The 56,899-nt window shown below is 56.9% G+C and carries 31 protein-coding genes (1 of these 31 only partly in view); 8 read left to right on the top strand and 23 right to left on the bottom strand.

Translation table 11 applies throughout. The features are described 5' to 3' along the window. Positions 1–93 precede the first annotated feature (93 nt). From Poly51_RS10960 to Poly51_RS10930, 7 genes are all read right to left on the bottom strand, one after another. Positions 94–408, bottom strand: coding sequence for a hypothetical protein (locus Poly51_RS10960; RefSeq protein ID WP_146457144.1), 315 nt, complete (start codon positions 406–408; stop codon positions 94–96). Continuing rightward, positions 405–788: a BlaI/MecI/CopY family transcriptional regulator gene (locus tag Poly51_RS10955; RefSeq protein WP_146457142.1), complete on the bottom strand. Its 384-nt coding sequence runs from the start codon at positions 786–788 to the stop codon at positions 405–407. The genes Poly51_RS10960 and Poly51_RS10955 overlap by 4 nt, the downstream gene beginning before the upstream one ends. A 133-nt stretch (positions 789–921) precedes the next feature. Continuing rightward, entirely contained in the window at positions 922–3,753 is a 2,832-nt protein-coding gene (locus tag Poly51_RS10950; RefSeq protein WP_146457140.1) for a WD40 repeat domain-containing protein, read from the bottom strand. A 265-nt stretch (positions 3,754–4,018) separates the two neighbouring features. Then, positions 4,019–4,642: a hypothetical protein gene (locus tag Poly51_RS10945; protein WP_146457138.1), complete on the bottom strand. Its 624-nt coding sequence runs from the start codon at positions 4,640–4,642 to the stop codon at positions 4,019–4,021. Positions 4,643–5,215: 573 nt separating this feature from the next. Then, positions 5,216–6,376 (bottom strand): acyltransferase family protein, encoded by a 1,161-nt coding sequence (locus Poly51_RS10940; protein ID WP_146457136.1) that lies wholly within the window; start codon positions 6,374–6,376, stop codon positions 5,216–5,218. A gap of 839 nt (positions 6,377–7,215) precedes the next feature. Then, positions 7,216–8,535, bottom strand: a complete 1,320-nt coding sequence (xylA, locus tag Poly51_RS10935) for a xylose isomerase (protein WP_146457134.1) — start codon at positions 8,533–8,535, stop codon at positions 7,216–7,218. Between the two features lie 121 nt (positions 8,536–8,656). Beyond that, entirely contained in the window at positions 8,657–9,505 is an 849-nt protein-coding gene (locus Poly51_RS10930) for an SDR family NAD(P)-dependent oxidoreductase (protein ID WP_146457133.1), read from the bottom strand. Positions 9,506–9,658: 153 nt separating this feature from the next. On the opposite strand from Poly51_RS10930, the gene pyk reads away from it, so the two are divergent. After that, on the top strand, positions 9,659–11,107 hold the full coding sequence (gene pyk, locus Poly51_RS10925) for a pyruvate kinase (RefSeq protein WP_146457131.1): 1,449 nt from the start codon (positions 9,659–9,661) through the stop codon (positions 11,105–11,107). An 81-nt stretch (positions 11,108–11,188) separates the two neighbouring features. On the opposite strand, the gene Poly51_RS10920 is transcribed toward pyk, so the two are convergent. The 4 genes from Poly51_RS10920 to Poly51_RS10905 all read right to left on the bottom strand — a co-directional run bounded on the left by Poly51_RS10920 (position 11,189) and on the right by Poly51_RS10905 (position 35,309). Continuing rightward, positions 11,189–11,587, bottom strand: a complete 399-nt coding sequence (locus Poly51_RS10920) for a hypothetical protein (RefSeq protein WP_146457129.1) — start codon at positions 11,585–11,587, stop codon at positions 11,189–11,191. A 90-nt stretch (positions 11,588–11,677) separates the two neighbouring features. Further along, positions 11,678–15,889, bottom strand: a complete 4,212-nt coding sequence (locus Poly51_RS10915; RefSeq protein ID WP_146457126.1) for a Calx-beta domain-containing protein — start codon at positions 15,887–15,889, stop codon at positions 11,678–11,680. Between the two features lie 214 nt (positions 15,890–16,103). Further along, positions 16,104–18,788: a dockerin type I domain-containing protein gene (locus tag Poly51_RS10910; protein WP_146457123.1), complete on the bottom strand. Its 2,685-nt coding sequence runs from the start codon at positions 18,786–18,788 to the stop codon at positions 16,104–16,106. A gap of 267 nt (positions 18,789–19,055) precedes the next feature. After that, positions 19,056–35,309: a GEVED domain-containing protein gene (locus Poly51_RS10905; RefSeq protein ID WP_146457121.1), complete on the bottom strand. Its 16,254-nt coding sequence runs from the start codon at positions 35,307–35,309 to the stop codon at positions 19,056–19,058. Between the two features lie 607 nt (positions 35,310–35,916). Between Poly51_RS10905 and Poly51_RS10900 the strand changes: the two genes are divergently transcribed. After that, entirely contained in the window at positions 35,917–36,609 is a 693-nt protein-coding gene (locus Poly51_RS10900) for a tetratricopeptide repeat protein (protein ID WP_146457119.1), read from the top strand. 142 nt (positions 36,610–36,751) lie between these two features. Beyond that, positions 36,752–38,356 carry a glycine--tRNA ligase gene (locus Poly51_RS10895; RefSeq protein WP_146457384.1) on the top strand — a complete coding sequence of 535 codons (1,605 nt, stop codon included), beginning with the start codon at positions 36,752–36,754 and terminating at the stop codon, positions 38,354–38,356. 33 nt (positions 38,357–38,389) lie between these two features. Here the strand turns inward: Poly51_RS10895 and Poly51_RS10890 are convergent, their stop codons facing one another. The 4 genes from Poly51_RS10890 to hpnC all read right to left on the bottom strand — a co-directional run bounded on the left by Poly51_RS10890 (position 38,390) and on the right by hpnC (position 44,485). Further along, positions 38,390–40,858, bottom strand: a complete 2,469-nt coding sequence (locus Poly51_RS10890) for an FAD-dependent oxidoreductase (protein ID WP_246114406.1) — start codon at positions 40,856–40,858, stop codon at positions 38,390–38,392. A 74-nt stretch (positions 40,859–40,932) separates the two neighbouring features. Continuing rightward, on the bottom strand, positions 40,933–42,438 hold the full coding sequence (hpnE, locus tag Poly51_RS10885; protein ID WP_246114405.1) for a hydroxysqualene dehydroxylase HpnE: 1,506 nt from the start codon (positions 42,436–42,438) through the stop codon (positions 40,933–40,935). Then, positions 42,435–43,439, bottom strand: coding sequence for a phytoene/squalene synthase family protein (locus Poly51_RS10880; RefSeq protein ID WP_146457115.1), 1,005 nt, complete (start codon positions 43,437–43,439; stop codon positions 42,435–42,437). The genes hpnE and Poly51_RS10880 overlap by 4 nt, the downstream gene beginning before the upstream one ends. A 68-nt stretch (positions 43,440–43,507) precedes the next feature. Further along, entirely contained in the window at positions 43,508–44,485 is a 978-nt protein-coding gene (gene hpnC, locus Poly51_RS10875) for a squalene synthase HpnC (protein ID WP_246114404.1), read from the bottom strand. A 19-nt stretch (positions 44,486–44,504) separates the two neighbouring features. On the opposite strand from hpnC, the gene ispH reads away from it, so the two are divergent. Further along, positions 44,505–45,452, top strand: a complete 948-nt coding sequence (ispH, locus tag Poly51_RS10870) for a 4-hydroxy-3-methylbut-2-enyl diphosphate reductase (RefSeq protein ID WP_146457113.1) — start codon at positions 44,505–44,507, stop codon at positions 45,450–45,452. 126 nt (positions 45,453–45,578) lie between these two features. Further along, the gene (locus Poly51_RS10865; RefSeq protein ID WP_146457111.1) at positions 45,579–46,187 is read left to right on the top strand and encodes a hypothetical protein; all 609 of its coding nucleotides are present in this window, start codon (positions 45,579–45,581) and stop codon (positions 46,185–46,187) included. A gap of 12 nt (positions 46,188–46,199) precedes the next feature. Here Poly51_RS10865 and Poly51_RS10860 read toward each other — a convergent pair whose 3' ends face one another. Both Poly51_RS10860 and larB read right to left on the bottom strand, forming a co-directional pair. Next, positions 46,200–47,051 carry an NAD(P)H-hydrate dehydratase gene (locus tag Poly51_RS10860; RefSeq protein WP_246114403.1) on the bottom strand — a complete coding sequence of 284 codons (852 nt, stop codon included), beginning with the start codon at positions 47,049–47,051 and terminating at the stop codon, positions 46,200–46,202. After that, a complete protein-coding gene (gene larB, locus Poly51_RS10855; protein WP_146457109.1) occupies positions 47,048–47,860 on the bottom strand; it encodes a nickel pincer cofactor biosynthesis protein LarB in 813 nt (270 codons plus the stop codon). The genes Poly51_RS10860 and larB overlap by 4 nt, the downstream gene beginning before the upstream one ends. A gap of 79 nt (positions 47,861–47,939) precedes the next feature. On the opposite strand from larB, the gene Poly51_RS10850 reads away from it, so the two are divergent. From Poly51_RS10850 to Poly51_RS10840, 3 genes are all read left to right on the top strand, one after another. Further along, the gene (locus Poly51_RS10850) at positions 47,940–49,154 is read left to right on the top strand and encodes an argininosuccinate synthase (protein ID WP_146457107.1); all 1,215 of its coding nucleotides are present in this window, start codon (positions 47,940–47,942) and stop codon (positions 49,152–49,154) included. 491 nt (positions 49,155–49,645) lie between these two features. Continuing rightward, the gene (locus Poly51_RS10845) at positions 49,646–51,598 is read left to right on the top strand and encodes a DUF1800 domain-containing protein (protein WP_146457105.1); all 1,953 of its coding nucleotides are present in this window, start codon (positions 49,646–49,648) and stop codon (positions 51,596–51,598) included. A 58-nt stretch (positions 51,599–51,656) separates the two neighbouring features. Continuing rightward, the gene (locus Poly51_RS10840) at positions 51,657–53,105 is read left to right on the top strand and encodes a DUF1501 domain-containing protein (RefSeq protein WP_146457103.1); all 1,449 of its coding nucleotides are present in this window, start codon (positions 51,657–51,659) and stop codon (positions 53,103–53,105) included. A gap of 342 nt (positions 53,106–53,447) precedes the next feature. On the opposite strand, the gene Poly51_RS31575 is transcribed toward Poly51_RS10840, so the two are convergent. The 6 genes from Poly51_RS31575 to Poly51_RS10815 form a co-directional block, all read right to left on the bottom strand. After that, positions 53,448–53,570 (bottom strand): hypothetical protein, encoded by a 123-nt coding sequence (locus Poly51_RS31575; protein WP_261344113.1) that lies wholly within the window; start codon positions 53,568–53,570, stop codon positions 53,448–53,450. 11 nt (positions 53,571–53,581) lie between these two features. After that, complete coding sequence (locus tag Poly51_RS10835; RefSeq protein ID WP_186775468.1) at positions 53,582–53,941, bottom strand: hypothetical protein; 360 nt, start codon at positions 53,939–53,941, stop codon at positions 53,582–53,584. A gap of 105 nt (positions 53,942–54,046) precedes the next feature. Continuing rightward, on the bottom strand, positions 54,047–54,400 hold the full coding sequence (locus tag Poly51_RS10830; RefSeq protein ID WP_146457101.1) for a type II toxin-antitoxin system RelE/ParE family toxin: 354 nt from the start codon (positions 54,398–54,400) through the stop codon (positions 54,047–54,049). Continuing rightward, on the bottom strand, positions 54,397–54,651 hold the full coding sequence (locus Poly51_RS10825; RefSeq protein ID WP_146457099.1) for a hypothetical protein: 255 nt from the start codon (positions 54,649–54,651) through the stop codon (positions 54,397–54,399). The genes Poly51_RS10830 and Poly51_RS10825 overlap by 4 nt, the downstream gene beginning before the upstream one ends. A gap of 768 nt (positions 54,652–55,419) precedes the next feature. Further along, a complete protein-coding gene (locus Poly51_RS10820) occupies positions 55,420–56,409 on the bottom strand; it encodes a transposase (RefSeq protein ID WP_146457097.1) in 990 nt (329 codons plus the stop codon). Positions 56,410–56,635: 226 nt separating this feature from the next. Next, a protein-coding gene (locus tag Poly51_RS10815; RefSeq protein ID WP_146457095.1) for an RNA polymerase sigma factor crosses the window boundary here: on the bottom strand, positions 56,636–56,899 show its end. The gene runs 1,731 nt beyond the window's last position; the window shows 264 of its 1,995 coding nt (coding positions 1,732–1,995); the start codon falls outside the window, past its right edge; its stop codon occupies positions 56,636–56,638.

Here is a 56,899-nt window from a genome sequence, read left to right as displayed (position 1 = left end):
TTTTTGTTTTGCAACATCAGTGTGACGCGGGACGCCCTTGTTCTGAAACACCAATCCGAGGTTACGCAATGCCGCGAAACCGACGCACCTCAATCAACCGTCAAACTGCGCCCTGAAGAGACCACACCCCGCTGCTTCCGATAAGCTGTTCGCATCGCGAATCACTGGCGATGCAATCTCCCAGGACAACGAGGCGATCCGAACGGCATCGAGCGTGGCGACCGCGAGCACGCCGATGATGGCCGACCGCCAAAGGATAACGCGCCAACGAGGGTTCGCTTGGCGAAGAGCAAAATGAAGCGTCCAAGCGATCATCAACACGATCGTCATTTTCAACAGCGCCGTGACGATCCAAGGTGCATCGACAAAGGACTCAACCCAACGAGAGAACAAAGTGGTGGCACTCATGATTTCTTCTTCCGTTTTTGGGAGGTAGACGTATCTTTGGCAAGCCGTTTCAATTCGGCGATGTCGTCATCGGAGAGTTTTTCGGACTTCACGAGATTGAACAGCAGCGTGCGGGTCGACCCTTCGCAAAACTGGTCCGCGAGATCGGCGATCATGGTGCGGAACGCACGTTGTCGCCGCGTCTTGGCGCTATAAACAAACGCCTTGCCAACTTGCCGCCGAGTGACGTGGTCTTTCTCGACGAGAATCGCCAGCACCGAGCGGAGTGCTGCGTTCTTAATCTCACACGGAAACACGGCCTGGATTTCGGCGGGTTTCATCGCACCGTGCTCCCACAAGAGCTGCATGACTTCGAATTCGCCCGCTGTGAACTGCGGCATAGAATCGGCTCGAAGCGATGAAGCTTCAATCAACGATGTGCAGAGCTTTCCACACATTGGAGCCGTTGTCGAGATCCAATGTGCAGAAGAATCTTCATATTGTTACGAACGCTCTTCATCGAGTTCCCGTGGATCAACGGGATTCGTTGCGAAACGAAATGGTTTCCTTCGGTACGCTTTTCTCCCAGTCTGCGTTTGGGATCGCTGGAGGAAGTTCTGTGGTCAGTACCGCCACCAGACTCGGAAGCTGCTTCGTTTTCTCCACATTCAACACGATCCCGACGTTGCGATGGTAAAACGCTCGTCCATCGGCTAGCTGGATGTATCTCATCATCAGTCCAAAGTTCTTCGGCTTTACGATGAGCTTCGTGCTGGATGGGCCAACGTGATAGCCCCACCTGGCGATTTCCTTTTCGGCAACTGCGTGATAGGGCTTCAACTCACCATCCATTTGCAACTCAATCGGCTGCCCACGTTGGATAACCAACAGGGGATCAACTGGCGTTCCGGTCTTGGGAATCGATTGATGCAACAGCGGCTTCGAGGCGACTCGGTATTTGGACGTCTGGGCATCGGCAGCGTCGAACCAAAATGGTTGATGAAGCCGTTCCGCCAATGGGCCCGATGGCTCATCACGAATCGTTTTTAAGTCAGGCTGTGTGCCATCGTTGATCTCGAGAATGTTTTTGTTGGCGGGATCCATTACATAGATAAAGAGCTGGGTGTAAGACCGGAAAGATCCGATGAGTCTACCGTCGTCCAAAAGTGAGAAGGTGACTTTGAGGACACCGTTGGCTGGATTCGGAAACGCGGCCTCGGACGTCAGTTGACCGGAAACCCAATCATAGACTCGGACCCGTACCGCTCGCGTTCTCAGGGCATTCTGGGCGACGGCGCTACTCGATGAGGAAGAATCTACGACAGCAAACTTTGATCCTTCGTCGCTAAAAATAACTCGCATTCCGCTACCGATGTTTGTTCGAATTGCGCCATCGGCTGTTAGTGGTCCTGTCCATCGAAGTTCCTGGGTATCGAAAACCTGTAAAGACATGTCTTGGCGAGAGCCCTGATCGTCATCGGGTTCAAGTTCGATATTTTTCAACGCAAAGATGGCATAGCGTCGGTCGGGAGTCATGGTCAACAAGCGAGCCCCCGTAAGCGTCAGGATGGCCTGCGGAACGCACTCGGGCAACTTCCACAGCACGGTAGTATTCGATTTTGACTCGGTCAAAACTAAGTTTCGGCGGATAAACGTAGCACTGTCCGCTGGGTGATGGACCCAGCCGCATGCGTGCAACTTGATTCCGGGCGCCCAAACGTCGATCTTTCGGCCGTGCTTGATGGTGACGAACATCGATCCATCGTGGCTGATGTCTTCGATGTCACAATCGAATGGCAGTTGGACTTGATGCAGCCGCATTGGCTTTTCGAGCGACCAAATTTCTGCGGTATTCGACTGATGTGATGGAAGCGGTCCCTGATAGCTTGCCGAAGGATTTTCATACTTGCGAGACATCGCGACGAACTGGCGAGTGTTTGAAATGACTTTCTGTGGCGGAATGGCATCCACGAGGAAATCTGCGGTGACGCGAGGATGCGGCTGTAACGGTTTGACATCACGCGTGGTTAATGGCGGCGGTGGCGAATGGAACGTTATTTTTGCGGGTGTGACTCGATTGGGAACCCGTTCGGACACGGACTTGCGGATTGCGGCCAATGCTTGGGCCGATTGCGGATTGCGAGGGTTCACGCAGATCAGTTCTTTCGAGCGCGTGAGCGACACAATCATGTGGTCGGGGGTCAAAATTCGACACTCGGATTCGATCGGCGGCGACTTCCAGTAGGGTGCCCCCGTTTCGCCATCGATGAAAAATCCTGGTCCTAGAAACCAACCTGATCCGTCGGGGTGCGGTTGCAAACTTGATTCGGATGTATGCGACATCCGGCCATAACTGTGATCGCTGTGTTGTCGATCCAGTCGCCGTGAGGCATTCGCTATGTCAAATGAAACAAGAAATGGTCTTGATTGCCGTTCGTAGGTAACGGTCAGTTCCGATCCATCGCTGCTGAAGCAAACACCATAGATGCGATAGCCATCTTCGCTTCCGTACGACTTTGGTTGGACGAGCGAGAACTGTCTGATCGGCGAACCGTCCGCGACTCGGTACACATGCACTTCAGCGCCCAATGCCACCGCGTAGTAAGTGCCTTGCCCGCTAACTGCCATGATTCGTTGATTTCCCGTCCGCGAACTCTGGGTCCGCCGGATAGTCCGGGAATGCATCTGCTCGCCCGACGGAAGGTTGTACACGTACACTTCGATCTGATCAGACTCTTCGGCCATGGCAATGAAATGTTCGTCGGTTGCAAATCCGCTCCATTCCAATCTTGGCAATTTATCCGCTTGTCCAAATGATCGAATCAGTTTCCCATCGTCGGTATCCAACAGATCAATGCGGTTCCCTTCTTTGTTGTTTTGGACCGCCAGCATGCTTCCGTCGGGACTCAGCGACACCGCATTGCCGGTTGACGGCAACGAATGGACAGGCGAAGCGTCACCATTGATCAGGTTGATCAGTTGCCACTGCTTCGATGAATTCGTGTTGACGACAAACGTTGACAAGGTTGCCGGAAACACCAAGTCACTGCCCGCCTCCATGGGGACTTTGAGTGTCGAAAGTGGTCGGCCAATTTGACGCGAACCTTCGGCTAGGTAAGGTTGAAGGTCTTTGCCGACGACAGCGGGTTGCGGGGCCTCAGCAGTCTTCGTTTCAGTCACGACCAAACGCTCGGACGCGAGCTTTGAAGACTCCTGGGTCAAAGACTGCGTTTGATCGGGGCTGCACCACCCCAGAGAACAAGTGTTGTCGGGAGCCAAGTGCTTTTGAAAAACGATCCAACTCACGGTCAGCATTAGTCCACAAATCAATTCAAAGCAACGCGGCAGTACTTGTCTGATGTGCATGACGCTGTTCCTGTTTCAGCACGAAGCGTGGGGAAGTGCGGAAGGTAATATTGATTCCCGATTGAGGAACGAAAGGAAGGCGTCCATCGCATTGGATTGCCGCCATTCGGTCACCGTAAGGAATGCTGATTCCGTGTCCGCCGCTAAATTGTAAACGGATTGCATCAGCCTCGTGGGATCAGAGACGGGTCCAGGATGATCAGTGTTCGGGCTAGAGTGGCGGACCATCGATAACCAACGATGTGTCGTCCGCAACAGTGAATGTCTACCAACCGGGAATCACTCTCTGAGCTACGGTGGCAAATGCCATGGCGGCAAGGACCAGCGAGATGCCGACCAGTGGTTGCGGGACTCGAAATCTGGCTTCGAGCCAGCGAACGGCGTCGATCATGAACGTCAACAGCGCGCCGCCAATCGCTGCGCAGATCACGTAGGGAACGACAGCTTCGGGGCGGCCGCAAAAGTAGATCACGTAGGGCAGGATCAGAATGGCTGCGGTCAATGCCGCGATTAGCATTCGCCGGTAAAGCGGCGAGCGACCGGCGGCGACAACGGCTGCGAAGCCCGCGACGATGGGCCAGGCATAGACGCCGGCTTGTCGATCAAGCAACGTCACTTCCGAAGCCACGACTTGCATCATCGCCGCAACGACTACACCCCAGAACACACGATCAATCCGCGGAGGCCGTAGCCGCCCCAGAGCCAATGCGAATGCGGCACTCGCAATCGTCGTCACCACTCCGGCCAGCATCATGTCATGCCCACGGGCACTCAAGAACGCGGCCAGAATGGTCGCCACCAGCGTCACGACAAAGATGGACGATAGCCGAAACTGCAGCGTGTCTTTGGCCGGAACCGCGTGGTCAACCGATTCTCCGTCGTCGCTCATCCCGATTCTCTCCGATGATCACCAATGCGATAGTCCTTGTCACGCAATCATGTTACCGCGAAAACTGCTAGCCGAACCATCATGGGCGATCGTCTCTTTCAAAAGCTGCTAAGGCTTGGTCCATCAACTGTGTTCGATCCTGGCTCAGAGCGATACGCAATTCATCCGAAACATATCTTGCGCCCCTATCAGTCTGTTGGCCGCAGGCATCAGCTTTCGATACGCAATGAATCGTTTCCGGCGTAGCACGAAGATCGCGTCCGGACGGCTGTTCGCTCCGTGCACCCCTCCGGCTTGTCGTGCTCGTCGCCGCTCTTGCGTCCAGGCTTCTTCGAATTGGCTCATGTTTCTTTCGAAGCGGAGTCGCTTGAAACTTTCCCTGTCGCTAGACGCTGCTAATGCAGCAGCTTGTATTTGGCATCTGCTTGATGACATTCAGCAGTGCTTAGCCGTCGGGGCACTTGGGATCGATTACCGGCATCTCCATGATCCCGGAAACTCTGGCCCAGCAGATTTGAATTTACCAAGACCGTTTCCCGAACGGCAAGCAACTGCGTCTTGAGTTCGCTTTGTTTACCCTAAAAAACGCTTCGCTGCGTCAGCGAACTTTTTCCCTTTTAGTCGGCCTGGTTCTTCGATCCAACGGTACGTAATAACGGAAACAAGTGTGAGGGAAATCAAATAAACAAGGAGGCATGCATCACCAGCCCAGACGTTGATCTGATGCAAGCTTTGCAAATGGCCAACGTCAATTTTCCCCTTAGAGAATTGTGACACCGCAAAACTTACCAGCATCAGTACCATCACATGGTTGAGATAAATGGAATAGCTTCTTTTGCCCATGTAAAGCAACCACTTTGCTTCCAGGGCGCGACTTATCCAGGACCCTGAATCTTTCACCAAGGCATAAATGGACATTGCAAAGCAAAAAGGCATTGACAAAAGGTAGGCTGACTTTGGGTCGCAAGATGCCATCATCACCACGCTGAAAATAAAACAGCAGCACAAGACAATAGTCGATGTAAGAGCGGACCACCCATCATTGTGTTTGTCGAAAACACTGAAGGTGAGGACTCCCAAGCCAAAGCTAAAGATACACCTCGCAAGTGAAGCCGTGACGGGCAGAAGCAGGCCGTACTCTTGATGGTAGACCCTCATGGCAACAAATCCGACGCACGCTAAACTCGCCAGTATCAGCATTCGGATCATCGCGGTCCGAGCAAGAATGCATGCAAATAGAAACACAAGGTATGCATAAAATTCCGTGCTTATCGACCAGCTGGGGATATTCAAAATCGGCTGTTCGGCCAGCCCGATTGCATGCGACATCGTCAAATTTAGCGTTAGAAGATATAGCCAGTCACCACCAAAAGGGTCTTCCTTGCCCAGGAATTTCCAAGCGATGAACTGAATGACGCCAACCCCGAGGAGGGTTGCGAAATGCAAAGGATAGAGGCGGAAAATTCGCTTGATTACGAACGAAACTGATGAACCTAACGATCGGTCCATGCGACCATAGGCGTTGAAAATGACGAATCCTGAGAGAACGAAAAAGAAATCCACGAGAACCCATGCGTTTTGAAAGGGGCGTAGATACGTTACATGAGACACCCACGTCGCGTGAAAAAAGGCGACGGTAGCAGCACAAATAAATCGGACGGATTCGAGGCTTCCAAAGAACCGTCGACTGGAGTCGGATGAACTGGAAACTGTGTTTGTGTGCTGATTTTTCATGTTGATGTTCTCATTGTCCCGTCATCCGTCAAGTCACAGTAGCTGGCGAGTAGATCGTTTTGCGATGGTATCGTTCCGTGGTCAGTTTCAACAACGTCGCCCCTGTTATGTCGCGTGTTGGTTAAGGCACGCTGGCCGACAGAGGTTGTACGTTGCGTCTATTGGCAAAGCTGCAGCGCCAATTTGCTCGAATCGAGAGACAGTACTTGCACCTGGCACTGGATCGTCCCAATTTCCCGTACCGGACGTTTTGAAAGGTAGGTTGAGGGGCCAGGGCAATCGCACGTCGAAACTTGCAAATTCGCGTTCAATGTTGCGGAATTTTTACTAACGCTACGGACTGCCAGTTGCCTTTCTCGCTCGACGAGTAAAAACGGATGCCTCGCGGATCGTTCGCAGTTTGAATCACGCCGCCGCCAAATACTTGGGCGTGACTTGAAATTTCGCCATCTTTCGCAATGTCCGCTTTTGCGGCAAGTGGTCGATTCAACGGATCGCAGTCTTTGCCAGAGTTCGAACCGTTTTTTGAAGAAATCGACGCGTGATTGCCCTGGAGTCTGCCTGGCTTCGACAATGGTTAAAAGTCATATCGCTGACTCCTACGATTTGCTGCACTTTGCCACTGGCAAACTTCGCATCGATATTTCGAAAAGTTTTGAAAACTTTCTTGGATATGAATCGTTTTCGCTACTTCATTGAAAGATTCGCCAATCTTGACTGGTGAACTTTCATAACCCATGGATCAATTTGGAGAGCATTCGATTGCGACTCGGAGGTCCGATCAAAATATTGCTACCGCAACGTGCGTTTCGTTCAGAATGCTCTCAATATCCGCCCAGCTAAACGCGGTCGATGTACTTGTTGACCAAGTTTTCGAGCATCTCTTGGCGGCCGCTGACGTTGGGGGCGGCTTCGCCTTTTTCCAGCATGTACGTTTCCAGTTCGGAAAGTCCGACGGATCCGGCTTCGATCTTTGCGCCGATGCCTTCGTCGAACGACGCGTATCGTTTGGCGACGAAACCTTCCAATGCTTTGTCGGCGCGAATGGCGGCGGCAATCTTCAAGCCTTTCGCATAGGCGTCCATGCTGCCGATGTGGGCATAGAACAGATCGATCGGCTCGAACGATTCGCGGCGAACCTTGGCGTCGAAGTTCACACCGCCGCTGCCCAAGCCGCCGTGCTTGAGGATGTAGTACATCGTTTGCGTGGTCAGGTAGTAGTCGGTTCCGAATTGGTCGGTGTCCCAACCCAGCAACATGTCGCCCGTGTTGGCGTCGATGCTGCCCAAGGCGTTTTGCATGCCCGCGTAATCGATCTCGTGCATCATCGTGTGACCGGCCAATGTCGCGTGATTGGTTTCGAGATTCAACTTGAAGTGATCCTCCAATCCATACGTGCGAAGGAAGTTCATGCACGCGGCCGCGTCGCTGTCGTATTGGTGCTTGGTCGGTTCTTTGGGTTTGGGCTCGATCAAGAATTGACCTTTGAAACCGATCTTCTTGGCATAGTCGACCGCCATGTGGAAGAAGCGACCGAGGTGGTCGAGTTCACGTTTCATGTCGGTGTTGTAGAGATTTTGGTAGCCTTCGCGTCCGCCCCAGAACACATAGTTCTGGCCGCCGAGTCGGTGGGTGACTTCCATGGCTTTCTTGACTTGAGCGCCCGCGTACGCGAATACGTCGGCGTTGCAAGTCGTTGCAGCGCCGTGCATGAAGCGGGGGTTCGAGAACATGTTGGCGGTGCCCCACAGCAACTTCACACCGCTGCGTTTTTGTTCTTCTTCCAACACATCGGCGACGGCATCGAGGTTCTTGTTCGATTCGGCCAACGACGCGCCTTCGGGTGCAACGTCACGATCGTGAAAGGCGTAGAACGGCGCTTGCAATTTTTCGAACAACTCGAAGGCCACGCGGGCTCGTGTTTGCGCGTTCTTGACCGACTCGCTGCCGTCGTCCCAAGGACGATCCGCCGTGCCGGGACCGAACGGATCGGCGCCGGTGCCGCGAAACGTGTGCCAGTAAACGATCGAGAACCGCAGGTGGTCCTTCATCGTTTTGCCTTCGATCACTTCGTCGGGGTTGTACCAACGAAAGGCGAGGGGATTATCGCTTTTGGGGCCTTCGTATTGGATTTTAGGAATGTCGGCAAAGGCGCTCATCGGCGGTGTTCCGTGTTGGGGCGGGATGGAGTGCGGGAATCAAAAGCTGGAGACAAAGTATCGGCTCGTCACGCACCGTCGGCAACCGGGTGTAGGGTGATTCCACGCCCTTCCGTCGTCTTCAATCTGGGCTCTTCGACGACGTGAATTTCAGCAGTAACCAGTCGCCAAGTCGCGGAAAGGCGTGGCCGATCGCAATCAGGGGACGTAGATAGCCGGGCATCACCACGTCGGGCGTGCGTCGCTGGATGCAGCGGACGACGGCGGCAGCGACGCGTTCGGGCGACAGACCCTTCAGTCGGGCGCCGCCGCCCGGTTTGGCCGCTTGGTCGGGCAAGTTTTCGTTGAGTTGCTGTGTGTAGCGATTGCCCGCATCGGCGCGGCGGATCGGTCCGGGACTGACCAGCGCAACGTGGATGCCTCGAGGTTTCAGTTCCAACCGCATCTGGCTAGTCATACCGGCCAGAGCGTGTTTGACGATTGCGTAACCGCCGATGTAACGAGCACCCACTTTGGACGCCAGCGAACCAATGTTGACAATCACGCCGCCCGTTGTTTCCAACATTGGAATTGCGTATTGGCTGCACAATAGCGAAGAAACCACATTCTGTTGCCAAAGCGTGTGAAGGCGGTCCTGGGCCAGGTTCTCCAGCAGGCCCCGGTCGCTGGTGCCGACCGTGTTGACCAACACATCCAAACGTCCGAATTTGGTCTTCACAAACCGAAACAGCTCGCCAACTTCGCTGGATTCCGTAACGTCGGCGGTTTTTCCTAGTGGGACATTGTCGACGGAATCGCCGCCAAGGCTGGACGCGATCGCTTGGCATGCTTTTTCAATGCGATCGGCATCGCGTCCGACGATCACGACACGGTATCCTTTAGCAGCCAAGACTTGGGCGATGCACAAGCCCAGTCCCGCGGATCCTCCCGTCACGACTGCAACAGGCGTTTGAACTGTTTTCAAATGCATTCGGGTTGCGTTGTGTTGGAGGTGGACAGAGAGAGCAGCCTGACAGAGAGAGCAGGGCAGGGGAGGGTACACAAGTGTAGCCAACCGTCCGAAACAACTCCAACGGTGTATCGCTGCGGCACTTCGGGCAATCATTCCTTACGCGAGAATACCATGTCGAGACCGTCAATCCATGAAGCGTGTACCAAGATCGTTGCGACGGTCGGTCCGGCATGTAGCGGCGTCGATCGATTGTCGGCAATGATCGAGGCGGGCGTCGATGTTTTCCGCATCAACACCGCGCACGGTAGTCGCCAGGAACATGCCCAAGTCCTTGCCGACATTCGCGAAGCATCGCAGCGAGTGGGCTTTCATGCCGCCGTGCTGCTGGATCTGGCGGGTCCGAAAATTCGATTGGGCACGCTGGTGACGGACCCGATGAGGTGTTCGATCGGCCAACGGGTCAGCCTGATTCGAGGCGACGTCAGCACGGTCGCCAACGAGCTTACTAGTTCTTACGAACGTTTGGTCGACGAATTGGAGCCCGGCGATCAAGTGATGTTGGCGGACGCCGCCGTGGGATTAAGAGTCGAATCGGTCACGAGCGACCGCGCGGAGTGCGTGGTTGTCGCCGAAGGCACCATCCGCAGTCGCCAAGGCATCAACTTGCCCGGCGTCAAGTTGTCGGTATCGGCGCTGCTTCCCGACGACATCGACAATGCGATTTGGGCTGCACAAAACGGAATCGACTTGGTGAGTTTGTCGTTTGTTCGCAGCGCCGAAGATGTGCTCGGTCTGAAACGATTGCTCGCCGAGCATCAATCGCAAGCTATCGTCATTGCCAAGATCGAAAAGCCCGAGGCGATGGAAAACTTGGAAGAAATCGTTGACGCGACCGACGGTGTGATGGTCGCGCGGGGCGACTTGGGCGTCGAAATCGATGTCGCGGAAACGCCCGTTGCTCAGAAACGAATCATCCGCGTCTGTAAGCAAAGGGCGACACCGGTCATCGTGGCGACACAGATGTTGGAATCGATGCACCACAGTGCGCGGCCGACGCGCGCCGAAGTCAGCGATGTTGCCAACGCCATTCTGGATGGCGCCGACGCTTGCATGCTTAGCGGCGAAACCGCGATCGGTGAGTACCCGATCGAATCGGTTCGGATGATGAACCGCATCATGCGGGCGACCGAGCGGGACATGTTGCGGTCACGAAACCGAGCGGCAGGCAGGCAGCGACAGATCGACACCCACCGCGTGCATCCGATCACCACCGCCGTCACGGTCGCAGCGACGGAGATCGCCGAATCGATCCAAGCGAAGTTGATTGTCATCGCGACACGTAGCGGCAACACGGCTTGGGTCGAAAGTCAAAGTCGCAGTCTGATTCCCACATTGGGCGCGTCGGACTCGATCGAAACGCTGCGACGAATGAATTTGTTGTGGGGGATCAAGCCGGTTTACGTGAATCGGCTTGATGAGACTTCGACCTTGATCGATGTGGTCTGCCAATGGGGACGCGACCACGGCGGGCTAAAACGCGGCGACCACATCGTTTTGGTCACCGGCACAGGCGTGATCAAGAAAGCTCACAATTTGGTTGTGGTGCACACGGTTCCGTGAGCAGGGTTTTCCCTTAGCCGGACTCGCCAGAGTTCCGGTTTTCGTCAGACGGTCGAACAATGAACGGACTGGGAGTCCATTCTACGAGGGCTCCGCCGAGATCAGCAGTGAAACGCCGCCTGAGAGTCTCGGTTCGCTTTCGTTGGCTGATTCCAATGTGATGATCAGACGATTGTTGGGTCGCAGTACCGGTAATACGTCGATGTCGATTCCGGGACGCTCGACGTTGGTCGCGATGATCTGATCGTTCACGGTGACGGTCGTCAGTCGGCCTTCCCAAGACTCGATTCGCAGCAAGACTTTTGTATCCGCATCGATCCCCGACGGCGAGTTGAAGCTTCGCTCGTAAAGGGTTGCTTGTCCCAGCGGTGCCGACGAAGGCGAAAGTGATTCGTACGGGTGTTCCGGGACGTCGACTCGCAATTCGATTCCATCGGGGCCGAGTTTACGCCAGGGCCTTCGCAATCGAATGACGTGCATGGCAACGCTCTTTGGAGGACAAAACAAAAACCCCGGACGATTTCTCGCCCGGGGTTCGTTTTTAACTGTTTTCGCTTTGAAGAGCGAGGCTTACATTTCCGACATCAGACGATCGATGGCCGCTTGGTAATTCGAAAACTCTTGGCTGATCGATCCGCTCTGTGCTGGAGTGAATGTGAAGTCGTCCTTGGCACCAAAGAACTGAACGCCACGACCATCGGCGCTGATGACGAAGTCGGCTGCAGACAGTCGAGCGATCCTCGTCGTCGACTCATCTGAGCCGTTTCCATCAACGATGATCAACAGGGCAGAGTCGCCGGAGTCCGACAGAACGAATTCGACAGCTGAAATGTCGTCGTATCCTTCGCCCAGTACCAAATACTCTTGAACACCCGTCGATCCGTTGAGTGCCACCGAACCGCCCTCGCGGCCTTGGTTGCTATCCGCGGCGTCTGTTTGATTCGTTCGCAAGTAGCTCGATGCCAGGATGTCCAAGTTCTCGAGTGGTGATCCCTTCGTGCCGTAAAGCGCCATGTTGGCGACGGAGATCGTCGACGATCCCGATGAGCCAACGCTCACGGTCGCCGAAGTCGCGCCGATCGGATTGAGTGTCTCGGGAAGATCGTAAACCACGGTGTACGAGCCTGGGGCGACCTGATCAAACGTGTACGAGCCATGAGCACCCGTGTGAACGGTCGCTACGGTCGCACCCGTCGAGTCGGTCAAGCGAACTGCGATACCGCTGAACCCGGTTTCGCCTGCTCCCATCATGCCGTCACGTTGAGGCGTTGCGCCCTTATCGATGACATCGTTAAGGTTCATGACATTGTCGATGAACACGGCACCGGTGATTCTTGAGAGTTGAGCAGTCTGAACGGTGACGGTCACTGTGCCCGTTGCCGTTGCGCCTTCGGTATCGCGAATGGTGTAAGAGATCGTCGTGTTGGTCACACCGGCGGTCGGGGTGAAGGCCAACGTTCCGTTCGCGTTGATGGTGACGGTGCCGCCTGGTGAGCTCGCGGCGGTGACCGTCAAAGCCTGCGGTTCGCCCGCAGGTCCGGCGCTGTCGTTGGCCAGGACGGTGATGTTCGTCGTTCGGCCAGTGAACACGGTGGCCGTGTCGGGGTTGGCCGTCGGCGGAACATTCACAGCCGGGTCGTCGTTGTCAACGATGGTCGCGGTCGAGGAAACGACCGATCCAAGTGTTGCACCGCCGGTCGGGCTGCTCAGGGTGACAGTGAATGTTTCGTTCGACTCGTCGTTGGTGTCTTCGATGATCACAACGGTGATCGTCTTCGATGTTTCACCCGCAGCGAAGTTCAAGGTGCCGCTGTTGGCGGTGTAGTCGGATCCTGCTGTCGCGGTGCCATTGGCCGTTGCGAAGGCAACCGAAACTGCGCCGTCGCTGCCGCCGGTGCGGTTGACGGTGAAGGTTGCCGAAGCGGCTGCTTCACCGACCGAAACCGTCGCGGGCGAGATTGAAAGCGTGCCGGGAATTGGTGCGACGTCGTTGTCCGTGATCGTGACGGTCGATGACGTTGCGGTGCCCAGAGTCGCGCCGCCGGTGGGGCTGCTAATCGTGACCGTGAAAGTCTCGTTTGATTCAACAGCCGTGTCGTTGATGATCGGCACGGTGATCGTCTTGGAAGTTTCGCCAGCAGCAAAGCTCAGAGTACCGCTCGTCGCGGTGTAGTCCGAACCGGCGGTGGCTGTTCCGTTGGCCGTTGCGAAGGCGACCGTGACGGCACCGTCGCTGCCGTTGGCACGGCTGACCGTGAAGGTCGCGTTACCCGCACCTTCACCAACCGTAGCCGTTACCGGAGCGATCGACAGCACGCCGGGCGTGGCTGCGGTGTCATTGTCCGTGATGGTAGCGGTGGAAACCGTTGCGGTTCCCAACGTTGCCCCGCCGGTCGGGCCACTGATTGTGACGGTGAATGTTTCGTTCGATTCGACCGCGGTGTCGTCGATGATCGGCACGGTGATCGTCTTCGACGTTTCTCCCGCAGCAAAGCTCAGCGTTCCGCTGGTCGCGGTGTAGTCCGAACTGGCAGTCGCCGTTCCGTTAGCGGTCGCGAAGGCAACCGACACGGCGCCATCGCTGCCACTTGCACGTGTGACCGTGAAGGTTGCATTGCCCGCACCTTCGGCGACGGTGACCGTAGCTGGGGAGATCGACAGCACACCCGGAGCAACCGAGTCGTTGTCTGTGATCGTCGCGGTTGAGACGGTGCTGGTACCCAGCGTTGCACCGCCGGTCGGTGCGCTCAACGTGACGGTGAATGTTTCGGCCGATTCGACGTCGGTGTCATCGGTGATGTTGACGGTGATCGTCTTGGACACTTCGCCATCGGCAAAGTTCAGCGTGCCGCTGGATGCGGTGTAATCCGACCCAGCCGTTGCGGTTCCGTTGGCGGTTGCGAACATGACCGTGACGGCTCCATCGCTGCCACTGGCGCGATTGACCGTGAAGGTCGCAGTGCCGGCGCCTTCGCTAACCGAAACGGTAGCCGGCGAGATCGATAGAACACCGGGCGTTTGGGCGGTGTCGTTGTCGGTGATCGTGATGGTCGACACAACGGCTGTTCCGAGCGTTGCTCCGCCACCGGGGTTACTCAAGGTCAGCGTGAATGTTTCGTTCGATTCGGCTGCGGTATCGTTGTTGATCGGGACGTTGATCACCTTGGACGTTTCGCCGGCCAGGAAGTTCAATGTTCCGGTCGTGGCGGTGTAATCCATGCCTGCCAAAGCCGTACCATCGGCGGTCGCAAAATCGATGGAAACGGCACCGTCGCTGCCACTTGCTCGGGTGACAGTCAGCGTCGCCATGCCGCCCGCTTCGCCTACCGAAACGGTTGCTGGCGAAATCGAGAACACGCCTGGTTGATTCGTGACGGTGCCCGCGTTGACGATCAACTGGGCCGTTCCGTTGCTGTTGGAATCGACGTCTTCGATCAAAACCAAGTCTTGCGGAACAAAGTCATCGCGGCCGAACAGCAACGTGGCTTCGCGATCTTCGCCCGGCGTCAATTGCAAGCGCAATCCGGATACGGGTTGGTTCACAAACACGCGAACGCTGAACGCGTCGAACGGCTCGATGAAGTTGCCGTCGTCAGTGACGTCGGGAATACCACCACCCTGCAGCGGCACTTGGCTGGCCAAACCGCCGATGTCGGTGAAACCGATCGCACCATCGAATTGGCCACGATTCAACGACGAGTAATACTCTTCGTTCGTGTTGAATGTTCGGCTGAATGCGTTGATGTTGAACTGAACCGCAGCGCTGTTCGGTGTCGTGCCGTCGGCCAAGAACGGAGCAAACTCTTGCGTCTGCGTCGCGATCGTGTCCGCGGCGTTGGTTTCATTGACGTCAACGGCAATGTTAGGCAGGTTTATGTTGGCGAACTTGTCACCGACCCAGTGAACTTGGAAGCCCAAATCGCTGTTGTCGAACGAAAGCGGATCGACGGTGAATTCGGTGGCGGTGTAACCGAACGCCAAAAGTGCGTTGGTGATTTCGCCACGCGAGTTATTGCCGAAATCATTGATCGGCGAAACATAAGTGGTTACCGCACCGCTCGCAGCACCAGCCGGCAATTCTGGAATCGTGAAAGTGACGCTGTCCGAGCCGACGGTCAAAATGTCTTCATCGATGATGAGTCGCTGAGTCTCGTTGAGCACTGGCGAGATCGCGCCGGTTACTCGGTTGCCAGCAGCATCAAACGTTTCGATGTCGGTGAACAGTTGGAACACGCCCAATCGGCTATTGAATGTTCGCAGGTCGTCGTAGCTGACTTCCAGGTCAAAGAACTGACCCACGTCAACATTGATGGCTCCGCTAGCATCGGTGGCGATCAATTCGTCATTGGTCGTTCGAGCGTTGAGCATGATCTCAACCAACTCGCCAACTTCTTCGCCACGTCCCAGAGCGTTGATCACCATCAAGGCGTCGGTGGCGCTGACCTGGTTGTCCGCGTTGACGTCGTAGAACATCCGCGGCCCATCGGCGTCTACGCTGTTGCCGGCGACTTCGGCTTCGCCAGATCGTTGGCGGCCTAGCTCGTTGATGATGGCCAGTGCGTCACGCGACGTGATCTGCTGGTCGTCGTTGACGTCGTAACCGTTCCAGTAATTGTGCTGGGAGGCAAGAATATCGCCTGCAAGCAACTCCCGTTTTTCCAGAAGTTCGTTGCCAAGGCGCCGTTGGGTGACATCACCCCGACGCGGCTTGTCGGAGCGTCGTTGCCGCTTCTCGTTCGAAAGCAATCCGGAGCGGCTGAGCAGGTGACGCAGATTTCTCATCTGTTTTCTCGGGAAGATGCAATGGAATCGTGGGGAATTCAGTACCGACGCGGTGTCGGACCTAGGGGCTGGACCAACTATCCGGCCCAGGGTAATTCAGCGAGGGACAAAGTGTGTCCGAAAAAAGCGAATAGCGGACCTATCTTACCTGGCCTTCCCCATTTATCAATAAACAGTTTGGAATCTTCATTGACCTCGGTCCTTGGCTTGTTCCTTAGAGCGCTGAGTCGCCCAAAGGTTCCTGAAAATCGAGGTCGATCGTCGTAAACAATCCACCGTATTCCTGCGGCAAAGTGCTCTTGGTCCCGGTTTCGCCGGTTTTTGAAGCCGTCTGGCGGTCGTGTTTCGAGAAAATTTCTAAAAATCTTTCGCGACCGCCAAGCTGCAACTCGTTCTGGCCATCTGCCCCGAAGGTAGTATCGGCTACCCAGTGGTACTCCCTTTCATCAACGGCCTCTGAACCGTCAAAGTTGAACATTCGCCGGACATTGGCAATCATTTCTGATTGGGCGATTGGCAAAGATGCGGCGGATGAACCGGTTTGGGAAAGGTATTTGGACGCTGTTTGGGGCACCTGTTTGGGCGAATCCGCAGAGATCGGCAGGGGTTCGGGCCACGCACGCATCAATTCGTCCGCAGAACCTGTACGGATGTGCTCGCCGTTACCGGAGTTCTGTCGTCGGGCCAATTCGTTGATCACCACCAATGCGTCGAGCGCTGAAACCGAACCGTCGTTGTTGACGTCGACATCAAAACCGACGGTGTCGGTGGCGTCCAAGATTCGGGAACCGTTGCGAGTTACGTCGTTGATGATGACCAGGGCGTCACGTGCGGTGACTTCCTCGTCCTGGTTCGCATCGGCGGGGTTCGCCGCGTTGTAGCGAGGGCTGTCTACACGCGTCGCCCCGGCGACCACAAAAGAGCTGGTGCCACCCGAGACGGTAACCTCGATCGGCGTGGAACCGAAGGAATGAATCGGCAGTTCGGCAGCTAGCGAAACCGAATAGGTTCCATCGGGCAGATTCGCCAATCGCAAGGCCCCAGAAACATCGGTCGTTACCAGCGCGCCACCCGTTGATGGATTGACGCCGTATTCCAGTGCTGAAATCGCGACGGATGTGTTGGCGTGACCGAACACGCGAATGCTGGCGATCGACCCGCGTGGATCGGTGACTTCAACAACGACGGATTGTCCCTCGCCGATCGCGGCCGAAGTTTGTCGACCGATCAAGTTGCCGTCGCTATCGAAGGCTTCGACGCGTCCGTAACTGGTTTCGTCGAGTCCGACAAACGATACCGAAACATCGCCCACGGTTTCGTCAAACGCAGCGGTCATGGCAACGCGAGACGACCAGCGGTGGATCCACTGGGATCGTTGCAAATCGAACGATTGAAACACGCGTTGATCGGTACCATCGATCACAAACGCGCCCGCTTCTTCGTCGCTTACCAGGCCATCGGCGGCAATCGAAACTGAACCGGTTGCCGCGTCATCAATGACGCCGTCAGCCAGATCATCCGCGCTGGTCCGTCCGCCGAACAAGGGGGATCCGTCCGGCCGAGTGACGTCGAACCGGGTCATCGCAAGCGTTGATTCGTCGATCGATTTGATTCCGTCGCCGTTCTCGTCAAAAAATACGACACCAGCGATGCTGGCGGGGGCGACCGCAGCGACCGCGCGGGTGCTTGAAACAAGCGGGCTGGTCACGCCCGTTGCGGTGTCGATCACTCGCCAATCGATCGTCGAAAACGGTTCGTCGATCATCACGGAAACGTCGAACGAGGCGACTTGCGAGTCTGGCGTGGCCGCGACGGTCCAAGCACCATCGTCCAATCGATATTGCAATTCGCTGATCCGGCCCAGCGTGATGTCGCTTTGGACACCCGACGAGTTTCGATTGCGCAGCGGCACCGCGGACGCGGTTCCGGTGAATTGATACAGCGATGTTTCCACATCGAAGTGACCGACGGCGTTGATCGCGTGCGGCACATCGGCGAGATCAAAAATGCCGTCGCCATCAGAGTCCTGCCAACCCACCATCGCCAAGGTGACCGCGGGGCTGACGTGGGCCTCGTACGCCGACTGCAGCGGGACGCCGCCCCGCATGATGCTGATTTCTTGAACAAATCCCTCACTTGGATTATCGGCCGCATTCAGGTTTTGGGTGTCGTAGTATCCGCGACGGTCAGTGTAGGAACCGCCGCCTTGGTATTCGTCGCGGGCCCAAAAAATGTGGCCCATTTCGTGCGTGATGGTGGATGCCGGACGAGTCGACGGAGTGACAACGAAAAGACCGCCGGCGAACGCAAAGGCGCCCGAAAAGCTGCCGCCGGACGCGAAAAGACCATCGGGGTCGTCGGACGAGTCCGCGACAAAAATCGTGAACGCCCAATCGGTACCCAACTTGAGTCGTTGGTCGTGATTGAACCTCTGGACGGCTTCTTCGATTGATCGGGCGTCGCCATAACCGAGTTCGGTTACAAAGTGGCCGATGTATTCGTCGAGCGCACCGGTGCTGCGATCGATGGGTTCGTAAGGCGTTTCAAACGGGGTTCGTGCATACGTATCATCGACCACAAATTCCAGATCGTGGACCGTGTCGAGCGAATCCAGCGTGTCGCTCCACCAATTGACCCCCGTGGTGACTTTCGCAAGCATTTCGTCGATCTCGGTCGCCGTCCAGTTCTGGGACTCGGCATCGATCTCGCCGTTGCTTTCCAAGAAGACGGGTGTCACGCCAACGCTGCCGAGTAAGAATTCCCCGGTGTCCTGGGGCGTGACGCCGATCGAATCCGCCGCCATCAACTGCCGAGTCTCCAACCGCTGGACGTTCATCAGCCGCCTAAGCTGACGTCGTCTCCGTTCACTTTGTCGGGCCGATAGAAACCGTCTCGGCATGGGGAGGCTTCTCTTGGGAAAAGGATTGATGAGAGATGAACGACAATGGGGTTATCGGTGCATTTGAATGTTGCAATGTGTTAGACGCCAAACAATCGAAACTGTTGCCGCCAACTGCGCAAATTTCCTGAAACCCGAATTCATCATCATCGCGCCGGTGAAAACCGACAGCGCACAAACGTTCATCAATCGGCCGGATTTCGATCGGCGATCGCGAGCGATGACCCGATCGGGTACCGCTCGCGATCACGTGGATCGAAATTCGACTTAGAACGATGCAAACAGTTGGTCCAACGCACCGGTTGCGTCGTCGCTGCGAGCGGCGGCGCTGTCTTCGGCAATCGAGTCGACGATCGCATCAAGTTCGACCATCACGGGGCTGTCGAAGACGCTCGTCTTGGTCGCCGGAGCTTCCACGGTGGCGGTGGAAACACTTGATTGCAGTTGTAGCTGCAAGATCACCTCGTCACCCACTCGCGTCGCACCTGAAGCCAGCACGCCGCTGGCCACTTGGACAAACCCGCTGGCTTCACCTTCACCAATCCATTCGCCCGATCCACCGGTCGTATTGGGCAGGCGTGCCAATTGGTTGATCACTTGCAACGCGTCCATCGCCGAAACGGTTCCATCACCGTTGACGTCGGGGAACGCAGGCAAGTTGATGGGCAACGGCAGCGAATCAAGGCGAATGTTCTGCCCACCGCTGCGATCGATCGCGTTGATGATTTGCAATGCATCCAGTGGCGTCACAACACCGCTGGCGTTGACGTCAAAGCGTCCGGTCGGATTTTGGAACGGATTGTTCGAAACCAAGATTCGGTAATCTTCGACTTCACCGTTGGGTGCATCGCCAGTCGAACCCAGGTTGTCATCGCCGCTCAAACGGAATCGAGCGTAGATTTCACCAACCACGGCACTCGCCGGCACGTCGATCAACAAGTTGTTGACGCCAACACCGATCACCGAGCGTCCGGTTCCGGCGGTACCGAATCGCTGGACCTCGGACAACTCGAACACGCCGTTGGCATTCCAGTCGAACCAAGCATCCAAGTAGATGTTGGTCAGCGTCGGATCCGAATTGCGAACCTCGACGGCCACGTTCGTGGTGAATCCGCCGCGAACGGTGCCGATTGTGACGCCGTCGTCATCATCAGCATTGGGAACTTGAGCATCCGAATCTGCCGAGACCGTTTGGCCTAGCGTTAGCGATCCACCGAGGCGATGGCGAGGACCTCCATCCACCGACAACGAAGAGTACGGCGATGGTGCGTCACCGTAATCGAACCCGCCGCCGACGAAGATCGTCAACTGGGTGCGACCGTTGGTTTGATTGCTTTGCAGCAGGTTTCCGACTTCATCGCGAATCGTAACCGTATCGACGGCCCCGACTCCGCTGGCGCCGGCAGTGCCTTCGACGAAGATTCGCGAGTCGACGATCGACGTGGTCACGCCCGACAGTCCCGCATTGTTGATCGCTTCGGCGATCAATACGGACACTTGATTGGCCGACAAGTCGATCGGAATCACGATCGGTAACGACGCGGTCTGACCGGGTAAGCCCAGTTGCGTTAGCGTCGATTCGGTCAGGTCGACCGAATAGTTCGCATCGCCACCAAGGAACACTCGTCCGAATCCGGCATTCGACGGACTCAAGCCAAGTCCCGCACCGCCGACCACTCGCACGATTTCGTCGGCGATTTGATCAAGCGTTGCGAAGGCTGGTAGCGCGACGCGAATCGCGCCGACGGTATCGAGGGTTCCGTTAGTATCGAATTCGAAAGTGACCGCCGTGTTCGCACCGCGGCGGACGACGAACGTTTGGCCGTCTTGGACCGTGTCGGCCACAGCAGCACCGTCGACCGGAATCTGCAAACCGAACCCGATCTCGGTTCCGATGGCTCCCGTGACGGGTAACACGATCGGTGTCTGCGTGACGGTGGCCAGCGGATTGCTGCCCAAGAACTGGACGACTGTACCCGAAACGTTTGCCGTCAGATTCAGGCTTGATGCGTTGACGGCATTGGCGATCGCCGTCGCAACCAACGAATCGTTTCCAGCTAGCGGAATCGGAACGGCGACATTCAAAGAATCGGTAAGTCCATCATTATCAAGTTCGAAGATAATGGTGTTGACACCATCAAAGACTTCGATCTCAACGCCTTCACCCGTGTTGCCATCAATGATTCCGGCGGGAACTCGCAAGGTGATGCCGGTTTCGTACTCGAAGCTTGTCGTCGCACCATCGAGGTCGCGGATGTTAAGTACGCCACCGTCGGTGTACGAGACACCGTTGGAAGCAGAGACGATCGCGTCCGTGGCATCGATCATGCGAATGACGTACGTCGAATTCTCATTCCAAACACCGGCGATCGGCGTCAAGCGAATCACGTTGGTGGTCGGGTTGTAACCGAATCGATAATCGATGCCTTCGATCAGCGCGACATTGTTTTCAAGCAACAACACCGACTGGTTCGAAACGCTGCGGTCGTCGATCCCGGTACCCGGTGTCACGTCGGCGGGCGCGATGCCGTCGATCAATTGGATCTCGAAGTATCGCGGCGCGTCGCCAAAGACGCTGGTCGCTCCCGAACCCAATCCCAGGTTGGCAGCTTGAGGCGTCAATAAGACGACTCGCGGGCCAACCAGGTCACCACGATCGGATGCACCGCGGTCCTTGAAGACTCGTTCACCCAAACCGCTCGGCGTTTCCACGTTTGGATCGTCAATGCGAAGTTGACCGTTGACGTCCAATCGCGGCGCCAAAATTGGCGATGGCGGAAGACCTAGCGGATTCTTAACGGTTGTCAGACTGGATCGGTCTTCGAGCGAGTCGATCGAGCTGTCGATGATGGGCGAACCGGCTGCGGGTGCAAAGACTAGGTCGGCGGCACCAACGAAGACCACTTCGGCATCCGTCAATTCTTGAGCAAATTGCCCCACCGAAACGCCGTCGGGAACATTGGCGGTGTTTCGATAGAACGTGTTTCCGCCCAAAATCGGCAATGTGTTGGCCGGATCGAGAATCACTCCGTTTTCAGTGTTCGCGATAACGTTGTTCAACAACACGGGCGCGGCATTTCCAACCAATTCGATACCCGTACCGCCGGCGGTGAACCGCTCGATTGGCACCGAACTGATCGCACCCACCGCGTCGATATCCGCACCCAACGCCGTGCCGGTCAGCCCGCCTTGACGCAAGTCGGTCAGGCGAACGAATGCGAATCGATCTTGGGTACCGAATCCGAACGCATCGATGTCGACCGAATTGGTCAGTCCACCAAGCGTTCCGACGTTATCGAATTGAATGCCGTCGCGGCTGATATCGACTCGAACCGATTCGATCGCACCCGTTTCGTAGACGATCAAGTCCGCCCGCGAATCACCGCTTCCGGTTAGCAGGTTGTCGTTGAATTGAAGTGTCAACGTTCCGCCGAGTCCGAGCGATACGGTCGTCGTGCCGTCGGTTGGTTCCGGACCGCGACCGTTGCCGTCGGGTGCGCCGAGGGCTTGGTCGGGATCTTGGTGAACAGTCGTCGGTGAAGTTCCGCCAGCGTTAGGCGAGTAATTGACAACGGCGTCCGCGAACGAGATGACGCCTTGTGGGAACAAGGTTCCGCTAAACGTTTGCGGAGGCGAATTCACACCCGCAATGATCTGGCCGCCGATGATCGTGTTGTTGACGATGCGATCGAAGGCAATGGGATCACTTGAGGTGTCGTTCGCACCCAACGCGATTCCGTCGATCTGCAATCCGCCCAAGTCGTTGAAGGCCAGGATATTGCTTTGGATGATGACGCCGGGCGTGATGCTTTCGCTGTTCAGTTCGACCAAGTTGCGTGGGTAACGCACGATCGATGGCGTGTCTTCACCGGCAACGTTTGCCGTCAATCCGTGCGAGATCGCGATGCCGTATCCCGCGTTGTAAAGGAAACGGCTGTTCTCGATCAGGATGATGCCTTGACCATCGCGGTCGCGGTTATCGTCGCCCGTCAATTTGCTCAGTCCGACCGATGCCAGTGCGCCATCGCCATTGTTGACGACCACGTCGGCAAACAAGTTGATGACGGGACTCGAATCACTGTCGACGCCGGCGGCGCTCAATGCCGGAACCTTCAAGATTGACTGCACGTCGGCTCGGTTGATTGCTGCGATGATATTCGCGGCGACTTCCGATGCCGTTTGTGGACGAATCGTTCCGGTTCCCGGTATTGGCAGACCCGTTACCGCATCAAAGTCTTGACTTCCTTCTTCGATCGCCTGCAACGTGAACGGAATCTCAACACGGCCAGGAGTCACTCCGCTGGACGCTTCCGTCAAGTTGAATTCGAAAGTAACCGTCGATCGTCCGTCGAAAATCGAGAACGACGAACCATCGCGAAGCAAGTTCGCGGGAAGGGCTTCGATCGTACGTGAATCACTTAGACGTTGGTTGGTATCGAACGTGCGGAAGTTCTTCAACTGGTTCGACGGATCGACGGGGGCGATCTCGCGAGCCGAGTTGACGTATTCGCTGGCGCTACGGATTTCGACCTGATACGAGCCCGTGGTCAAGTTGCTGGTCGGATCGGCCGGCGTTGCAAACTGTGGGCGGGCATCGGTAATGAAGGCCGTGTCGACCACATTGGATCCCGTCGCGATCTCGCCTCGTTCGGCAAAGCCGATGACGAAGTCGTCCAGGTAGACACCTTCGGCCGCGTTGTCACGCGATCCATCGAGGATGCTGCCCGTTCCACCACCCGCGAATCGATCACTTGCACTGACAAACGGTCCCGATTCGTTGAGCGTGAGCGCGGGCAATTGAACCACAGCGCCGCTGGTTGGAATGGCTCCGAGGTTCCCTTCGAAGAATCGATCGGCAAGGGCTAGCTGAACGGCCCCGGCGACTTCCGCTGCACTCATGAAGCGGCTGACACGGATTGGCAATCCCGTCAACGTTTGTTGGCCGCTGACGGCAAACAAGTTGGCAGGTGACGTCGTGATCGAAGCCAAACCGTTGGTTTCGATCAAGTTGCCGTTGGTCAGAACGCTCAGGTTCGGTGTCACGCCAACCGAAACGGTGTAGCTATCGATTTGGCCGTTCTGCGTCGTGCCGGGAACGCGTGGGTCGTAAGACTCGTTGCCGCGTCCGCTGATGCCAATGTAGATCGTTCCGTCGCTGGTCGCGGTGTAATCGATGGTGTCGTTGATGACGTTGGCAATCGCTTCGGCATCGAGTGAATTGCCCAATGCGTCGAAAAATCGAATCGCAGCGTTCAAATTCGGATCAAAGTCCAAGTCGACGTCGACGCTGATGGTGGTGCCGGCCGTCACATTGACGCTGACCAAGTCAACATCGTCGATGTTGATCGGAACACCCGTGGCGTCAAAGTTGCCGAGTCGGCCAGTGCCTTGGATCGTTGCTATGCCACCGGAATACGGCAACGGCGTTGCTTCGAATAACAAGTCGTTGCGACGGTTTCCGCCTGCCGGTGTATCGGCGGCATCGCTGAAGTTGACGCCGCTGGTCACGGTGCCGGTCGGTGGTGTGACGCGAATCGCTTCGGCAAGTGCACCAGCGACTTGATCGGACGACAACGAAGCGATTGGGTTTGCCAGTGGCACCGAAATCGCACCGACGGGAAGCGTTCGCGTGCCATCATTGAACACATACGCTTGACCATCGATCGTGACCGAAGCAATCGCGTTGGGGTCCGTGTACAGCGACGAAATCGTCAGCCCCGATGGGACCGAAACCGCTGGTGTTAGATCGATGCTGAATTCTTGGCCATTGATGACCAAGGATTGGCCTTCGATCAACGACTTGCCGCTGGTGGTCCGGATCGACTGTGTTGACGAGTTCGTGTTTCCGCTGGTCGAAAACTCGATCCGCAGACTGAGTCCTTCTTGTCCGGCAAATTCGCCAAGTGGCACACGTGCTTGTCGCCAAGTGCCGGCCTGGTTGAACAGTTGTTGAACATCGACATCGATGTCATCGTCGTAAGCACCTGACAATGGTGCATCGTCGAAATCATCATCGGCGAATCCGGTTCCCCGGGCGAAGCTGTTCGACGCGACAACGTGTTCGACGCCATCCGCCGCAACAACGAAGACTCGCAATCGATCACTGAAGTCCGGTGTATCGGCGAAGTAGTTGAAGTACAGCATCGGTTCGTCGGCCGAAGCAATGCCTTCCAAGCTGAACGGGTTACTTTGAACCGCACCCTTCGCACCACCGGGGACGTTGAACGATCGGTCAAAGTCGGTTCCGTCTTGCCGCGGGTTGACGATGACACCCGTTGCATTGCGAATGACGGGTTGCTCAGCCGCCGAAGGGTAGTTGCCGTTGAATGCACCCGTTTCAAAGTTGAAAGCCAAGCTGGATCCACCGGGCGTCGCAGCGCGTGTTCCGCTGTCGAGCGCGTTGATGCCGTGTCCAGCGTCGTTGCCTCGCGTTCCGGTCACGTGCCACAAGTTGTAGTCGACGATGCTGAAGTCAAGCCCCAAAGCTCCGCCGACACCTGTGCTGATGCTGGTGCGTCCACCAGCGAAGACGGGTTGCAATTCGCCGCGAGTGTTGAAGGCATAGATCGAGCCGTTGGCCGTGATCCCGAACAACAAGTCCCGTAACTGTTGGCCATCGGCGCCCAGTGCGGTCACCGGTCCGGCACGCAGTCCGGTGAAGTTCAGTCCGGCCAAGTCGGTCGATGTGGTCACATAGGTACCAACTTGTCGGTTTCCGAACGTGTTGAGTTCACCTGATGAGACTCGGAACAATCCACCGTTGTCGCTGACGGCATAAAGGTTGCCGTTGACGATTTCGATGCCCGTGACAAAACCACCACCGCCGGGTGCATTGCCGGTCGGTGCGATACCACCAGCCACCAAGTTGCCCGTCGCCGATTCGACAACGCCACCTTGGAACAGGATCGAATGACCGTCCGGCACGGCCGAGACATTGGGAAGCGTGTTGTTATCGCTAGCAGTTTCGACTGCCAACGAAATCCGTTGGGCAATGGTTGCTGCATCGTCGGTTGGCAACAGTAGTACAGCGATGTTGCCACTGGTCACGCCCGGCGCGCCGGTAAGCGACAAGGCCGATGGGTCGCTAATCGAAACGGTCGTTGCCGAGGGCAGCGAAAGCTGCGTTCCCTTGGAAGATACGGAAATTCCCGCACCACGAATGGCTCGCGTCATCGTGGCGATCAATTGATCGGAGCTCACGTTTTCGGTAACGACCACTGGCACTGCATTGGGCGATGTGACGCCGCCACTTCCAAGCACCGCGACACCAGGTCCACCGGTCGTCAACTGCAACGCGTTGCTGCCGGTAAAGAAGACTTCACCCGCACGCGAGATGGCGCCGGCGTCGGCGATGTTGGCGTTGATCGCGTTGCTCAAAGCAGTGGCGATTTGATCGATCGGAAGCGCCGCACCCTGCGGCGTCACCAACGAGATCGCAACGTTGCCTGAGCTTGCCGCACCAAGTCGTGTGAATTCAAACGTCCTTATTTGTCCATTGGCACCTTGAACCTGAACGGTGTTGCCGGCATTGAGTGTGCCCGCGGGCGACACGTTGCTGAGCGCCAGTCGTTGTCCGGCATCGAATTCAAAGACAACGCCGTCGATCGTGAAGGTATCACCATCACGGACGGGTTGGGTCGTATTGGCCGTCAATGTGAACGACTGGTTCAATTCAAAGGTGACGCGTTCGGCACCGTTGGAAACCGTGAAGCTGTCGCCATCGAACAAGCTGGGTACCGAAATGCCGGCCGTGTTCAGTTCGTTGGCACCGGTGATTCCCAGGCGGTTGCCAAAGGTTCCCACAGGCGCGGTGTTGATCTGGCCATTCTCGCGAGGTGTCGTACCGGCACCGGCGTCCTGTTCGTTCAAATCGAAGGGCGGGCCGGTTGCCAAGCCTGTTTCTTCATCGAATCGATAAAGCACGTTGGTGAAGTAGCTGAGGCCTTGGCGATTGGTTGGGCGATTGGCAACGAAGTAACCGACTTCGGAGCCTTGGAATTCGCGGATCGTGATCCCTTCGACTTCCAAGCCGTCGTCGCTTGCCGTTTCCAAGATCAAGTCGCCGACCAGGTCGTTGAACGTCGAGATTCCGGCACCGACACTGAGCGGCGCACTCAGCGTCGCGTTGCCCGTGTCGATGCGATGATAGAACCAAGCATCGTCGCCGATCGCCGGATTACCGTTGTCGCTGTAGCCGAACAGTTCGCCGTTGCTGCGGAACGCAATATCGCGAATTTCGTCACCGAAGGTTCCGACACTGCCGTACGTCACACCGGTGAACGGATTCACTAAGATCAAGCTGTTCGCCGTATTGACGTACAAAAGCGTGTCATCAAACGTGTTGGTGACAATCGAATTGTTGTCGAACAGCACGGGCACCGTTGGCGACGATGCGGTCGCGCCGCCGGCGACGCCGACCACGATCGGATCGCCCGCCGCATCCAGTTCCAGTCCGCCCGTGGTCCGGTTGATCGATAGCAGTGACCCGACCTCGATGATGGTTCCGTTGGACCGAGTGATCGGTTCCTGGTTGATCAGCGTTGTGCCGCCGGCGCTGAGCAAGAATGCCTGACCGGTCGAATCGAATCCAAAGTTACCCGTGTCGTCGACAACGCCAAGCGGTGTCGTGCGATAGATGCGGTCCTCGGCGATGCGACGGACCGAATCGATCGGTTCCAATCGCAACAGCGGGTTCGCACTGGCTTGGTTGAAGAATTGATCGATCGGCAACGGGACGGTGCCTTGGTTGGCGACGGCCACAAAGTAAGTGCCTTCGGCCAACTCGGCCGCACCGATGTACGGGTCTTGGGTGCCCGCACTGCCGCGCGACAGATCGTTGGTGTTGTTGCTGCTGGCGACACCGGGCAGGTCGTCGGCGATGTTGCTGTCGCCACCGACGTAGACCAATTCGCCAGCCGCGTTGAAAACGTACAACGCCATGTCCGCGCGAGCGAATCCGTCGGCGTAGTCCAGGTCAAACACCGTCGATAGATACAGCGGTGGGTCGTTGGGGCCGCGCGTCAAGTTTTCGTAATTGACATCGAAGCTGTACCAGTCGACATCCGTCGCGGACGAAATCGTGCCGGCGAATGACTTCGCCAAGCGATCGCTTTGCAGTGGTCCGGCCTCACCCACGGCGCCAGCGCCGTAGTATCCCAATTGCTGGGCATTGGCCAGTGAATCGTTGTCACCGGGGATTTCGTATTCCTCGCCCAATAGGGGCGAGTGCAACGGTTGCCCGATGATTTGCAAACCGTTCTGCGCGAATCGAACATCCGCCAAACGAATTTGTGTACCAGCGTGCTCGTCGACTTCTTGCAATCGAATTTGCAGTTGATACGCGCCTTCGGAAAGACCCGATTTCAGCTTCGTCGTATCGTTGAGCGTCGTGAAGTCCAACGCATTGGTCGTGTTGCTGCTGCGTACGCGAACGTGATAAAGGTTTCGTGTTCCCGCTTCGCCGGGCAGCACGATCCGCATCCCAGCATCCTTGGCATTGGTGCTGTAGGAATCTTGCAGTTGCGAATCCAGCAAGACGCTTGCGGTACTGGCGGTCACCGAAGCGCCGGTGATCGTTGAAGTGGTCACGATAACGCCAGGCACTTGTCGACCGGCGAACAGGCCGCTATCGAAACGCAGTTGGACGACGAAGCTATCGCCCGGCCGTGTGATTACCGAAGGATTGTTCGGGTTGACCACGCGTGGTGCGCGACGAAGGAGCGTCGCAGAGATCGTTCCCAACTGGGTCGGGTAGGCGTTCTGCAACGCGCCAGCGATGGATCCGGCGGGGTCTTGCAGGAATTGCGCCGTTGAAACCAAAACCGGCGTTGTGACGCCAACGATCGACAGCGCCAAGCTTCCGCCCGTCGCGTCGACGATCGATTCGGAAATCGTGATTTGCTGGGCCTGTAAACGCTCGGTCACGACGGACAGCGGTTGAGCCGCATCGGGGTTGACGCCCGATGCGGTGAACAATGCAGCAGGGTTGGTTTCGGCAAGAATCGAATCGTTGGACGAAGCCAGCACGCGACCGTTCGCATCGATCAATTCAACGACCGAATCGAGTTGCGAACCGGTTCGATCGATGTCCAACCAAACTTCGGTTCCGCTCTGGCCGACGAACGAGAATACGTCCAAGTCACTCTTCTTGCTGATCGCGCCTTCGACGACAAAGCCGAGTCGGCGGTTCTCGTCACCCGATTGCTCGTTGGGCGCAAGTTCGCCGAGGAACTGCGATTGGCTGGGAATCGAATTGGAATCGATGAACGCGGTTCGTACCGGTTCCGATTCAGCGATCGCCGAAACGTTTCGGTCCGAAGCGGCTTCGCGAATCACGATGCCGTTCCACAAACCGGAATCGAACTGCTGGGCGGGTGCAACAAGCGATGGATCTTGTGCCAGCAATTCTAGGAACGCCGTGACCGTTGACGTCGTCTCGGTTGCGACAGCCGCCCACGAGAACGCGGTCGTCACGTCAGCCGGTCCAAAGCGAGTGCCGAAGTCCGGATCGGCTCCTTGGGGCAGACTGTTCAGGTCGATCGTGCCGGGAATACTAAATGCTTGCGTCCCAGCCTGGATTGCGGTTTGCAATTCGTTGAATTGGTCAGCCGCCCAACCTTCGTAGGTGGCGTTGATCAGGTTCGTGCCGTCGGGGATGTAGTAACCGCCGTGCGAGAAACCGATGCGGCGCGGGCCGTCGATCGTGAAGGCTCGGAAGTCGGACGCACCGGGTGTACCGGATGTGACCAGGATGTCGTCCGAAACGCCTTCGACGTCTTCGTCCAAGTAGCTGATCACACGGATGTCGCCAAGTGCCGCGGCCCCACCATCGAGATCCAACTTGGAAAACAGTCGCGTTACGCCGTCTAAGAACGACGATGTTGCGACCCAGTTCACGGTGCCGTTGGGACCCGGGAACGTTCCACGGCTTTCAACCACATCGTCGGCGATCAACGTCGGTGCTTGAGTCACCGTGGTGTTCGCCAAGTTAACGACGCTGCCGGGCAAATCGATATAGGTGTTGTACTGGAACACGTAGTTCTGGTTGACCAAAACAGCGCCGGCCGCCAAGTCTTCGACCGTCACACCGCTGCCGCCAAAGTTGACTGCGTTGCCGGCACCAATCGAGGCTTCGAAGTATCCCGGCGTGTTGACATCAACGTCGTTGTCGATGACCGTTCCGCGGTCGACTTCCGGACCCGTGGGCAACCGGATGAAGCCGTCGTTTTGCTGACCGGCCAAATCGTCGATCACGTTGCCGTCATTGTTGGTGTCCAACTGGGGCAACCCGGCCAACGTGAACCCAGCACCGGCCGTATCGTCGGCTAGGGTCGTCAAAATGACGGGGAAGTCCGGATGGCCGATGATCTGCAACGATCCGCCAATCCGATCGGCGATGTCACGGAATTCGTCCGATGCGGTCGCCAGCGAACCGCCCACAACGATGCCGGCCGTTTCGCCTTCATCGCTGAGGAACTTGACGACCAGTGATCCCCGTGCGTCGCTTTGCAAACGCAGGCCGCCAAAGATGTGTTGATTCGGGATTTCGATCGAATCGTTCACGACGTGAACGATGTCGATGTCATCCCACACGCCCGCGGTAGCCAATTGACCGCCACGAATCACCATGCCGTTGACCGAGTTGTCGCTAAGCACGTTGCCTTGAACAAGCGGTCCGGCATTGCCGATCACATTCGACTTGTCGATCAAGCCCGTTGCCCGTCCAGGATCGTTGACTTCGACGCTGGACAATGAATTGATATCGAACGACAACGCGCCCGCTTCGTTACCGATGAATAAGTTGTCGACGATGATGGGTGTTGCAGCGCGAACGAACACCGCACCCGCGGCGTTATCTCCACGACCGACCCGTTCGCCGTTGGTGTTTCCTCGGCCATTGGCGTTCTGTTCTAAACGCGAGTTCGCCAAACGTAGATGGCCTTGTTGAACTTCGATGGCGTTGAAGGAAGCAAATCCGCCTTCAATCCGTGTTGTTCCGCCGGCGCCGGCGATCACCGCTTGGTCGATGCTGGCCGACGACGCCGCACCGATGTAGATGCCACCCCAATCGCCAGGATTCAGTTCGCCTTCGTCGCCACGGTCGTTCGTGTCGAACGTCCCGCCGCTACCGTAGCGTTGATCTTCCAGCGACGTGAATACGATCGGCAAGCTTGGCGAACCTTCGGCCGTCAAATTGCCTCCGAAGCGAGCTTCGATTCTTGCACCGTCGATTTTTAGAACGGTTCCTGGATCAATGACCAAGCTGGCGTCCAAGCGGCTACGCAAAACCTGTGTGGCTGTTGACAACAATGTCGTACCGACTGCGTCATTGTCGGTGAACGAAGTGTCGGATGCGTTGAGCTGTTCGACAAAGCGGAATTCGCCCGGCAATCCGGTCGTCGGATCGATGGTCGCCCGATACAAGCGGCGTGAAACGAAGTCTGATCCTGCACCGGTGGTCGGCAGCTGGGTCAAGCGAATACCGCCCGTCGCTGCCAACGCTACCGAAACCGAAGTTTGGCTGGACGCGGATTCCAAACCACGCGAATCGACGTTGGTGATCCGGTACGCATAGGTGCCCACGGGCACGCTTCCGGTCAACGTCGGTTGCAAGCGAATCAACAACGACGAAGGGGCCGATGATTGCAGCAGAGGGCCGCCCGGCGTGCCTTGGATCACCAAGTTTTCGGTCAACACGTGCGGAATGTCGGTGTCGTCAAAGCGGGTCGCTTGAGTCACCTTTTCCACAACGTCGCCGGTGCGAGTCACAACACGAACGAACAAACCGTTGATGCTGTTATCCACGATCGTGTTGCCATGGATTTCGGGACCGACACGCGAGAAGTCGGGAGTGAACGCGCCACCGGATTGGAATGCAGGTTCGGTGAACCGGGTTTCCGCAAACGTGTCCGGTGTCGCAGCGATCGCGGCGTCGGCGCTATCGGAGATGTTCGAGTTGATGATCGTCGGTCGCGTCATCGCCATATCGATCGGCGAAACCGCAACCAGACGTCCACCGATCGAAACCGCACCACCGCCGTAACGCATGTCGGCGTATTGGATGTGGTTCAGGAATACGCCCTCGTCTTCTCGATTGCGTCGCGATTCATCCGACGCGTCCAAGTCGCCGCGGAAGTCGATTCCGCCCCAGTCGCCTGGTTGTGCCGCACGCGGGGTCGTGGTCGTCGAACCCATTCCGATCGTGCGATCGTTCAAGCTGGTGAAGTAAACGCTGCCAGGGATGATTTGATTCGTCGCATCGCGTGCGGGCAGTCCATTGGTGCCGATGATGCTTGGCGTACCGAGCACTTGCAGTGCCGAGTTGCTGGCGTCGATCAACGGCGACACGCTTCCGACACCAATTCTTGCACCGGAGAGCTTCAGAATCGCACCCGAATCGATCACCATGCGAACGTCTTTGGGCAGGTTCAGCGATGAACCATCGACCAATGGCAGGCCGTTGTTGGAGAAGCCGATTTGATAGGCAAAGTTGTCCAGTGGTGTTTCGACGCGACCGTCGACGCCGCCGTTGCCGACAACGCGAATCGTGTCACCGGGGCGGGCCGCGGCGATGGCGAGGTCGATTTCGCGATACGGATTGCCGACCGTGCCAATTGTACCCGCCGTGGCGGATGCTGCTTTGTCGACGTACAGCGTGTTGTTGCTGTCCGTCGGAACGAACCAGAAATCGAACACACCGCCAGCGCGATTGTCGCCGTCACCATCAAGCACTTGCGATGTGGTGCCGATGCCCGCATCACGAATTCCGCTGGTGGCGGCCGGTTTGAAGTTGATGGCGAGCTCGTAATTGCCTTCTGTCAGTCCGCCGAATCCCGAGTCTTCGATCGATGGGTCATAGTTGTTGTTGCCACGCGCGCTGACACCAATCATGTAGCTGCCGGCGGGCAAGTTTTCGACATCGATGGCCGAGTCATTGCTGAAGTAATCGTCGTTCTGAGCAATTTCAACGAAGCTGCCCTGCGGGCCCAATTGGTACAAGCGAAGCGTCGTGTCCAACAGGCTGGGGTTGGTCAATCTTTCGGCAAATGCTTCGATCGAAAGTGAGCCACGGCTCGCCAATGTGAACTTGTATAAATCGATGTCGGTGCTGTCGGGACGGTACAAATATTGACCGTGGACAATGTCGGCGACACTGGGGAAAGCCGGTTCGTTGTCGGTGCCCGGCGTGAATATGAAGCTGGTGCTTTGCGTGACCGGTTGCGGTAGATCGTCGGCGTAACCGTAGCCGAGCAATTGTCCGACGGTGAACATCGCACCGCGGAAGAATTCTCCGCCGAATTGATCGTCGATCGATTCGTCAAAGTCTTGGAAGTCCATCACGCCGAGGTCCGCGATGCCGTCGCCGTTGCGATCGCGCGTCGCGACGGCGATGCCGCCATCGCTGCTGACGGTGCCGGCGTTATCCAGCGTGGTCACGGTGCCATACAAATCGCCGACGGCGATGGAGATGGCCGCTTGGCTGGTGGGGCCACCTTCGACTTCGACGAAGCTGATCCCTAGGTACTCGCTGTACAACGACATCACTTCGCGAACACGTTGCTTTTGTTGTTCGCTGATGATGTTGAAGTACGTCTTGTCTTCGCTGATCCCTGGGCGAGTCGGATCGTCACCCAACCATGACGGCGCAAAATCGTATTGGATGACCGAGATGCCGTTGACGGTGTCGGCGCCGTTGCGGAGGTAATCCAAGGGGACCGTGCGTGCCAAACGAGACGGATCGTCCTGGCGGATTTGGCGAGTTCCCGGCAAATCTGGGCCGGGCAACGTTAGGTCATAAGACGACGTGTTGAAAATCTCGCCTGACAGCCGCGCCGACGATGTTGTCGTGGCGCTGACCGCCCATTGGGAATCAAGATTGAAGGCGCTGTCGAACGTGCTGCCGGCCTGATCAACACCCGTCGTCAACGGAATGACCGTCGGGGCCGATGCCAAACCTTCGCTGGTGCCTACTCGCAACCGGACCGCGCCGCTGAGGAATTGCCCCGTGTTGGCCGGATCGGGCAAGCGAGAAAGTGGCCGACCATAATCGAGGGTGACGATGTTGGTGATGTTGTTGTAAACCGGCTTGTTGGTCAGCGGCACGATCACATCGTCGCGATTGGTCGCCGTGTCACGCGTGAAAACGAGTTGATAGAAGCCAGCCGTTTCGGCCAAGTTCTTGTCCAGATCGTCATCGTTGAAGTGGACTTCGATCTTACCAACGTCGGGGCTCAGCGCCCCGGTCGCTGCATCGCGGCGAACCGGTTCAGGTACCACGGCAACCACTTTCGGTCCCAGATTGATTCGGAATCGGCGCGTCAAGTCGACGCCGTCCTGGAACAACTCGCCATCCGAGTTTCGCAGCGAGATCGGACCGCTTCCCAGGATGTCAATCTGATAGAGATCGTCCGGCAAAGGTTCGGCAAATCGGAAAACGACTTCGCGAGGCGAATCGCCCAGTCCGACGAAGCCCGGTTGAACCACAACGTCGGTGACACCGCTTAGTGTCAGATTCGGAAGCGCGGCGGTGCCGCCGCCGATCGGGGTCGACACGCTGCCTTCTTGCAAGACCGCCGTGACCAATTGTGAAGCATCGGGGTTCGTATTGATCGCAGTGATGAAGTCAGCCGCCGTCGATGGAAAACTGGCGTTGCTGTTCAATTGAACGCGAATCAGCGAACCGGTAACAACGACAACCGGGTTGGCTTGGCCACCGAAGTCGCGTCGTTCGATTTGAACCTGTGTTCCACGACCGTCGACGCCGGGCAGTTCGGAAACAACACGCACTCTTACGGCGCCGTTGGTGCCAAAGTCCGTCACCGCTTCGGCCGAATTAGCGCCGATCAGCGTTAACGTCAGACCCGTCGGAACGCGTGTTCCGATTTCGCCCTGCGAAGGTCCACTGACTTGAATGGCTTCGACCAATCCCGACGCTGCTGCGTTCCCGTTGATGGCGGAGATCAAGTCGGCGACACGTGTCGGTTGACCGGGGTTGCTGTTGACATCGACGGTCAAGGTGCGATCGGCGACGGTCAGGATCGGCAAACTTGATCCGGTGCGCGAACTGGATGTGAAGACGACCTGAACGCCGTTGCCGAGGCTGCCCGTTTGCGCAGCGCGGAACTCCACCAACACTTGTCCGCTGGTGCCCAAGTCCGACGTTGCCGTGGCCGACTCGAACACACCATCTTCGCCCGCGCGAGTGATGCGGATGGCCGACAATGTGCTGGGGTCGATGTTGGCGTTATCGTCGAATCGGAAAACCAATTCACGAGGTGAAACATTCAACTCGGTTCCGTTTTGCAACAGCGAACCTTCGTTGGGTTGAATCCCGATCAAGTCGGGACCCGCCAAGAGTTGACGAGGCTCCAGAGCTTCCGTTAGCAATCGTCGGTCTTGTCGACGACGTTTCTGACGCAATCGACGTGCAGCGTCCTTGGCAGTGTGGCCAATGGGTTCAACGTCGTGTTCCAAAGCGCTCATGCGTTTACCGGTGCGAAGAAGCGAGTCACGAAGGGTCATCAACAAAGCCTCGTATGTCAGGTGCCAAACAGTGTTGGCAAAGTAATTGTTTTGATTCCGCTGATGGATATCAGGCTGGGGCGCGCGACTCTTATCGAATTCCGGCGATACCGATGTTCCCGCCGGTTTGGCGGATCGAAGCGGGACTGTAGGTGAAAACGACTTGGGTCAAATCAGGACAAGGGGGTTCCATTTCTAGAGCGAGAACCAGCAGCCGAGTGTAATCGGGCGGATCGTCTTCGCAACGGAAATGACTTGGGGGACGGGGTTTAGATCGGGTTGGGGGGATTGGAAGGGTTGTTTAAGCATGGCGATACGGGTCTCGGAATCTCCCCCGAGCCCGTTTGACGATTTTCGTGGTGTAAAAGTTCCGGTCTTGCACGCATTGAAGCTCGGTTGATAGTGTCCGGATAACCGCGACAGAGCCGAAGGGCAGTTTCGTGGCTACGTCAACGAACGCATCGGGACGTGGCCCACCCCTTTGGTGATGCAACGCCACCCGCGTCACGGAAGACTCGTCCCCATGGCTAATCTGACACAAATTTCTCGTCGCAACCCGCGTGGTCTTCGAGCCTCCTTTTGCATACTTGCCCTCGCAATACCGGCGATGGGGTCGTTTTCTGGCTGTCGCTGGGCAGCCAGTGGACAGAACTCCACTGGGGCCAGGCTGTACGAACAAGGTCAATATTCGGCCGCTCTACAGCAGTTTCAAAAGGTAATCAGCACTGACCCGAACAACGCAGATGGTTACTACAATCTGGCCGCAACGAACCACCGGTTGGGCAACCAGCGTGGGGACGCCCAGCAGATTTCGCAGGCCGAGGCCCTTTACAACCAATGCCTCGATCACGATCCCAATCACGTGGAATGCCACCGGGGACTCGCTGTTTTGCTGATTGACACCGGTCGGCCGGACCGGGCTTTCGCATTGATGAAGAACTGGGCAGGCCAAAATCCCAATTTTGCGGAACCGCGAATCGAGCTGGCCAGGCTCTACGAAGAAGTCAGCGACTCGGGGACAGCCCTGAAGTATCTCGAAGATGCCGTTCAAAAAGATCCAAATAATTCTCGTGCCTGGTTGGCTTTGGGCCGATTACGCGAACAATCCGGCGACCTGAACCAAGCGATCCAGAACTACCAACGAAGTCTGGCGCTCAACGGGATGCAACCCATGGCAACCGAACGGGTGGCCGTCCTGAGCCGCCAAATCAGTGCCAACTTCGAGGCTTCCGTCGCCAACGGCCAGACGCAGGTCGCCACCCAACCGAACTTCACCAGCGGAATGGTGCGTCAGTACTAGCGGGTGAAAGATCCCCGCTTCAACTGAATCGTTCCAGTGAATCCTGGGCGCCGTTGTCACCCACGGTCGCCCAATTTCTTTCAAACGCCTACATTCGGCGTTTTCGCCCACGCCCCCCAATCATGTTTCTGCCATGAAATCGATGGAAAAAATTGTGTCGCTATGTAAGCGACGTGGCTTCTTGTTTCAGTCCAGCGAGATTTACGGCGGAATCCAAGGCTTTTGGGATTACGGTCCGCTAGGCGTCGAGCTGAAGCGAAATGTCAAAGAAGCGTGGTGGCAGGACATGATCGCCGGCCACAACGAACTGGTCGCTCCTGAGAGTGCGCCGGGCACGTTCGAGATGGTCGGTCTGGACTGCACCATCATCATGCACCCCCAAGTCTGGAAGTGCAGCGGCCACTTCGACCTTTTTCATGACCATATGGTCGATTGTCGCGAGTCGAAAAAACGGTACAGGTTCGATCAAGTTCGTGGTCGTTGGGTCGAGTACCAGGACAAAAAAGTTTTCGTTGCGACCATGGCGGAGCAGGAACAAGAACTGGACGAGGTCCGTCGCCGCGGCATGAAGTTCTTCAAGTTGCGGAACAAAGATGCCGACAAGTTGACCGTTAACGACCAGTCGTTGACCATCGACAAGCTTGACGGCACAACACAAGTGCTTGCACCAGATGCGAAAGAGTTGGACACGTTGACCGCACCGCGCGAGTACAACTTGATGTTCAAAACGACGGTAGGTGCGCTGGGAGGCGAAGACGACTTCACGTTCCTGCGTCCCGAGACCGCCCAAGGAATCTTCGTCAACTTCAAGAACGTCCTCGATAGCAGCCGTGTGTCGATCCCGTTCGGTATCGGCCAGATCGGCAAGAGTTTTCGCAACGAGATCACGCCGCGGAATTTCACGTTCCGATCGCGTGAGTTCGAGCAAATGGAAATCGAGTTCTTCTGTGCTCCCGACCAATCGCATGATTGGTACCGGTATTGGCGTGATCGCCGGCTGGCTTGGTACAAATCGTTGGGCCTGTCGGACGAAGCATTGATCATGCGAGAGCACCATCAAGACGAACTTGCTCACTACAGCGTCGGAACGGCCGACATCGAGTACGCGTTCCCGTTCCTGCCTGAGGGTGAATACGGCGAATTGGAGGGCATCGCCCACCGAGGTGACTTCGATCTACGCAGTCACATGGAAGGGAAGCTTGATCCGAAGACATCTCCGATGACCGTCGAGCTTGGTGAAGATGGTAAACCCAAGCATCGCGGTAGCGGCAAGGACTTGACCTATCGCGATGAGGCCACCAACGAAAAATTCGTGCCGCACGTGATCGAGCCTTCGGCAGGTGCCGACCGTGGTGTGTTGGCTTTCCTTTGTGAAGCCTATACCGAAGACGAAGCACCCGACGAAAACGGAAAGATGCAGACACGCGTGGTGATGAAGTTGCACCCACGATTGGCGCCGATCAAAGCGGCCATTTTTCCGTTGGTCAAGAAGGACGGTATGCCCGAAGTTGCCCAAGAGATTTACGGCACGCTGAAGAAGCACTTCAATGTCTTCTATGACGAAAAGGGGGCTGTGGGGCGTCGATATCGACGCCAGGACGAAGCCGGCACTCCGTTCTGTATCACGGTCGACACGGAAACAATGACGGACCGAACCGTCACCATTCGCGATCGTGATTCGCTGAAACAATGGCGAGTGAACATCGACGATTTGACTGCCGAACTGACGCGTCGAATCAACGTCTAGAGACACTGCCGGGCAGGAGGGATCGCCTGAACGTCACACGCTGCGTGACGTGGGGGGACGGCCGGATTTTTCGACGTGTCGGTTTTGGGGTGACCGATCGATGGTGATCTGGCGGAGCAACGATCCGACGACGGACATCCCGCTTAGAAACGCGCCTTCGATTCTCGGGCCGCCGCACCAATCGCCGCAAACACCGATTCCGGCATCACCGTCCCACAAGGAGTCACAGTCCAGCGTGGTCGCGGGGATCGCGTACAACCAACGGCGTGGCATCGCAAGCGTGACGTTGCCAACGGATCGTCCCGTCGCCGTTTCGATTGCTTGGATCAGTTCTTTCTGAACCTCATTTGCATCGCGGTCGACGTTTGCGGCGGACCACTGGCTCGACGCGTGAAGGACCCAGGCATGGTTGTCACCCGACGTCTTGCGTTTCGGCTTGGAACTGTCACGTGCGATCCATGAAAGCGGTCCTTCGTTGATGAACGCGCCGTCAAAGTCTAGATCGTTCAAGCCGTCGGCGGCCAACATCAACGCCCAGGTCGGGTTCATTGTTGCTTCGTCGATCTTGGCAGCGATCGGCGAATGATCGCTGACGATCGCTTTGGCTTGTAGGGGCGGACAATTGACAATCACTTTGTCGAAATCACCGATCAATTGCCCGTCATCACCAACGATCGTCCAGCGACCGTCCGGTTGGCGATCGAGGCGTGACACCGTTGTTCGCAAATGGATTGATAAGTCGTTGGCCAAGTGTTTGGCCAGATGGTTCATCGTCGGCGCGCCGACGTATCGCGGCGTTCCCGTCTTTTCGCCGACGATGTGACCGCTGGGCCCGAGTTCGACGATCTTACCCAGCCAGGGTTCGACGACACCGTCCTGGATCCAACTTTGGACGTACCGCCGAAATCTTGGGTCTCGCGACGTGAAGTATTGAGCGCCGTGGTCGAAAGTGACGGACTCTCCCGAGACCTCACTACGTCGTGTTGCAATGCGACCGCCGACGCCCGCAGATTTCTCGAAGATCGAAACCTCCACGCCGTGATCCGCCAGCGTTCGTGCGGCAATCAAGCCGCCGATGCCCGCGCCCACGACGGCGACCCGAGACGCATGGGGGGAAATCGGTCGGTCGACGACGCTCTGGAACTTGGCAAGGTCGATGCGCTGCAAGTGTTGTTTCGGGTCACGCGTTCGGATCGTTCCATAAATCGATGACTCGGGTTGGAACGGTCGATCGAATTGCCCAAAGCACCACAGGATGCCGCCGTAACTGCTGGGGTCACGCCCATCGAGCGAGTAACGGTGGTTCAGATCGATTGCCAACTGCAACGCACGCCCCGGCGAACAAGCCCACGACAGAATCGCCTTTCCCCAAGTCATGCGGACGTTGTTGTGGAGTTCACCGTGCTTGACCAGACTTCGTTGACAAGCGTCCCACAAAGGATCGCCGCTTAACGCTCGAGAAAGCGTTTCCCAACTGCAGTTCTTTTCCCGATCGTCGCCGGCATGTTGCTGGAGCGTTTTCTGGGCCCAATCGGGGACGCCTGCGAGTAGATCGATTCGGTCGGCATTGTGAAAGCAAAAGTGGAACGCGAGTTCTCGCCATATCAACAATTCGTCGAGATACTTTTTAGCGCCGGGCGTCGTCGCGGCTAACGCGTTTGCCTGGCGAGCCAATCGCAGGGGACTGACCATCCCGAAGTGCAGATAGCCGCTCATTCGGCTGGGACCGTCGTGATCCGCGGCATCGTTACGGCGGTCGGCGTATCGAGCGAGTCCGCCTGCTTTGTAGGCTTCCCACCGTGCATAGCCCGCGCGAGATCCGCCGGGTGTATCGATCACCGGGGCTATCGAGTGATCGATTCGGCATTGGCCGATCAGTTTCGACAAACAGGCGTCCTGAAGATTCATCGAAACGAAGGGCATCGGCCCATCAAACATCTCGACATCGACAGGCTGTTCGTCGTAGGGCAAGTGGGTTCGGGCTGCGTAATGATGTTTCGTTGCGTCGCGATACTCGAATGCTCGCTCGAACGATCGACCCACCATGGGCAACGGGACAATACAGGATGCGTCCACCATCGCGATCGGTGTCGTCGTGCGGATCGTCAATCGTTCAAGCCAGCCGACCAACGGTTGGACAGGCATCTCTTCCGTCACCAAAACCGCCGCCCGGCGGGTTAGGTCGCGCAGGTGAGGACCGCGATCGCCATCTCGTTGCAAATGAAAATGTGATGCGATGCCGCGGTCCGATAGTTCACGTTGAACGTCCCGTTGGCCCTGCAAGATGAACGAATGGAATCGATCCGACGCGTACGGATAGTCTTCGGACAACGCGTGATAGACCAGCAGCGGCAATCCGTTCTGTCTGGCCAAGCAGATCGCCACATCGAGCGCAGGGTTCTCGTGCGCGCGCAGTGCGTTGTGCATCCAATAGAGAACGAACTCACCCGGACCGTGCACGGTTTGATCAGGACGCACCATCCATCGAAGACGCTCATTCAAGTGTGTCGGTAGTGTGTGATCCAAACCGCCAACTCCGAAGGCCAATTAAAGATGCTTGAAACGATGTGGGTATGTTAACGACGAGGCAACTGCGTTGAGCGGCGGATCATGCGACGGGCCAGCCAGCCGCGTTTTAGTCCCCCGTCGACCTCGCCAGCGGGCAAGCCGTATCGCTGCATCACGTTGGATGCCGCTAAAATGCCGCTGATCACGGCGCCTTCCATCGTTGCGGGCCAGCCTGTGGAGGTCCAATCGCCCGCCAAATGCAACCAGGGTAGGGCAGTGCGGGCGGGCGGACGAGCCTTCTCGACCTCGGGGCGGACGGAAAAGACGGAACGTGGATCCGTTACCACGCGGCTGGCGATCAACACGGCCGATCGCGCGCCGTCGAAAGCATGACGCAGTTCCGTGATCACTTCTGCAACCAGGGCTTCGCGACTCTGGTCGCCCAGATCATGTGACGCACTGATCACAACTTGGTAGTAGTGAGTGGGTTGAGTCGAGGATGCGGAGTCCGTGGTGTCTGTCCGTTCGAGGGGCTCTCGGAATAGCCACTGAGACTTCGTTCCCACCATGACCGCGTGCGGGAGTGTTGTGATGGGGCGGTCGAACCACAAATGAATCCCGGTGATCGGTGACGCCGGTATCGCCGTCCATTGGGATTGCGACGAGGTCGATTCGGCGATCGGGCTATCGGCCAACAGCGACTCGATTCGAAACCAAGGCACCGCAACGATCACATCGGATGCACCGAAGGCCCGTCCATCGGCAGCAACAACTTGGGGCGATTGTTGGTTCGTTGGTGGCAAAATTCGATTGACGCAACAGCCGTGAATCATCGCCGATCCCTGTTCGCCGATTGCGCCGGCCAAGTCACGGCCAATCAGTTCGGACAACGGCCGGGTCGGAACCCACACGTCGCTGGCTCCTCGGGCGGCGGCGAACCCGTCCATGAATACCTTGTGTGCCGCTAGCATGGAAACGCGATCGGTTCGTTCGCCCAACGCACTGACTAGGACCACGTCCCAGAACGCGGCAATGGTCTCTTTGTCTTGACCGTGGCTTGCCAACCATGTCGCGGCGACTTGACCTTCCATCTGATTCGAATCTGAACGCATCATTTGCCAGATTCCCCATCGAACGTGCCATTTTTGTTTCGTCGTCAAATAGCGGAGCGAGCCGATGGCTCCCGCCAAATGCAACGGCGCTGGCATCCACGATGAAGGCGCAAAGCGACTTGGCGGATGATCGGGATGCAGAAACGTCAGCGATGAATAGCACTTCATCCGGTCTTTCAAACCGTATCGGTCAAGCAGTCCCAGGAAGTTGGTGCAGCAACCCATCGCGACATGTTGGCAATAGTCGACGGCGTTACCCGTGGCGGGATCGGAAAACGAGCCCGCGCGACCTCCCATGGTTCGCTTGGCTTCCAGCAGCGTCACGTCGAAGTGGCCCGGCGTCGCAAGCAATTCGCCCGCCGCCGCGAGCCCAGCCAAGCCACCGCCGATAATGACCACCGACCGTTTTTCACTCGAAAGACTTCCGCTGGACGATGGAGTCGGATCCGTCACCGACGTCACGACTCAGTGACCCGATGGGAATGAAACTCGACCGGTGGCACCGGTAGGCGGCGAAACAGCGGCGGAAGAAAGTGCTTGGTCACAATCGAGTACTTCTCGCGGCGTGACAAACCAACTCGACGCATTACCGCAGCATTGGGGTCTTCGGCGATATGATCGAGCAGCATTCGATACGTCCGCCACATCATGCTGAACATGGGGCGTCCGTCGGGATGCAGCGAGTCCCAAACCTGCCAGCCAGACTCGAACAATCGGCGGGCGCGCTCGATCTCGTCTTCGACCAGGCATCGAAGTCGATCGTCGGGACGCGGTGACAAAAAATCATCTTCGCTCAATCCGTGGATTTGGTAGTGTTGTCGCGGGAGGTAGATGCGGCCTCGCTGTGCGTCTTCAGATATGTCACGAAGGATGTTCGTCAACTGGAATGCCAAGCCACAGTCGATCGCCGCCGCGACCGGCAGCGGGGCGTCGTATTCCCAAATGTGCAAGCACGTCAAACCCACGGCCGATGCGACCAAGTAACAGTAATGTTCGAGTTGTTCATATGTATCGAAACGAGTTTTCTGCTGATCGGCCGCGACGCCGTCGATGATCTCCAACAAGTACTTCGACGGGATCTGGTACCTCGTCGAAGCATCGCGAAGCGCAGGCAGAATTTCGCGGGCATGACGATGTAGATCGATCGGCGCCGGTTTTCCGGTCCGTCGATGTGAATCTGATTTCAAACCGTCGGGAAAAACCAACGGACCGCTTGGGTCATTGCCGCTCAAGTTCTCGGCCGTGACCTGGCGCCACCATTGCAGCCACTGCGCCCGATGGGCTGCCGGTTCGGAGCAGTCCCCCAGGTCGTCGGTGATTCTCGCAAACGCATAAACCGCGCACATCGCTCGCCGCTTCGGTCTGGGCAGCAGCCAGAACGATCGATAAAAATTACTACCGCTGCGCCGCGAAATACGACTGACATGGCGATAGCTGGCGGCGACGGAGGGAACACGGTTCATAGTCTAGAAGCATAGCCCTGTGGATAGACCCAGTGAAGCGAACCGACACTGCTTCCTCGACCCCGCAATCACAGCCTGCCCAACCAAGCTCGCGCGACCAATCCCATTTGAGTCGCCTTGGTCACCTTCGGCCGCTTTCGCAGAACGTCGAAATCGATGCGGCGGATCGCGTCCAGCGTCGCCAAGCCGCCGTGCACAAAAAGCTTCACATCACCGGCCAGCCACCGTGGTACCTGATCAACCAATGGCAAGCCATTTCTCAGAAACTGTTCGGCGACGTCACACTGTTCACTCAGTAATCGCTTAAGCGGCGCCGGTGTCGATCGATTGGCGATTCCCTGGGACACATCCGTTTCGGTCACGCCCATCGCCGTCATGCGGTCGGCCGGCAAATACAGGCGATCGATTTCAAAATCACGGGCGACGTCCTGCCAAAAATTGGCCAATTGCAATCCGGTGCAAATCTGGTCCGACAAAGCAGTCGTTTCATCGTTTACGCATTCGCCTAGTCCGAGTACCAACCGTCCGACCGGATTCGCCGAACGGCGGCAATAGTCGATCAGTTGATCGAAGTTTTCATAGCGAGTTTTGAATTGGTCTTGCCGGAACGCGTCCAATAAATCGACCAACGGTTGCTTGGGCAAATCGAACCGGATCGCCGTATTCGCCAATGCCACCATCGGGTCGGTGGGCGGCGAGCCCTGGAAAGTCTCGTCCAGGTGTCGGCCGAGTTCGACCAGTCGTTCGGTTGCGACTTGAGGCGTTGGCGACTCGTCCGCCAGGTCGTCAGCCGTCCGGCAAAACGCATAGATGTCGTAAAACCCCTGTCGAACGTGCCGTGGCAGCAGCACACTAGCGACCAAGAAGTTCTCGTAGTGTGACTTCGCAAGCTTCGCCGTCATCGCCCGACCGCGTTTGAGCGACTGCGGATCGAGTTCGTCCCGTCGCATTGCGACTCTGTCCGCCTTCACGTCGTCCGGCGTGTTGGGGTTAGACGTATCGGGCGTTTCGCGGTTATCCTGGGAAAGACGATTCAGCGGACACATCCTTTCTGTAGCGAAACAAATGAAAATTATTTTGGCCGCCCCACGAGGCTTCTGTGCTGGCGTCAATATGGCGATCGATTCGCTGGAACTGACCCTGCAAAAATTCGGTCCGCCGGTCTACGTCTACCACGAGATTGTTCACAACCAGTATGTGGTAAACACGTTTTCAGAAAAAGGCGCAGTCTTCGTCAACGCGATTGATGAGATTCCCAAGGACAGTGTCGTACTGTTTTCGGCTCACGGCGTCTCGCCCGCAATTCGCCAAGAGGCGAAAGACCGCAATCTGACGGCCCTCGACGCAACGTGCCCGCTGGTGACGAAGGTCCACCTCGAAGCGATCAAGTACGCCAAGGCAGGTTACACGATCATCTTGATCGGGCACGAGGGGCACGACGAAGTCATCGGCACCATGGGCGAAGCTCCCGAAGCCATCGTGCTTGTCGAAGACGAAGACGGGGTGGAAGCGTTGCAAGTCGCCGACGAGTCCAAGCTCGCCTATCTGACGCAAACAACGCTCAGCGTTGACGATGCCGAAAAAATCATCCGGAAAATTCGCGAAAGATTTCCCGGCATCGAAAGCCCCCCCAAGGGCGACATTTGTTACGCGACCCAGAATCGGCAAGAAGCCGTCCGTTTGCTCAGCGGGCAAGCCGATGTCGTTGTCGTCTTGGGCAGCCAAAACAGCAGCAACAGTCAACGGCTTCGTGAATTGGCCGATGACGGAATCAAAAAGGCCTTTCTGGTCGATGGTCCCGAAGACTTGGACACGGCCAACTTTTCGGATACCGATACCGTCCTGATCACCGCGGGGGCGAGCGCTCCCGAGTTTGTTGTCCAGTCGACCATCGCTTGGTTGGTCGAACGATTCGGCGCGACAGTTGAACTGGCATCGATTCGTGAAGAGTCGGTTCAGTTCCCGCTCCCCAAGTTGCTTCGAGCATTCGCCGCCGAGACTCGTTCCTCTTAACCCACAAGTTTTTTACGGATTCATTCACGCATGGCTGCCAAAGAACAACAGCGACAGAAAAAACTCGCGAAAAAAAGATCCAAGGATCTCGCCAAGAAAAGAGATGCCGCGCGAGAGAAGAATCGCATGCAATCCTTCGCCGGCCGATTTGATGCTGCCCTCACCGGGCCCATTGATCGATGCATGGTTTCGGAGGCTCTCTTTAACTCGCCGACCAAGTTCGGCAGCCTTTTGGTCAGCCGACGGATGCCTGACGGACGCTTGTGCGTCGTGCGAATGTTGATAGACGGTTTATGCCTTGGCGTGAAATCCGTCCATCCGATGTTTTGCTATCCGGCACAATTGACTGAGTTGGTGGAAAACGGCCCAGAAGACATCATCAGTATCACGCCCCAGGCGGCCAAGAAGTTGGTCGAGCAAGCGATCGATTTCGCCGCAAAATTTGGCATCGAGCCGGCACCGGGTTACCGGAAGGTGGCGGCTGTCTTTGACGGCATCGATGCGTCGGAGTGTAAGTCGGACTTTGAATTTGGGCGTGACGGCCAGCCTGTCTTCATTGCCGGTCCGCACGATACCGATCAACGCATCGGAGAAATTACCGACAAACTTAGCGCCAGCGTTGGCGAAGGCAACTATACCGTCGAGTACGACGAAGCCTACGGATTGGACGACGAACTTGCCGGAACGTCATGGACGGACGATCCCGAATTGGATGCGGATATCGACGCCGATTGATCGAGTCGACAATTAGAACGCTCGGTGCAGGCTGTGGACAATCTCCAGGGCGGTCATGCTCGCTTGGCCGTACTGTGTTGCTGCTAAATCGCCGGCGCGGCCGTGGATCCAAACGCCCAGCCGAGCAGCGTCCCACGGTGACAACCCTTGGCCCAGCAACGACGCGATCACACCCGTCAAAACGTCGCCCGAACCGCCCGTGGCCATGCCGGGATTTCCGGTCGTGTTGGTGTATCGTCCGTCGGGACCCACGACAACGGTCGGTCCTCCCTTGACGACGATGACGGCGCCGGTCCGATTGGCGAGTGTCTCAGATGCAACGATTTGTAATTCGCGATCCTTCGGTGCGACGCCGACAAGACGGTGCAGTTCACCGGGATGCGGTGTCAGTACCAGTGGCCCAACTTGGTCGGGGTGCGTCGTAGCCCAGTCCAGTTCTGCCATCACGTTGATAGCGTCCGCATCCAATACCCGCGGAATGGATGTCAACGCAAGCAACCGCTCGACGATACGCACCGATCCTGGGCCGGTGGTCATGCCCGGTCCGGCGCCAACGGCATCGAACTTTGCCAGAGCATTCGATAGGCGTGACGGAGCATCAACTGCGAAGGCACCGTATTCGTCATCCGGTAACGCAATCGTCATCACGCACGGATGAAACGCGGCAACGGTTTCCAAGCAACGATCCGGCACCGCCGCAGTGACCAAGCCTGATCCGGTCTTCAAAGCCGCCAAGGCCGCCAACGAGATCGATCCGCTCATGCCACGCGATCCGCCAATCATCATTACACGGCCGAAGTTTCCTTTATGAGAGTCCGATCGGCGGGCGGGAATCTGTACCGGAGCAGGGGAGGGCGTGTTCACGATTTTGATTCCCGCAGCGTTCGCAATTGCGACACGACCATGCCGGCCAAGTAGCCGCCCTTGAATCCGGCATCGATGTTGACCACCGCAACATTGGACGCACACGCCGACAACATCCCCAGCAGTGGCGTCAATCCGCCAAGCGACGCGCCGTAGCCAACGCTGGTCGGCACCGCGAAAATCGGAACGGCCAAATGCCCGGCGACAACCGAGGGCAGGGCACCCTCCATACCGGCGATCACGACGACGGCGGATGCATGGCGCAAGTTCGGCACCGCTGCCAATAAACGTTGGGGTCCCGCCACGCCGATGTCGTCGTAGCGAGCGACGGGAACGCCCATCCACTGCAGCGTTTCGATCGCTTCTTCGGCGACCGGACGGTCGGTGCTTCCCGCCGTGATCACAGCGGCGTGCATTTCCTGGGCAACATCAGGCGTCGATGATTTCTCGATCGCAGCGGTGGAAACTCGCAGCGTTCGTCCGACCCGATTGACGTGGGTATGGGGGAACCCGGCGGCGACCCGATCGGCTATCTCGCCGTCGATTCGTGTGACCAGAGCATCCTCACCCGCGGCAATCTGGGTCGTGATGATCCGCGTGATCAGGTCGGCGGACTTCCCTTGGCCGTAAATGACTTCGCTGAATCCACAACGATTTCGCCGGCCCAAGTCGATGGTGGCTCCGTCGATCGCGCCAACCGGGTCGCGGCTGATCGCGATTTGGCGGGTCAATTCATCTAGCGACGCTCGTCCCGCGATCACCTCGGACAACAATTCGACCAGGGAAGGGCAGGGCAGTGGTTCAGGCATGGGCACAACGCTCGCGGCAGGGTACAAAATTCGTCTGGTCGACTTCGTTCATTTTCAGTTTTTCGCGGACATCATCGTAATGAAAAGTTGTGTACTGGCTTACTCCGGTGGCTTAGATACCTCGGTTATTTTGGGCTGGCTTCAAGATCAGGGCTATGAAGTCCATGCCGTCTACGTCGATCTCGGCCAACCCTGCGAAGACCGCGCCGCGATCAAAAAGAAGGCCGAAGACGGCGGGGCTGCCTCGTACCGAGCCATCGACGTTCGCGAAGAACTGTGCCGTGACTTTGCCTTTCCCGTGCTTTCATGGCAGGCCAAGTACGAGCAAATCTATCTGCTTGGTACCTCGATCGCACGCCCGTTGATCAGCAAAGTGTGTCTGCAGGTCGCTCGCGAAGTCGGTGCGACCGCCTACGCGCACGGAGCCACCGGCAAGGGGAACGACCAGTGCCGGTTCCAATTGGCCGCCGAAGCGCTGGATCCCAAGATCGAAATGATCGCCCCTTGGCGAATCAAGGCGTTCCGCCAAGCATTCCCGGGTCGGACCGAATTGATCGCGTACTGCGAACAAAAGAACATTCCCGTCAAGGCATCCACCAGCAAACCGTACAGCAGCGACGAGAACGTGCTGCACATCAGCTACGAAGCCGGGCAGCTAGAAGAATTGGACGTCAACGGCGTCGAGTTGGTCGATTTCGGGATGGGCGTCAGCCCTCAAGAAGCACCCGACAAATCCGAAACGGTCTCGATCGGTTTCGTTTCCGGGGTTCCCACCACGCTCAACGGCAAGAAAGTTTCGGCTCTCGATATGGTCGAAGGCCTCAACACGATCGCTGGCCGCAACGGCGTCGGACGAATCGACATGGTCGAGAATCGATTCGTCGGGATGAAGAGCCGCGGCGTTTACGAATCGCCCGGAATGACGGTTCTTTACAACGCGTTGATGAACGTAGAACAGTTGACGATGGATCGCGATCTGATGCACCTGCGCGACCGGATGGCCCCCGAAGTCGCCGAGATGGTCTACTACGGTTTCTGGTACACCCCCAAAATGGACGCATTGATGGCGTTCATGAACGAAGCTCGAAAGCCGGTAACGGGCGACGTGACCTTGAAGCTGTACAAGGGCAACATCAGCATCGAATCGCGGACCAGCCCCAACAGCCTTTACGACGCCGAAATCGCGACAATGGAAGGCGGCGGTTCGTACAACCAAGACGACGCGGAAGGGTTCTTGCGAATCCAGGGACTGCCGTCACGCGTGCAAGGCACCGTCAAGCCGCGGTCGTTCTAAGTCCACGGCAAGCATGTAACTCGCCACGCAGCGCACGGAACTGATTCCTCGCTGCGACTCGGTGGCGTTTGTCGCGGTTTGCGACAGTGAGTGCCCACGCATCATTCTTTTTCCCTCATTGCGTCGTCGCAATCACCGCTACCCCCTCTGTCTGTCATTCGCGGAAGTCCTGGAAGAGGGTGTGCGTTTCTGGTTTGAGCTAGGTGGTTGATCAAGCGACGGTCGTGCGGAAGGCGTGTCTGCCCAATGGCGGTTTGGTATCCGCTGCGCAGGGGGCTGTGATGGAAAGCTCGCAATTTTCATTGACGCCGTTTAGTACAACGCCTACATTGAAACCCTAATGTTAACAACTCTGGTGGTTTTCTCAGCACTTCTCGATGTTGTCTGCGTTCTAAATGGTGGCCTCACGACGGAAATCGTTGGCCTAAAAATATTCTTTTCCCGACTTTCTCACTTCGGCACACTTGGTGCGATCTTTAAAGGTGGCGGTGATGTCTCGTTTCCAGTCTGTAGTTCTCCAGTCTGAATTTTCGAAGAGCTTCTTGGTGCTGGTTTTGTTGATCGCCATCCCGGCGACTGCGACGGCGGGCACGTTCGAAGTCGGCTCGCGAAGCCAAGCGAAGTTGATGAAGAACAAGGTGCATGCGTCTCAGTTTCTGAGTCGCGCCACATTTGGACCGACCATCGCGGACATCGACACGCTCGCCGGTCGGATCGGCCAAGTCGGCGTTCGGCAAGCTTGCAGCGAGTGGATCGATGCACAATTCCTAGTGCCCGCCACCGAGCATCAGCCGTTGGCCGAGCAAATGTTCGGACGGGACGGGTACAACGGCACCGAAGACGGTGTTTGGATTCAACGCTATCGCTACCACGCTTGGTGGACCGTTGCACTTCAAGCCGATGACCAACTTCGGCAACGACTCGCTTGGGCACTCAGCCAGATTCTTGTCACCAGCGAAGATGGTGCCGGATTCAATGACCGAAACACTGGAAATATCTCAAACAAAGCTCGCTGGCTTGGACCAACCAACTACTACGACACACTCGTCAAAGGTGCCTTTGGCAACTACCGCCAATTGCTTCAAGACGTGACGTATCACCCCGTCATGGGCGTCTATCTCAGTCACATGCGGAACCGCAAGACAAACGGAGTTCGTTTTCCTGATGAAAACTATGCTCGAGAAGTCATGCAGTTGTTCTCCATCGGTCTTTACGAATTGCACCAAGATGGTCGGCTAAAAACTTCGCTTAGCGGTGAATTGATTCCGACCTACGACAATGAAACCATCAAAGATCTTGCTCGCATTTTCACCGGGCTGACCTTCAAGCCGAGTGACACCAGCAGCACCGGTCGGTTCTTCTATTCGGGGTACGACTTCTTGTATCCGATGGAAATGGCTCAACATGAGCACGACACGGAATCGAAAACATTGTTCGGAAATCAAACGATCAACCTGACTGACGGCAACCAAGAAGTCTCGGCTGCGTTGGATATCTTGCACGCCCACGACAACATTGCCCCGTTTGTTTCTTTCCGTCTGATTCAACGACTGGTGAAAAGCAATCCGTCGCGTGGATACATCCGGCGAGTGGCGAACGCGTTTGACGACAACGGCCAGGGTGTCAAAGGTGACATGAAGGCGGTTGTGAAGGCGATCCTTCTGGACCCCGAAGCATGGCGATCGATTCGCATTCAAACCCAACGGCTACCCGATCGCGTGACCGTCTTGACCCGAGGGACGGAGTACTCACGATTGCGAGAACCCGTCGTTCGCTACACGTCCATGCTTCGCGGTTTGGAAGCGAACAGCGATGACGCCAACGGTTGGGCGATGATGACACCGCGTGACTATGACTGGACTCAAGAACCCTACAAGTCACCCAGCGTCTTCAATTTCTTCTTGCCTTCGTTCCAGCCGCCTGGTGAGCTGATCAGTTTCCAGCCTTCGCGTCGGATTCCCAACGGTGATTTGGTCGCGCCCGAATTCCAGCAGCAAACGGCAGTTACCGCGAACCGTTTGATGAACCGATATATTTGGGACCTCAGTCGGGGTGGTGCGTTGTTCACGGCCAGCAACGGTACCGTTTACAACTTGCGATGCGACATGACATTCAACTTGGATGCAGATCGCGCCTTGGTGAACGATGACAACCTGACCAACAAGGGAAGCTTGACGGACGCGGAATGGGAGGTCATCCAGCGCGCCGAAGCGGCTCAGAGCGACTTGGTGACCCTGATCGACAAGTATGACTTGTTGTTCTGCTCGGGAACGATGCCTCAGGATTTCAAAGACGATATTGCGTATGTCGTCTTGAAGGAAACCGATTGGATGATTGGCAACACAGGCGGAACGCCTCAGTGGCAAACTCGCGCCGGCGAATTTCGAGTTCTCACCACGCTGATCTCGATCCTGACGTCGCCGTTTGCTGCGATCGAAGAATAGGCTCACTCGGCCGTTTGTTTCGTTATTGAACCGATCAAAATTTTATCTAAGTGCTGACATGAAACGATCTATCAAAATCAACAAAGAATCGTCGCGTCGCGACCTCCTGAAGATGGCTGGCGGGTGTGCGGCCCTGACCAATACCTCGCTGCTGTCGACGATGCTGAACCTGTCGGCAACCAACTCAGCCGTTGCACAGACAAGTGGACTTACGGGCTACAAGGCGCTGGTCTGCGTTTTCCTGTTTGGTGGTAACGATTCGTACAACATGCTGACCCCGATGACACCGTCGGAGCATGCGGAATATCTGACCGCGCGGGGCGGTGACTATAGCGCCGGAAACGGAGCCCTCGGTATTCCTGCGTCCGAGATGGCGGCAACGACAATCACCGACTCGTCATCCGGTCGCCAATTCGGGATCCACCCGTCCATGCCCGAAGTCAAGACTCTGTTTGACCAGGGGAAAGCAACCTTCCTTGCGAATGTCGGTAGCCTCGTCGAGCCCACCACTCGTGCGCAATACGATTCGCAAGCCAACCTGCCGCTTGGTTTGTTTTCGCACTCGGACTTGCAGCAGCACTGGATGACGTCGGTTCCCCAGTCGCGATCGCAAGTCACCGGATGGGCCGGGCGCATGGCCGACATGATGACCGATACGGTCAATACCAATCCGGCGATTTCGATGAACATGTCGCTCGACAATGTCAACCTTTTGCAAACCGGTGGCTCGGTTGTTCCCTATGTCGTTACGGAGAACGGGGCACAGGAAGTCGGTTGGTATGGGCCAACTTGGACGCAAGCGAAGATCTTCAGTCAGCTTACCGATGAAGTCCTGGCACGTTCGTACGGAAATTTGATGGAGAAGACATTTGCCCAAATGAATCGAACGGCGCTCGATGCGGCGATTTCGTTCAACGGTGCGGTGGATCAGGTGACCGGCGTCGACGAATACTTCCCGGGAACACTGTCGGGCTTGCAAAGAAAATTGCGAATGGTCGCCAAGTCGATCGGCGCTCACGAAACGATTGGTCAGACGCGCCAAATTTTCTTCGTCGGCGTAGGCGGATGGGACAATCACGACGAATTGATTGCAACCCAGCAAGCGAACTTGGCTGAAGTCAGTAAGGCGCTGAAGACCTTCCAAGACGCTATTGATGGTCTCGGTTTGACGAACGATGTGGTCACCTTCACGGCCAGCGATTTCGCCCGAACGCTCAATAGCAACGGTAAAGGCAGCGACCACGCTTGGGGCGGAAACCAGATCATCATGGGCGGTCCAGTGACGGGAGGACGTATCCACGGCCAGTATCCTTTGTCACTTGCATCCGGCACCACGCTGGATCTTGGTCGAGGAAGGCTCTTGCCAACAACCTCCGTGGACGAAATGTCCGCGGAATTGGCGATGTGGTACGGCGTGGCGAACGACAGCAGTATGGAACACGTCCTGCCCAATATCCGAAACTTCCACGCCGCAGGAAGCACCTACCCCATCGGCTTCCTGTCCTAGCCGTCCTGAGCGGGCAACCCAACGTGCCTCCGCGACGCCGCTCGCGGGGTTCGAACTGCAAAACAGTCAGGTAGGGTGCGTGCTCGTCACGCACCATTCAAACTTGGCACGGCTGCAACGCAGTTTGTAGCGAGATGAGGTCATTCAAATTTCAGTTGTTGCGATGTGGATGGCATTATTTTTCCGTCATCGCGGGACTCTCGCAACAATCAAAAATAAAAATCTCTGCGGTCTTCCATTCTCTCGCGGTGCAAAATTCTCCACCGCAGAGATTGGAAGACCGCAGAGATCCATTCGGATTGATTGGGTAGGTTCATCGCCGGAAGGGCGAAAGAGAAGGCGTCACCCGGTTTCCGGATACTGAAAGCGACTGGCGCTTTCTTCTTCTTCCGTGCTCACTTCTCTCTCTGTTGATTGAGTTGCCAAGCCGCCAAAGGCGCTCGCTTCGTCAATCGGGATATTCAATCGGCGACTCGCTAAGTCGTCGACATGCCCAGCGGATTCTCGCGGGCGCAGATCCACCGCTGTCCGCTTCGGATCGCTTCCTGGGCCAGGCTCTCCGGCGTCCCGGCGGCACGCTTGAACATGCGTCCGAATCGTGACACCACATCGCACCAACCGCAAGCGTCCAGCCCGATACGGGTAAGGATCGGGCCCAGGTGGTCGGGGATCACGCCCACCTTGTCACGGCGAAGTTGCTTGCCCGTCCAGTCAAGCAATTCCAAGTAGCCCGCCATCGAGACGCCAAGAAAACCCTTCACGCTCGCGCGACGTCCCGACTCGTCCAGGCAAGGGCCGATCGGATCATCCTTCTCGCTAATTTCGATCGGGCTCATCCAACCGCTACGTCGCCGGCGACGACTCCGCCACGCGGCATGTTCAAGGCAGCCGCGTTGTTCTCCGTGAATGAGTCCTACTCAAGCGGCCAGTCGAACCGTTTCCTAGGATGCTGAATCAAGATCGCTTGGTAAGTCGTTTGCTTCAAGATCGCGTTGTCGTGTACTCCTAACAGCCAAGACAAACAGAGTGCCATCTTTGATGGTGAACACCGCCCGATGGGTGTACGTCTTTCTAAGACCGAGCCGTTTATCTTGGAGCGGGTAAGCGATCCCCTTTCTACCGTTTTCACGAGATGGTGGGCAAATTGATGCGTGATCGGTCAGCGTTCCGATTTCTTGAAAGACCGCTTCCTCCCATTCGTTCGCTTGCTCAACCGATCGGTTTTGTTCCCACCAAGTCTTGTTTTCGTCGATATCTTCGATCGCTTGACGAGTGATCCTTAGATGCAAACTCATCGTGCCAAGCGGTCACGTTGTCGCTGTTGGAGCTGGGCCTTTGCCTCGTCTACTGAGTAATGACGCCCAGCCTCCATATCGGCGATACCGTCACGGATGGCATCTTCGTCTTCTGTCTGCCTTGCCTTGTCTAAAGTTGATTGAGTCACCAAGAAATACACTTGGTTGTCGGCAGGATCAACGACCGGGGTTGGCTGGTTGCCGTTGCTATGCAGAGCTTCGGAAAGCTCGGGAGTGAGTTTTGGAATCATGGACAAATTGTAATACGAGATCGCCACTGCCGACAAGAAAACTCGACATCGTTGGTGACGGTATTTGGCGTCGCCAGTACGTTTTTGCAATGGAAATCTGTGGAAATCTGTTTCGCAAAACCACCACGCCGCAGAGAGCAGATCGCTCGTCAAAAGCCATCTGCTAGGGCCCGGCGGCTGTGTACGGTGTCTACGCACGGCGTTTAGCTTGCTCCGGCATGCAGGCGTGATCCTGCGAAACGTGCCCGGTAACCGGGGCGGTCATTCACGTATTTTGGTGTCCGCCAGCATGGCCAGAACGTGGTGTCAATTTGCGCCTGAAACAGTACCACTCATTGGCGCTTCAAACGGTACCTGTCAGGTAGGGTGCGTGCTCGTCACGCACCATTCAAACTTGGCACGGCTGCAACGCAGTTTGTAGCGAGACGAGGTCATTCAAATTTCAGTTGTTGCGATGTGGATGGCGTTATTTTTCCGTCATCGCGGGACTCTCGCAACAATCAAAAATAAAAATCTCTGCGGTCTTCCATTCTCTCGCGGTGCAAAATTCTCCACCGCAGAGATTGGAAGACCGCAGAGATCCATTCGGATTCATGGGGTAGGTTCATCGCCGGAAGGGCGAAAGCGAAGCCACCAAGTCTTCGTATGCTGAAGTTTGGATGGTCCATTTTCGATGCTTATCTTTTTCGAGGGGGGGCTTCGCCGGGTTCGGGGGGCTTCGCCGGGGTCAGATTTGGTTTTCGCCGGGTTCGGGGGGCTTCGCCGGGGTCAGATTTGGTTTTCGGTTTTCAGCCCTAGGTTTGTTTCGATTTCGTCGATCGAATCTCTGTAACTCTTCGACTCAGCCATCCTTTTCTTGGCTCGGCGAATTAGATTTGACGAGCTGTCTGGGTGGGCCAAGCCAAATCGTGACGAAAGGCACGAGAGCGGCTCACCCGTCCAACGACGACATAACAGGGCTGCTATTTCTCTCCCCGCGGCCTGACTGCGAAAGCCGACATATTCCTCGGAGCCAACTTCATGGTAAGCAGCTGTTGCCGCGATAATCTCATCAGTTGTTGTCGCTTTCATGCGGCGACTGGTGCGTTGACGACGTCGATCATCTTCTGCTTCCGCCAAGACAACCATCCGCTTCAAAAATGCTTCGCTCCCCAACACCCAACCACGCAAAGCGTCGGACAATGGGTTTTCAGGAGTTCCTAAACTAGCCTTGACATACTTGCGGTAGGCGCGGTCGGCGTCTTTGCCACCATTGACAGCCGCCCAGTACGTGTGAAGCTCACTGTATTGAATCCAGTCGACTCGCGAGTTCAGCCTCGCGTATCCAGGATAGCTGCTATGCTTCCACGCATCTGGTGTTGCTACGAGTGGGCGAAATCCTGAGCAGGGATTGAGGTGAATGTAGCGACTGAGATTCCAGAAGTAGCCGGCGTCCTCGACCAAAAACGCCTTGTAGCGTTCCTGGAAGAGATGGCCCACCCGGCGATTCCGCTTTGAGTACCAATTGGCGTATCCAGAGAGCCAATGTTGCATTCCCCGGCTCAGGTTCGGTTCAGGCGTTTGCAAGAGCACGTGGATATGATTGGGCATCCAGCAATATGCGAAGATCTTCCAGCCACTGCGAGTGACTTCGTCCTTTAACCCGCGGGTCATGCGTTCGTAATGACCTTGGTCGTGAAAGATTTGCTTACGTCCATTGCCTCTTGTGACCAAATGGTAGATCGCACCGGGGAATTCAATCCGTAGCTGGCGAGCCATGAGGCAATCTCCAAGGAGTGTCCGAAGTGGGTCACGTGTAATCTACCATAGCGAAAACCGAAAACCTAGCCTGACCCCGGCGCGAGCCCCGGCCCCGGCGCGAGCCCCGGCGCCCCCAGGCCTCGTGGGCACAGTTCAAAGACTCGCAAGCAAGGACCGCTGCGATCAGTGCCTTCCGCCAACACGCGATGCAGTGGTATTGAGATGCGTCGGAAAGCACGGGGGCCTAGAAAAATCCGCCACCTCCCTGTCCCCCACCACCGATTCCGCCGCCTGATCCTTGCTGATCTGGGACTTGTACGTTTTCCAGTACAGGGTCTTTCCCGAAGTGTGATTGTCGCAACGTCTTCAGGAACTTCTCGATCTCTTCGTGAACGCGATAGACAGCGCTGACGAGGATCGCCGGTCGAGCAGACCGGACGGGAACGATCGTCGATGGCCCTCCGAGTAGCTCCCAGGTATCAGGTTGAATCGTTGTTTGAATTGAATT

This window comes from Rubripirellula tenax (genome assembly GCF_007860125.1).
Classification (GTDB): Bacteria; Planctomycetota; Planctomycetia; order Pirellulales; family Pirellulaceae; genus Rubripirellula; species Rubripirellula tenax.
This window is presented reverse-complemented; position numbering and strand designations above follow the sequence as displayed.

Bases quoted from the DNA above. Each gene is read 5' to 3' on its own strand.
- Poly51_RS10960 (WP_146457144.1), bottom strand. From the start codon at position 408: ATGAGTGCCACCACTTTGTTCTCTCGTTGGGTTGAGTCCTTTGTCGAT.
- Poly51_RS10955 (WP_146457142.1), bottom strand. From the start codon at position 788: ATGCCGCAGTTCACAGCGGGCGAATTCGAAGTCATGCAGCTCTTGTGG.
- Poly51_RS10950 (WP_146457140.1), bottom strand. From the start codon at position 3,753: ATGCACATCAGACAAGTACTGCCGCGTTGCTTTGAATTGATTTGTGGA.
- Poly51_RS10945 (WP_146457138.1), bottom strand. From the start codon at position 4,642: ATGAGCGACGACGGAGAATCGGTTGACCACGCGGTTCCGGCCAAAGAC.
- Poly51_RS10940 (WP_146457136.1), bottom strand. From the start codon at position 6,376: ATGAAAAATCAGCACACAAACACAGTTTCCAGTTCATCCGACTCCAGT.
- xylA (WP_146457134.1), bottom strand. From the start codon at position 8,535: ATGAGCGCCTTTGCCGACATTCCTAAAATCCAATACGAAGGCCCCAAA.
- Poly51_RS10930 (WP_146457133.1), bottom strand. From the start codon at position 9,505: ATGCATTTGAAAACAGTTCAAACGCCTGTTGCAGTCGTGACGGGAGGA.
- pyk (WP_146457131.1), top strand. From the start codon at position 9,659: ATGTCGAGACCGTCAATCCATGAAGCGTGTACCAAGATCGTTGCGACG.
- Poly51_RS10920 (WP_146457129.1), bottom strand. From the start codon at position 11,587: ATGCACGTCATTCGATTGCGAAGGCCCTGGCGTAAACTCGGCCCCGAT.
- Poly51_RS10915 (WP_146457126.1), bottom strand. From the start codon at position 15,889: ATGAGAAATCTGCGTCACCTGCTCAGCCGCTCCGGATTGCTTTCGAAC.
- Poly51_RS10910 (WP_146457123.1), bottom strand. From the start codon at position 18,788: ATGCCGAGACGGTTTCTATCGGCCCGACAAAGTGAACGGAGACGACGT.
- Poly51_RS10905 (WP_146457121.1), bottom strand. From the start codon at position 35,309: ATGACCCTTCGTGACTCGCTTCTTCGCACCGGTAAACGCATGAGCGCT.
- Poly51_RS10900 (WP_146457119.1), top strand. From the start codon at position 35,917: ATGGGGTCGTTTTCTGGCTGTCGCTGGGCAGCCAGTGGACAGAACTCC.
- Poly51_RS10895 (WP_146457384.1), top strand. From the start codon at position 36,752: ATGGAAAAAATTGTGTCGCTATGTAAGCGACGTGGCTTCTTGTTTCAG.
- Poly51_RS10880 (WP_146457115.1), bottom strand. From the start codon at position 43,439: ATGAACCGTGTTCCCTCCGTCGCCGCCAGCTATCGCCATGTCAGTCGT.
- hpnC (WP_246114404.1), bottom strand. From the start codon at position 44,485: ATGTGTCCGCTGAATCGTCTTTCCCAGGATAACCGCGAAACGCCCGAT.
- ispH (WP_146457113.1), top strand. From the start codon at position 44,505: ATGAAAATTATTTTGGCCGCCCCACGAGGCTTCTGTGCTGGCGTCAAT.
- Poly51_RS10865 (WP_146457111.1), top strand. From the start codon at position 45,579: ATGCAATCCTTCGCCGGCCGATTTGATGCTGCCCTCACCGGGCCCATT.
- larB (WP_146457109.1), bottom strand. From the start codon at position 47,860: ATGCCTGAACCACTGCCCTGCCCTTCCCTGGTCGAATTGTTGTCCGAG.
- Poly51_RS10850 (WP_146457107.1), top strand. From the start codon at position 47,940: ATGAAAAGTTGTGTACTGGCTTACTCCGGTGGCTTAGATACCTCGGTT.
- Poly51_RS10845 (WP_146457105.1), top strand. From the start codon at position 49,646: ATGTCTCGTTTCCAGTCTGTAGTTCTCCAGTCTGAATTTTCGAAGAGC.
- Poly51_RS10840 (WP_146457103.1), top strand. From the start codon at position 51,657: ATGAAACGATCTATCAAAATCAACAAAGAATCGTCGCGTCGCGACCTC.
- Poly51_RS10835 (WP_186775468.1), bottom strand. From the start codon at position 53,941: ATGAGCCCGATCGAAATTAGCGAGAAGGATGATCCGATCGGCCCTTGC.
- Poly51_RS10830 (WP_146457101.1), bottom strand. From the start codon at position 54,400: ATGAGTTTGCATCTAAGGATCACTCGTCAAGCGATCGAAGATATCGAC.
- Poly51_RS10825 (WP_146457099.1), bottom strand. From the start codon at position 54,651: ATGATTCCAAAACTCACTCCCGAGCTTTCCGAAGCTCTGCATAGCAAC.
- Poly51_RS10820 (WP_146457097.1), bottom strand. From the start codon at position 56,409: ATGGCTCGCCAGCTACGGATTGAATTCCCCGGTGCGATCTACCATTTG.